38 protein-coding genes and 1 riboswitch (1 of these 39 running past the window's edge) are annotated in these 57,671 nt (G+C 63.7%); of the genes, 20 read left to right on the forward strand and 18 right to left on the reverse strand.

What is annotated here, in order from left to right; translation table 11 throughout:
- Positions 1-142: 142 nt before the first annotated feature.
- Both LJY25_RS03745 and LJY25_RS03750 read right to left on the reverse strand, forming a co-directional pair.
- On the reverse strand, positions 143-1,261 hold the full coding sequence (locus LJY25_RS03745; RefSeq protein WP_227606897.1) for an alkene reductase: 1,119 nt from the start codon (positions 1,259-1,261) through the stop codon (positions 143-145).
- A 179-nt stretch (positions 1,262-1,440) separates the two neighbouring features.
- Positions 1,441-2,517, reverse strand: a complete 1,077-nt coding sequence (locus tag LJY25_RS03750; RefSeq protein ID WP_227606898.1) for a PA14 domain-containing protein — start codon at positions 2,515-2,517, stop codon at positions 1,441-1,443.
- A gap of 161 nt (positions 2,518-2,678) precedes the next feature.
- Positions 2,679-2,788: riboswitch (SAM riboswitch) on the forward strand.
- 71 nt (positions 2,789-2,859) lie between these two features.
- Here LJY25_RS03750 and metH point away from each other — a divergent pair.
- The 7 genes from metH (at position 2,860) to LJY25_RS03785 (ending at position 11,905) form a co-directional block, all read left to right on the forward strand.
- On the forward strand, positions 2,860-6,576 hold the full coding sequence (gene metH / locus LJY25_RS03755; protein ID WP_227606899.1) for a methionine synthase: 3,717 nt from the start codon (positions 2,860-2,862) through the stop codon (positions 6,574-6,576).
- A gap of 69 nt (positions 6,577-6,645) precedes the next feature.
- Complete coding sequence (gene metF / locus LJY25_RS03760) at positions 6,646-7,602, forward strand: methylenetetrahydrofolate reductase [NAD(P)H] (protein WP_227606900.1); 957 nt, start codon at positions 6,646-6,648, stop codon at positions 7,600-7,602.
- Positions 7,603-7,734: 132 nt separating this feature from the next.
- Positions 7,735-8,214, forward strand: coding sequence for a tetratricopeptide repeat protein (locus LJY25_RS03765; RefSeq protein WP_227606901.1), 480 nt, complete (start codon positions 7,735-7,737; stop codon positions 8,212-8,214).
- Between the two features lie 268 nt (positions 8,215-8,482).
- The gene (locus LJY25_RS03770; RefSeq protein WP_227606902.1) at positions 8,483-9,061 is read left to right on the forward strand and encodes an energy transducer TonB; all 579 of its coding nucleotides are present in this window, start codon (positions 8,483-8,485) and stop codon (positions 9,059-9,061) included.
- A 54-nt stretch (positions 9,062-9,115) separates the two neighbouring features.
- Positions 9,116-9,763 carry a hypothetical protein gene (locus LJY25_RS03775; RefSeq protein ID WP_227606903.1) on the forward strand — a complete coding sequence of 216 codons (648 nt, stop codon included), beginning with the start codon at positions 9,116-9,118 and terminating at the stop codon, positions 9,761-9,763.
- Between the two features lie 66 nt (positions 9,764-9,829).
- Complete coding sequence (locus tag LJY25_RS03780) at positions 9,830-11,359, forward strand: N-acetylmuramoyl-L-alanine amidase (protein WP_227606904.1); 1,530 nt, start codon at positions 9,830-9,832, stop codon at positions 11,357-11,359.
- A 120-nt stretch (positions 11,360-11,479) separates the two neighbouring features.
- Entirely contained in the window at positions 11,480-11,905 is a 426-nt protein-coding gene (locus tag LJY25_RS03785; RefSeq protein ID WP_227606905.1) for a putative signal transducing protein, read from the forward strand.
- A 16-nt stretch (positions 11,906-11,921) separates the two neighbouring features.
- On the opposite strand, the gene LJY25_RS03790 is transcribed toward LJY25_RS03785, so the two are convergent.
- A complete protein-coding gene (locus LJY25_RS03790) occupies positions 11,922-13,142 on the reverse strand; it encodes a molybdopterin molybdotransferase MoeA (RefSeq protein WP_227606906.1) in 1,221 nt (406 codons plus the stop codon).
- Positions 13,143-13,262: 120 nt separating this feature from the next.
- On the opposite strand from LJY25_RS03790, the gene moaC reads away from it, so the two are divergent.
- Complete coding sequence (moaC, locus tag LJY25_RS03795; RefSeq protein WP_227606907.1) at positions 13,263-13,748, forward strand: cyclic pyranopterin monophosphate synthase MoaC; 486 nt, start codon at positions 13,263-13,265, stop codon at positions 13,746-13,748.
- Complete coding sequence (locus LJY25_RS03800) at positions 13,738-14,919, forward strand: NTP transferase domain-containing protein (RefSeq protein WP_227606908.1); 1,182 nt, start codon at positions 13,738-13,740, stop codon at positions 14,917-14,919. The genes moaC and LJY25_RS03800 overlap by 11 nt, the downstream gene beginning before the upstream one ends.
- Before the next feature lie 48 nt (positions 14,920-14,967).
- Here LJY25_RS03800 and LJY25_RS03805 read toward each other — a convergent pair whose 3' ends face one another.
- Both LJY25_RS03805 and moaD read right to left on the reverse strand, forming a co-directional pair.
- Positions 14,968-15,384 carry a molybdenum cofactor biosynthesis protein MoaE gene (locus LJY25_RS03805; protein ID WP_227606909.1) on the reverse strand — a complete coding sequence of 139 codons (417 nt, stop codon included), beginning with the start codon at positions 15,382-15,384 and terminating at the stop codon, positions 14,968-14,970.
- 123 nt (positions 15,385-15,507) lie between these two features.
- The gene (gene moaD / locus LJY25_RS03810; protein ID WP_227606910.1) at positions 15,508-15,750 is read right to left on the reverse strand and encodes a molybdopterin converting factor subunit 1; all 243 of its coding nucleotides are present in this window, start codon (positions 15,748-15,750) and stop codon (positions 15,508-15,510) included.
- 127 nt (positions 15,751-15,877) lie between these two features.
- On the opposite strand from moaD, the gene moaA reads away from it, so the two are divergent.
- Positions 15,878-16,882 carry a GTP 3',8-cyclase MoaA gene (moaA, locus tag LJY25_RS03815; protein ID WP_227606911.1) on the forward strand — a complete coding sequence of 335 codons (1,005 nt, stop codon included), beginning with the start codon at positions 15,878-15,880 and terminating at the stop codon, positions 16,880-16,882.
- A 163-nt stretch (positions 16,883-17,045) separates the two neighbouring features.
- A complete protein-coding gene (locus LJY25_RS03820; protein ID WP_227606912.1) occupies positions 17,046-17,849 on the forward strand; it encodes an alpha/beta hydrolase in 804 nt (267 codons plus the stop codon).
- Positions 17,850-17,949: 100 nt separating this feature from the next.
- Here LJY25_RS03820 and LJY25_RS03825 read toward each other — a convergent pair whose 3' ends face one another.
- The 3 genes from LJY25_RS03825 to LJY25_RS03835 all read right to left on the reverse strand — a co-directional run bounded on the left by LJY25_RS03825 (position 17,950) and on the right by LJY25_RS03835 (position 23,294).
- A complete protein-coding gene (locus LJY25_RS03825) occupies positions 17,950-18,168 on the reverse strand; it encodes a PID-CTERM protein-sorting domain-containing protein (protein ID WP_227606913.1) in 219 nt (72 codons plus the stop codon).
- Between the two features lie 82 nt (positions 18,169-18,250).
- Positions 18,251-21,874, reverse strand: a complete 3,624-nt coding sequence (locus tag LJY25_RS03830; RefSeq protein ID WP_227606914.1) for an FG-GAP-like repeat-containing protein — start codon at positions 21,872-21,874, stop codon at positions 18,251-18,253.
- Positions 21,875-22,133: 259 nt separating this feature from the next.
- Positions 22,134-23,294 (reverse strand): putative sulfate/molybdate transporter, encoded by a 1,161-nt coding sequence (locus tag LJY25_RS03835; RefSeq protein WP_227606915.1) that lies wholly within the window; start codon positions 23,292-23,294, stop codon positions 22,134-22,136.
- Positions 23,295-23,423: 129 nt separating this feature from the next.
- On the opposite strand from LJY25_RS03835, the gene fdhD reads away from it, so the two are divergent.
- From fdhD to LJY25_RS03860, 5 genes are all read left to right on the forward strand, one after another.
- Positions 23,424-24,305 (forward strand): formate dehydrogenase accessory sulfurtransferase FdhD, encoded by an 882-nt coding sequence (fdhD, locus tag LJY25_RS03840; protein ID WP_227606916.1) that lies wholly within the window; start codon positions 23,424-23,426, stop codon positions 24,303-24,305.
- A 349-nt stretch (positions 24,306-24,654) separates the two neighbouring features.
- A complete protein-coding gene (locus LJY25_RS03845; RefSeq protein ID WP_227606917.1) occupies positions 24,655-24,978 on the forward strand; it encodes a DUF7009 family protein in 324 nt (107 codons plus the stop codon).
- 33 nt (positions 24,979-25,011) lie between these two features.
- Positions 25,012-27,567: an FdhF/YdeP family oxidoreductase gene (locus tag LJY25_RS03850; protein ID WP_227606918.1), complete on the forward strand. Its 2,556-nt coding sequence runs from the start codon at positions 25,012-25,014 to the stop codon at positions 27,565-27,567.
- A gap of 156 nt (positions 27,568-27,723) precedes the next feature.
- Entirely contained in the window at positions 27,724-28,305 is a 582-nt protein-coding gene (locus LJY25_RS03855) for a hypothetical protein (RefSeq protein ID WP_227606919.1), read from the forward strand.
- A 306-nt stretch (positions 28,306-28,611) separates the two neighbouring features.
- Positions 28,612-32,199 carry an alpha-amylase domain-containing protein gene (locus LJY25_RS03860; RefSeq protein ID WP_227606920.1) on the forward strand — a complete coding sequence of 1,196 codons (3,588 nt, stop codon included), beginning with the start codon at positions 28,612-28,614 and terminating at the stop codon, positions 32,197-32,199.
- A gap of 188 nt (positions 32,200-32,387) precedes the next feature.
- Here the strand turns inward: LJY25_RS03860 and tamL are convergent, their stop codons facing one another.
- Together tamL and LJY25_RS03870 are read right to left on the reverse strand one after the other, a co-directional pair.
- Entirely contained in the window at positions 32,388-34,727 is a 2,340-nt protein-coding gene (gene tamL, locus LJY25_RS03865; RefSeq protein ID WP_227606921.1) for a translocation and assembly module lipoprotein TamL, read from the reverse strand.
- Between the two features lie 5 nt (positions 34,728-34,732).
- Entirely contained in the window at positions 34,733-39,877 is a 5,145-nt protein-coding gene (locus tag LJY25_RS03870) for a translocation/assembly module TamB domain-containing protein (protein WP_227606922.1), read from the reverse strand.
- Between the two features lie 232 nt (positions 39,878-40,109).
- Between LJY25_RS03870 and LJY25_RS03875 the strand changes: the two genes are divergently transcribed.
- Positions 40,110-42,851 (forward strand): 4-alpha-glucanotransferase, encoded by a 2,742-nt coding sequence (locus LJY25_RS03875; protein ID WP_227606923.1) that lies wholly within the window; start codon positions 40,110-40,112, stop codon positions 42,849-42,851.
- Between the two features lie 264 nt (positions 42,852-43,115).
- On the forward strand, positions 43,116-44,075 hold the full coding sequence (locus tag LJY25_RS03880; RefSeq protein WP_227606924.1) for an NAD(P)/FAD-dependent oxidoreductase: 960 nt from the start codon (positions 43,116-43,118) through the stop codon (positions 44,073-44,075).
- Between the two features lie 162 nt (positions 44,076-44,237).
- Here the strand turns inward: LJY25_RS03880 and LJY25_RS03885 are convergent, their stop codons facing one another.
- Complete coding sequence (locus LJY25_RS03885; protein ID WP_227606925.1) at positions 44,238-45,812, reverse strand: family 43 glycosylhydrolase; 1,575 nt, start codon at positions 45,810-45,812, stop codon at positions 44,238-44,240.
- 694 nt (positions 45,813-46,506) lie between these two features.
- Here LJY25_RS03885 and LJY25_RS03890 point away from each other — a divergent pair.
- Entirely contained in the window at positions 46,507-49,578 is a 3,072-nt protein-coding gene (locus LJY25_RS03890) for a PAS domain-containing protein (RefSeq protein ID WP_227606926.1), read from the forward strand.
- An 8-nt stretch (positions 49,579-49,586) separates the two neighbouring features.
- Here LJY25_RS03890 and LJY25_RS03895 read toward each other — a convergent pair whose 3' ends face one another.
- The gene (locus LJY25_RS03895; protein WP_227606927.1) at positions 49,587-50,318 is read right to left on the reverse strand and encodes a LytR/AlgR family response regulator transcription factor; all 732 of its coding nucleotides are present in this window, start codon (positions 50,316-50,318) and stop codon (positions 49,587-49,589) included.
- Between the two features lie 193 nt (positions 50,319-50,511).
- Between LJY25_RS03895 and LJY25_RS03900 the strand changes: the two genes are divergently transcribed.
- The gene (locus LJY25_RS03900) at positions 50,512-50,907 is read left to right on the forward strand and encodes a hypothetical protein (RefSeq protein ID WP_227606928.1); all 396 of its coding nucleotides are present in this window, start codon (positions 50,512-50,514) and stop codon (positions 50,905-50,907) included.
- Positions 50,908-51,021: 114 nt separating this feature from the next.
- Here LJY25_RS03900 and LJY25_RS03905 read toward each other — a convergent pair whose 3' ends face one another.
- From LJY25_RS03905 to LJY25_RS03930, 6 genes are all read right to left on the reverse strand, one after another.
- Positions 51,022-51,786 carry a DUF475 domain-containing protein gene (locus tag LJY25_RS03905; RefSeq protein ID WP_227606929.1) on the reverse strand — a complete coding sequence of 255 codons (765 nt, stop codon included), beginning with the start codon at positions 51,784-51,786 and terminating at the stop codon, positions 51,022-51,024.
- A gap of 268 nt (positions 51,787-52,054) precedes the next feature.
- A complete protein-coding gene (locus tag LJY25_RS03910) occupies positions 52,055-54,427 on the reverse strand; it encodes a glycoside hydrolase family 3 N-terminal domain-containing protein (protein ID WP_227606930.1) in 2,373 nt (790 codons plus the stop codon).
- Positions 54,428-54,541: 114 nt separating this feature from the next.
- Positions 54,542-55,837, reverse strand: coding sequence for a sugar MFS transporter (locus tag LJY25_RS03915; RefSeq protein ID WP_227606931.1), 1,296 nt, complete (start codon positions 55,835-55,837; stop codon positions 54,542-54,544).
- A 71-nt stretch (positions 55,838-55,908) separates the two neighbouring features.
- Positions 55,909-56,766, reverse strand: a complete 858-nt coding sequence (locus LJY25_RS03920; RefSeq protein ID WP_227606932.1) for a glycoside hydrolase family 16 protein — start codon at positions 56,764-56,766, stop codon at positions 55,909-55,911.
- 3 nt (positions 56,767-56,769) lie between these two features.
- Positions 56,770-57,582 (reverse strand): CBM9 family sugar-binding protein, encoded by an 813-nt coding sequence (locus LJY25_RS03925; RefSeq protein ID WP_227606933.1) that lies wholly within the window; start codon positions 57,580-57,582, stop codon positions 56,770-56,772.
- A gap of 12 nt (positions 57,583-57,594) precedes the next feature.
- A protein-coding gene (locus LJY25_RS03930; RefSeq protein ID WP_227606934.1) for a glycoside hydrolase family 16 protein crosses the window boundary here: on the reverse strand, positions 57,595-57,671 show its 3' end. 796 nt of this gene lie beyond the right edge of the window; the window shows 77 of its 873 coding nt (coding positions 797-873); the start codon falls outside the window, past its right edge — the gene reads right to left on this strand; its stop codon occupies positions 57,595-57,597.

Genomic DNA, 57,671 nt, shown 5'->3' on the forward strand with positions numbered 1-57,671 from the left:
CCCCTTCCCCCCCACCCCCCCCCCGGCGGGAAGCAAGCCCCGGGGCCACCCCCCCCCTCCCCCTACCCCCAGCAAAAAAGAGAGCCCCCTCCCCCCGCAGGGGAAAAAGGCCCCTTCTCTTTTTGGCTGAAACGGTAACCGGCTACTGGGCCAGGCCCACCTGCTGCTCAGCTATGGCCGGGTAGTCGATGTAGCCCTTTTCACCGCCACCATAGAAGGTAGCCGGGTCCGGGGTGTTGAGGGCCGCACCCTGCTGGTAGCGCTCCACCAGGTCGGGGTTGGCAATGAACGGCACTCCAAAAGAAACCAGGTCCGCCTCTTTATTGGCCAGTGCCGATTCGGCCGTTTCCTGGGTGTAGCCGCCATTCAGGATGAAGGGGCCGCGGAAGATCTGGCGCAAAGCCGGCGCAATTGCAGGCTGGCCGGCGGGGGCCGCCATCGGGTGGCCGGGCAGGGCCTCAATCACATGGAGATACGCCAGTCCAAACCGGTTGAGCTGCTCGGTCAGGTAGCTGAACGTGCCGAGGCGGTCGGCGTCCTTGATGCCGCCCATCGAGCCGTTCGGGGCCAGACGGATGCCGACGCGGTCGGCGCCCAGCACATCGGCCGCAGCCTGCACGATTTCCAGCGCGAAGCGGGCCCGGTTTTCCACGCTGCCGCCGTACTCGTCGGTGCGCTGGTTGGTACCGTCCTGAATAAACTGATCAATGAGGTAGCCGTTGGCGCCGTGAATTTCAACTCCGTCGAATCCGGCTGCTTTGGCATTCTCGGCCGCCCGGCGGAAATCTTCGACCACGGCTTTCACTTCGTGGATTTCCAAAGCCCGGGGCGTGGGAATATCCTCCATCCCCTTGTCGGTGTAAGCCTGCACGCCCACCGGCTTCACCGCCGATGGCGCTACCGGCAGCTCGCCGTTCTGAAAAAACGGGTGGGAAATGGCGCCTACGTGCCAGAGCTGCACAAAGATGCGGCCACCGGCGGCGTGTACGGCATCGGTAACCTTGCGCCAGCCGGCTACCTGGGCCTCGGAGTAGATGCCGGGGGTGAAAGCATAGCCCACTCCCTGCGGCGAAACCTGGGCGCCCTCGGTGATAATGAGGCCCGCCGAAGCCCGCTGCACGTAATAAGCCACGGTAGCGTCGGTGGGCACGTTGCCCTCGTTGTTGGCGCGGCTGCGCGTCATGGGCGCCATCACGAGGCGGTTGGGCAGGTTCACGGCCCCGGCCTGGAAGGAAGTAAACAGAACAGATGATTGACTCATGTCGGATACAGTGGAAAGCCCGCAATACGCGGGCGTGGTTGATGCTCTCTAACCAGTGTACCTACATAAATGTTTTAAATCGTCGAGACTTCACCATTCCCGGCCGCGGCGGCCAGGCAGCCAGGCTGTATTCTCCTTCCCAGCGTTACCAGAAACAATAGCCAACAGCCACCGGCCAGCTACCGAACCACAACTTCCACCCGGCGGTTACGGGGGCGCTGACGCGGGTCGTCGTTGTCGGCCACCGGCCGGGTGCCGCCATAGCCCTCGGCCACCAGCCGGTGGGCCTCCACGCCGTTGCGCAGCAGGTAGTCGCGCACCCGCTCGGCCCGCTGCCGGGAAAGCTGCAGGTTCAGGGCCGGGTCGCCCACGTTGTCGGTGTGGCCCACGATTTCGAGCTGCAGGGCCGGCTGGCTTTTCAGCAGCTGAGCCAGCTTGTCGAGCTCCGGCAACGAGGAGGGCAGCATTCGGGCTACGCCCTGCTCAAAGTAAAGATGCTCCAGCACCACCGTGGAGCCTTTGGCCAGGGAGCCCAGCTCCGACAGTTCGGACCCAACCCGGGGCTCAGCCATAGTCGCGGGCTGCGCCGGTGCTGGCCGGCGCACCGGCGGCCGGCGGCCGGTTTCCTGTGGGCGCACCGGCACTGCGGCCCGAACGGGGGCGGGCTTCGGGTTTGCCGCAATGACAGGTGAGGCTACCGGTGGTTTTACGGGCGGCGCTACCGGGATGGGCCTGGCCGTGGGTGGAAGCTGAACAAACAGGTGACGGGTGGGCACCACTTCCTCCCGGGCGGGGGCATCCGGGCGCTGCCACAGCAGCACAGCGCGGGCTTCAATGGCCTGCTGAAAGTATTCTATGCGAATGGGGTAGTAGCGCCCGGCTTCCAGCCGGATAGACACGGAGGCCGGCACGTGGTCCTGGGGCCGCCAGCTGTTGATGAGCTGCTTATGGCCCAGCCAGAACCGCAGACCGTCATCCATTACGGTCGAAAACCGGTACTCCCCGGATACAGGCGCCAGCAGGTAGCCGGTCCAGCGAACTGAATACGACTGCACCGGCATGCCCGGGCCCGGGGCCGTGTTGTCCCAGTTAAAGTCAATAACTGCGTCAGTGCGCACGAACACCATCCGCTCGAAGTTCTCCCCGGCAAAGTAGGCGCCCTGTATTCCGCCGCCCGGGGCAGCGGGGGCCTGGGACCAGGCGGGAGTGGAAAATAGGAGCAGCAGCAGCAAGCCCGGACAGTAGCGTAGCAGCATATAGATCAGATAGAAGGCAAGCAATAATTCAGATTTGCAATTCTAACGCAAATCCCCGCTTCCCTTGTATGCCGGTTTCTGTTTAACCCGCGTCCGGCCCCTGGTGGGCGGCGCCGGGGTGGTTTGGCGTTGAGCTTTTCGCGTTCTATCTTTGCTATCGATACTTATCCAGAAAGACCGAGGGACTGGGCCCGACGACGTCTTGGCAACCTGAAATAAAACAAGGTGCCAACTCCCGTTCCAAAACTTTGGCTTTGGAAGAAGATAAGTACAGGACTCGCCTCTGCGCGGCTCTTTCTGGATAGGCTTTACACTATTGCCGATTCACCGAAGAGCAGTTCCATGCAGCCGACGCCCCGCCCCGATTCCCCGCTTTACGATATTCTACAGCAGCGCATCCTCGTACTCGACGGGGCCATGGGCACCATGATTCAGCGCCATACGCTGGACGAGGCCGACTTCCGGGGTGCCCGCTTTGCCAGCCACCCCAAGCCCCTGCGCGGCAACAACGACCTGCTCAGCCTCACCCGGCCCGACATCATCCGGGGCATCCACGCCGACTACTTCGCGGCCGGGGCCGACATGGTCGAAACCAACACCTTCAGCGGCACCACCATTGCCCAGGCCGACTACGGCCTTGAGCACATTGTATATGAGCTGAACTTTGAGTCGGCCCGCATTGCCAAAGAGGTGGCCGACGAGTTTACGGCCCGGAACCCAGCTAAGCCCCGGTTTGTGGCCGGCGCCATCGGGCCTACCAACCGCACCGCCTCCCTTTCCCCCGACGTCAACCGCCCCGGCTTCCGGGCCGTGACGTTCGACGAGCTGGCCGCGGCCTACCACGAGCAGGTGCGCGGACTGGTGGAAGGCGGCTCGGACACGCTGCTGATTGAAACCATCTTCGACACGCTCAATGCCAAGGCGGCCCTGTACGCGGTGCAGAAGTTTTTCGACGAGGGCGGCAAGGTGGTGCCGGTTATGATTTCGGGCACCATCACCGACGCCTCGGGCCGCACCCTGAGCGGGCAGACGGTAGAAGCCTTCTGGAACTCGATCAGCCACCTGCCTTTGCTGAGCGTGGGTTTGAACTGTGCCCTGGGTGCTGACCAGCTGCACGTCTACGTGAAAGAGCTGAGCCGCCTGGCCGACGTGCACATCTCGGCCTACCCCAATGCCGGCCTGCCCAACGCCTTTGGCGGTTACGACGAGTCGGCCCAGGAATTTGCGGCCGTAGTGGAAAACTACCTGAAGGAAGGCATCGTGACGGTGGCCGGCGGGTGTTGCGGCACCACGCCCCAGCACATTGCCGAGCTGGCCAAGCTGGCCGAAAGATACAAGCCCCGCCCTTTGCCCGAGCTGCCGAAAGCAACCCGGCTGGCGGGCCTCGAGCCGTTCGGCATCACCCCCGACAGCCTGTTTGTAAACGTGGGGGAGCGGTGCAACGTGACCGGCTCCCGGGCCTTTGCCCGCCTGATCCGGACCGGCGCCTACGAGCAGGCTTTACAGGTGGCCCGCGACCAGGTGGAAGGCGGTGCCCAGGTGCTCGACGTAAATATGGACGAAGGCATGCTCGACTCCGAGCAGGCCATGACGACCTTCCTGAACCTGATTGCCTCCGAGCCCGATATTTCGCGCGTGCCGGTGATGATTGACTCCTCGAAGTGGACCGTGCTCGAAGCCGGCCTGAAGTGCGTGCAGGGCAAGAGCATCGTGAACTCGATTTCCCTGAAGGAGGGCGAGGACGTATTCCGGGAGCGGGCCCGCACCGTGCGGCAATACGGCGCGGCCATGGTCGTCATGGCGTTTGATGAGAACGGGCAGGCCGACACGCTCGAAAAGCGCATCGAAATCTGCCAGCGCAGCTACGACATCCTGGTAAACGAAGTGGGCTTCCCGGCCCAGGACATCATCTTCGACCCCAACATCCTGACCGTAGGTACGGGCATGGAGGAGCACCGCAACTACGCGCTGGACTTCATCGAGGCCGTGCGCTGGATCAAGCAGAACCTGCCCGGCGCCCTCACCAGCGGGGGCGTGTCGAACATCAGCTTTTCCTACCGCGGCAACGACGTGGTGCGCGAGGCCATGCACACGGCTTTCCTCTACCACGCCATTGCTGCCGGCCTCGACATGGGCATCGTCAACCCCAGCCAGCTGGGCGTGTACGACGAGATTCCGAAAGACCTGCTCGAGCTGGTGGAAGACGTGCTGCTCAACCGACGCCCCGACGCCACCGAGCGGCTCGTGGACTTCGCCGAGACGGTAAAGCAAAAGGACAAAGTAGAAGTGGTGGCCGACGCCTGGCGCAGCCTGCCGGTAGCCGAGCGCCTCCAGCACGCGCTGGTGCGCGGCATCACCGAGTTTATCGACCAGGACACCGAGGAAGTGCGCCGGCAGGTGGGCCGGCCTTTGGAAGTAATTGAAGGCCCGCTGATGGCCGGTATGAACGTGGTAGGCGACCTGTTCGGGGCCGGCAAGATGTTTCTGCCCCAGGTGGTGAAGTCGGCCCGGGTGATGAAGAAGGCCGTGGCGTATCTGGAGCCGTATCTGCTGGCCGACAAGCAGGGCTCGGAGCGGCAGACGGCGGGCAAGATCCTGCTGGCCACCGTGAAGGGCGACGTGCACGACATCGGCAAAAACATCGTGGGCGTGGTTTTGGCCTGCAACAACTTCGACATCGTGGACCTGGGCGTGATGGTGCCGCTGGAGCGGATCCTGGACGAGGCCGTAAAGCAGAACGTCGACGTCATTGGCCTGAGCGGGCTGATTACGCCGAGCCTGGACGAGATGGTGTACGTGGCCCAGGAAATGGAAAAGCGGGGGCTGAAGATTCCGCTGCTCATCGGCGGGGCTACCACCTCCCGCCTGCACGCCGCCGTGAAGGTGGCGCCCAACTACTCCGGCCCGATGGTGCACGTGCACGACGCCTCCCGCTCGGTGGGCGTGGCCGCCAGCCTGCTCGGCTCCAGCGCCGAGGCCTACGCCCGCACCGTACAGGATGAGTACACCGCCCTGCGCACCGACTACGCCAGCCGGCAGCGCGAAAAGAACTACCTGAGCATCAAAGACGCCCGCGCCAACGGCTTCCACGCCGACTGGACCACCGCGCCCATCACCAAGCCGACGTTCCTGGGCACGAAGGTGTTCGACAACTACCCGCTGGCCGAGCTGGCCGAGTACATCGACTGGACGCCCTTCTTCCACACCTGGGAGCTGAAGGGGCGCTACCCGCGCATCCTGGAAGACGAGAACCTGGGCGAAGCCGCGACTAAGCTGTTTGCCGATGCCCAGACCATGCTGCAGAAAATCATTGCCGAAAACCTGCTCACGGCCCGGGCCGTGGTCGGCTTCTGGCCCGCCAACACGGTCGACCACGACACCATCGAGGTGTATGCCGACGACCAGCGGGCTGCCGTAGCCACCGAGTTCTTCACGCTCCGCCAGCAGGGCGAGAAAGGCCCCGGCATTCCCAACCTGGCCTTCTCCGACTTTCTGGCTCCCAAGGAATCGGGCCGGGAAGACTACCTCGGCGGCTTTGCCGTAACGGCGGGACTGGGCATCGAGAAGCTGATCGGGCAGTTTGAGGCTGACCACGACGACTACTCCGTCATCATGGTCAAGGCCCTGGCCGACCGGCTGGCCGAAGCCTTTGCCGAGCGCCTGCACCAGCGGGTGCGGGAAGAGTTCTGGGGCTATTCCGCCGACGAGAAGCTGACCAAGGAAGAGCTGATTCAGGAAAAGTACCGCGGCGTGCGGCCCGCCCCCGGCTACCCCGGCTGCCCCGACCACACCGAGAAAATCACCCTGTTCCAGCTGCTCGACGCCGACGGGCAGACCGGCATTAAGCTCACCGAAAACCTGGCGATGTACCCCGCCTCGTCGGTCAGCGGCCTGTACTACGCCCACCCTGACTCCCGCTACTTCGGTTTGGGCAAAATTGGGCCGGATCAGGTCGAAGACATTGCCCGCCGCAAGAACATGCCGGTCGCCGAGCTGGAGCGGTGGCTTTCCCCCAACCTCAACTACCAGCCGCAGGCTTCGGCAGCTGTCAGCTCGTAGCCGCTGGCCCTCATTCTTCTTACTAATTACTCGCAAAAAGCTAACCGCTATAAGCGAACCGCTCAACTAATGAAAGTAACTGAACACCTGTCCCGTGCCGATGGCAAGACGCTGTTTTCCTTTGAGGTGCTGCCGCCGCGCAAGGGCGAGAACATCCAGAACCTGTTCGGCAACATCGAGCCCCTGATGGAGTTCAAGCCCCCGTTTATCGACGTGACCTACCACCGCGAGGAATACGTGTACCGCAAGCACCCCAATGGCTTTCTGGAAAAGAAAACGGTGCGCAAGCGCCCCGGTACCGTGGGCATCTGCGCCGCCATCAAGAACCGGTTCGACGTGGACACCGTGCCCCACCTTACCTGCGGGGGCTTCTCGAAAGAGGAAACCGAGAATGCGCTGATTGACCTGCACTTCCTGGGCATCGACAACGTGCTGGCTTTGCGCGGGGACCCGATCAAGACTGAGCCCCACTTCGTGCCCGAGCCCGACGGCCACGCCTACGCCAGCGACCTGATTGAGCAGATTACCTGCATGAACCACGGCCGCTACCTCGACGAGGAGCAGGAGGACACGTTTCCGACCAACTTCTGCATCGGCACGGCGGGCTACCCCGAAAAGCACTTCGAAGCCCCCAACCACGGCGCCGACCTGCGCTACCTCAAGCAGAAGATTGACCGTGGGGCCGATTACATCGTGACCCAGATGTTTTTCGACAACGAGCAGTTCTTCAACTTCGAGAAGCGCTGCCGGGCCGCCGGCATTACGGTCCCCATCATTCCCGGCCTGAAGCCCTTCACGGCCAAAAGCCAGCTGACCATGCTGCCCCGCACCTTTTACCTGAACATTCCCGACGAGCTGGTGGACTCCATCCAGGCCTGCCCTGACAATACCGCGGTGCGCCAGGTCGGCATTGAGTGGTGCATCAACCAAAGCCGGGAGCTGATGGCTCACGGCGTACCCTGCCTGCACTACTACTCGATGGGCAAGTCGGAGTCCATCCGGCGGGTAGCCGCGGCGCTGTTCTAGGAGCTGCCCGGCCTGCGTTCCTTCTGGAAAAGCCCGGCTCCTCAGGCCGGGCTTTCTCGTCAATCCGAAGCGCTGATAATCCGCCACGCCCGATCTTACCGTATCAGCCAGTATCACCTCTCCCACCCGGCTATGAACAACCTCGACGAGCTGTTTGCTCAGCTGCGCACGGCCACGGCTCCCCTGGAAATTGAGGCCCTGCAGAACGGAATCTGGCATATCTGGCTGGCTACCGGCGACCAGGCCCTCGACAAGCAGCTCGAAGCCGGCATGCGGGCCCTGGCCGCCGACGACTATAGCCGGGCCATTGCCGACTTCACCCACCTGATCGAGGCCCGCCCCGATTTGCCGGAAGGGTGGAACAAGCGGGCCACGGCCTACTACCTGCGGGGGGAGTACCGCGCTTCCCTGCTCGATATTGCCGAAACCCTGCGCCGCGAGCCCCGCCACTTTGGCGCCCTCAGTGGCTGGGCTACTATCCTGCGCATGCTTGGCGACGATAAAGGCACCCTGCGCGTGCTGGAGCGCCTGGCCCGGGTGTGCCCCCATCTGCCCGGTCTGCAAAGCCAGATGCGCGATCTGCAGGAGCGGCTCAGTGACGAGGCGCCTTAGCTATCACAACCTGCACACCAGCGCGTTATCTTTTTTTTGCTAAAGCAAACGATATCAGCCTCTTCCTGGCATCCAGACCAGGGAGAGGCTGTTTTTTTGTTGCGTCATATTTTAATTTGCATCAGTAGTAAGTACTTACTAACTTCCCTACCTCAACCCCACGCAAATCTCTGCTCTGCTTCTGAAAGTCTGACTTTCTGTTTCATGCTTTCGGAAGCGCCTGCTTCTGATCCCACTCAGAACCTCAATTCCCACTCAAAACGTCTCTATGAAAAAACTTGTACTTAGTCTGTTACTGCTTCTCCTGCTGTTGCCCCTGGGAGTCCGGGCCCAAAAGCTGCGCAAAACCAATTGGGAGAGCGGAATGATGGAAAAGGGAAAGAAAGTCGGGGAGTGGGAATACTATGCCTACACCCGCGACGGCCGGCAGGTGGTGGTCCAGCGCTACGACCACACAACCCAAAAGCTGACGTACTTCCGGCCTGTCGACGATATCATGTACTCCGTGCAGCAGGGCCCCGACAAGTGGGTGCGCAGCCGGGTAGAGCAGCCCCCGCTCTTTATTGGTGGCGATGCGGCCCTGGCCGTGTTCACCTCAAAGCTCACCTATCCGCAAAATGCCCAGGACCGCAAGATTCAGGGTAAGGTGATTGTCGAGTTTACCGTGGACACGCTCGGCCGCGCCTCCAATCATAAAGTGCTGATGGGCATTGGGGGCGGCTGCGACGAGGAAGCCCTGCGCACGAGCAAGGAAATTCCCAACCAATGGATTCCGGCCCGCAAGGACGGCCACGCCGTGGCGGTGGTCTACGAAATGCCCTTCACCTTCCGGCTGCGGCAGGAATAGCCGCCGGCACCGCTCTTGGGTATCCACCTACCGTCGGGCTGCGTAGAGAGGGCTATGAAAACCGCTTTCCATTCCCTCATTGCTCCCGTGCTGCTGGTTGGTGCCCTGCTCGTTACCGCCTGCGACAGCACACCCCGCAGCCGTCAGGCCAAGGCCGAAGAAGAGCTGGATCAGCTTAACGCGGCCATGAACCGCGCCTTTGACAAAGCCGATACGGTTGCCCGCGAAAAGCTGCCGGTCATCAAGGAAGACCTCAAGCGCCAGGCCGCCCGGCTTGATACGAAGCTCGACAGCCTTTCGGTAGAGTCGCGGGCGCGGCTGTCGGTGCTGAAGCGCCGCCTGGCCCGCTACGACTCCGTGAACCGCGAACGGGCCAGCCAGCCGATGAGTGCCGGGTCGGAAAGCGCCTTCCGCCAGGAGCTGCTGGGTACTTACGCCGACGTGAACACGCTGACGGCCCTGAACGTGAATTCCGCCTACACCCAGTTTATGCGCCAGGTCCGGGCCAGGCGCACTACCTGGACCCAGCGCGACTGGGACTACGCCGGCCAGGTGTACCGCGACCTGAACGCCCGCTACCGCACCGTCCGCCTCGACGTGCGCGCCACCGATGAAGTTCATATCAAAGCACTGCAGGCCGAGTTCCTGGCTTTGGAGAATGGCCGCGACGTAAAGGATTTACGCGAAGCCCTGCGGAAGTAAGGAGGAAAAACCGGCAACTTTAGGGGCGCGGCCGACTGCTGCGCCCTTTTCGTTTTCTGCCCGCTGATGAATCCTGTTTTCCGGCTCCTGCTGCCGCTCGTTCCCCTGCTCACTCTTTTCTCCCGCGCCACCGCCCAGAGCGTGCCGCCGAGGAGTGCCCCGCTGATTGAAAGTGTGGAAACCGTGCCCGCCGCCAGCCAGTGGCTGCAGCCCGGCGACCGGCTCCAGGTGCGCCTGAAAGGCCGGCCCGGCAGCCGGGTCACGTTCCTGAACGGGCAGCCCCTTACCGAGCTGCCCGCCACCGCCAAGGGCGTTCGGGGTGTGTACCAGGGCACCTACGTGGTGCGGCCCGGCGACACCCTGCAGGACCGCACCCTGCAGTTTCAGCTCGTGACTTCCGACAGCTCCCGGGCCACGGCCCACACCCTGAGCCGGATACGGTTTCTGAACCCCAACGAACCCCAGCTGGCGGTTACCCGGGGCGCCCTGGCTTACCTGAACTACGGCCTGGGCGAAGACCGCCTCGGCGGAGCCAAACTAGGCTACCTCGACTCCCTGGTGGTGCTGCACGTGACCGGCAAAGTCGGCGACCAGTACCGGGTGCGGCTGGCCGAGGGGCAGCAGGCCTGGGTGCCGCTCGAAGTGGTGCGCCTGCTGCCGCGCGGGGGCTTTGTCCCGACTTCCCTGACCAGCTCCTGGAGCGTATCCGGCGACTCGCTCTACGACTACGTGCAGGTGCCCCTGGATATGCGCCTGCCGTACCGCTCCCAGCTGCTGACCGAGCCCACCCGCCTCGTGGTCGACATTTTCGGGGCTACGTCGAACACCAACTGGATAACCCAGCGGGACGGCCTGCGGGAGTTGGGCGACGTGCACTACGAGCAGATTCAGCCCGACGTGTTTCGGATGGTGCTCAACCTGAAGCACGAGCAGTCCTGGGGCTATTCCATCGGCTACCGGCGCAACACGCTGGTAGTCCGCGTGAAGCGCCCCCCGGCCAGGCTTCGGCTGAAGGGCCTGACCGTGGCCGTGGACGCCGGGCACGGCGGCGACAACCACGGGGCGGTCGGCGCCTCCGGGGTCAAGGAAAAGGACCTGACTTTGGCCATTGCCCTGAAGCTGCGCCGGGAGCTGGAAGAGCAGGGGGCCCGGGTGCTGATGACCCGCGAAACCGACGTGAGCGTGGACAACGGCCGCCGGGTGCTGCTGCTGCGCAAGCTCAACCCCGACCTGCTGGTGAGCATCCACGTGAACTCCTCGGGCAGCGCTTCGGTGCAGGGCACCAGCACCTACTACCGTTACGTAGCCTTCCGCCCGCTTAGTGTAGCCCTGTATGAGCAGATGCGCCAGACCGGCCTGAAAGGGTTCGGCAACGTGGGCTCCTTCAACTTCGGCCTTAACGGCCCCACTGAGTTTCCGAATGCCCTGGTGGAAACGGCTTTTGTATCCAACTCCGAAGACGAGAAGCGGCTCGCCGACCCGGCTTTTCAGCAGCAGATGGCCGAGCGGATAACTCGCGGACTAGCTGACTTTCTGAAGGGCACCCGTGCCAAAGGGCCCAAAGGCTGGCTGCTGGGCCGGCCGGCGGAGCAGTAAGCCTGCCGGGCTTAGAGCAATCAACCTAAAAAAGGTCCTTATTCCGAATCCGGCGGGAAATCTAAGTTCTGAGTTCTATGTTCTAAGCCCTGTAACTCCCGGCTTCCAGCTCCTTCCACCATGTCTTCTGTTCCGCCCACCGACGCCATCGTGGTGGTTGATTCTTTTGCCAACTACGTAGCGGCCCACCTGGCCAAGAGCCGCCTGGACGCGGAGAATATTCCGTGCTTTTTGACCGGGGAGAACCGGCCCTACGGCCCCATTACCGGGGGCATCCGGCTGCACGTGCGCCAGCCCGACCTCAGCCGGGCCCAGGAAGTGCTTCGCTACCAGACCGTGCCGATGGCCGTCTCCGGCCCGGATGACGCCCCGGACCGGCGTCAATGCCCGCGCTGTGGCTCGGCCGACGTGTCGCAGGGGCCCGACGAAACCGAGACGCACTTCCTGCCCCGGCTGCTGAACCTGCTGTTTCTACGGCCCCTGCGCCCCTACCACTGCTTTCACTGCGGCCACGATTTCCGGGAAGACGAAAGCAAAGAAGGCTAGGACCGGTAAATCTGCGCTACTGGCGGAACCGAAGTAAAGGCAAAGGCTCCCCGACGGCAAATTCGGTCTGTGCGGCCGGCAGCTCCAGGAACCCGTCGCAGGAAAGCAGGCCGGCCAGGTCGCCGGAGCCCCCGGCTCGCTGAGGATAAGCCAGCAGCCGGCCATCCGGGGCCGATTCCAGCTTCACAGGCAGAAAGTGCGTCAGTGCCGGCCGAAACGTGACGGCCGTCGCCAGGGCTGCCCACTGCGGAGCCCCGGCCAGACTCTCTGACACCTGGCAGGCCCGCAGCCAGGGCCGCACGTAGCGGTAGTAGTTCACGAAGGTGGAAACCGGGTTGCCCGGCAACGCGAACACGGTGGCGCCGCCGGCTTTCTGCCCAAACCAGAACGGCTTGCCCGGGCGCTGACTTACCTCGTGGAAAATCTGTTCGGCGCCCAGCTCCTGCAAAATGGCAGGCAGGAAGTCGGCCTGCCCTTTGGAAACGGCCCCGCTGAGCAGCACGGCATCAAAGCCGGTCAGCAAGGCCGGCAGGCCCGCGCGCAATGCGGCCGGGTCGTCGTTGAAATGAAATAGCTCTACCCGGGCGTCTTCTTCGAGCAGGGCCGCCCGCAGCATATAGGCGTTGGAACGCCGGATCTGGTGCGGCAGGGGAGTTTGGCCTATTTCCACCAGCTCGTCGCCGGTACTTACCACCGCTACCTGCGGTGTCCGCGTTACGACTACCCTGGCGGCCCCGACGGTGGCGGCCACGGCAATTTCAGCGGGCCCGAGCCGGGTTCCGGCGGGCAGCAGTAGCTCGCCCTGCTGGCGGTCCGCCGCCCGCGGGTGAACGTTGTGGCCCGCAGCGGGCGGCAGAACGAGTACCGTGGCTGTGACGCGCCCGTCGAGTCCGGGTTCGATCTGCAGGTCTTCGTACCGCACCACGGCATCGGTGCCGGAGGGCAGGGCGGCGCCGGTCATGATTTCCACGGCTGTGCGAAGGTCTTCCAACGGCTCCGGAGGAGCGCCGGCCAGCTGGGTCCGCGCAATCGGGAAGACGGCCTGGCCGGCGGCTACGGCCGAAAAGGCCAGGGCAATGCCATCCATGGCCACCCGGTCGAAGGGCGGGAAGTCACGGTCGGCTACCAGATTTTCGCGCAGCACCCGCCCCCTGGCTTCCAGCAGCGGAATGTGCTCCACGGGCAGGGGGCGGACGGAGGCCAGGACCAGCCGGGTAGCTTCTTCAACGGAAATCATAGGCGAAATCAAACAAGCAGCAGGAAAATCGGCTTTACCTTGCCGGCCCCGGCTGCATGGCCGAAGGTACTGGCTGAACGGCGTACGCCGGGCCTTTTTCCATTACGTATCCCGACCCGTATGTCAACTTCTCCTTTCACTCACCTGAATGCCGCCGGTCAGCCCGCCATGGTGGACGTGGGCGGCAAGCAGCCCACCCGCCGCGTGGCCCGTGCCCGCAGCCGCGTGGTACTGGGCGCCGAGATAGTCGGGCTGGTGCAGGCCGGCGACCTGCCTACCCGTAAAGGCCCGGTGTTCCAGACCGCCATTCTGGCCGGCATCATGGCCGCCAAGAAAACTGCCGATTTGATTCCGCTCTGTCACCCCCTGGGCCTCGACGACTGCCAGGTCAGCATCAGCGTTATCAGCGCCGATACCATCGAAATCGTGTGCACGGCTACTGTGACGGGCAAAACCGGGGTGGAGATGGAAGCCCTGACCGGGGCATCGGTAGCAGCCCTGACGGTGTACGACATGTGCAAGGCCCTCTCCCACGACATCGTAATCAGTGAGACGCGTCTGCTGGACAAGACCGGGGGCAAAAGCGACTTTCATCATGCCGACTAACGACCACCAGCCCTACCGCAAGCATGCCGCCTTGGCCCGCCCCACCGTAGGCGAGTTTGGCCGGCAGGAGCTGGCTATCCTGGGGGCGCCTTGCGGTAAAATCAAAGAACTAACCGCCCGTCTGCTGCCTTTGCTTAGCCCGGCCTTGCGCGTGGCTTACGTGGACGCCGACCACGCCGCCGGCGACGATGCTGCCGAAGGTGGTGCCGGGGGAGCCAGCCCGATCCTGCTGGCCGGGGCCAGCGCCGAAGTCACCGACAAGATTACGTTTCGCCGCCTCGACCAGCGCCGGGAGCTGGACGCGTTTGCCCAGCGGGAGCTGCTTACCCACGAAAGCCTGGTGCTCGTGAACGGCAACCACTTCCGGGCCCGGCAGCAGGTCATCATCCTCGACCCGGCCAAGCCCCTGGACCGCAAGCTCGACCGCCTCACCGACGTGCAGCTGATTTTGCTGCCGGAGGGCGTCACGGAGGCTCCCGGGTATCTGCAAGATCATTTCGCCGGCCGCACCATCCCGCTGCTGCCCTTGGCTGATACCAGCGCCATTGCCGGCTTTATCCGGCAGTGGTGGCTGGCCGCGCTGCCGCCGTTGCGCGGCCTGGTACTGGCCGGGGGGCAGAGCCAGCGGATGCAGACCGACAAAGGCCGCCTGCGCTACCACGGCGCTGAGCAGCGCGAGCACGCCGCTGCCCTGCTGGCCCGGGTGTGCACCGACGTACACGTCTCCTGCCGCCCCGACCAGGTTGCTGATCTGCCCGCGGGCCTGCTGCCCCTGCCCGACCGGTTTCTGGGCCTGGGCCCGGTGGGCGGCATCCTCAGCGCCCTGCAAACCGATCCGGACGCGGCGTGGCTGGTGGTGGCCTGCGACCTGCCGTTTCTGTCGGCAGCTACGCTGCAGCACCTGGTGGCGCACCGCAACGGGTCTAAAGTGGCCACGGCCTTTCAAAGCCCTGACAACGGGTTTCCCGAGCCCCTGATTACCATCTGGGAGCCCCAGAGCTACGGCGTGCTGCTGCGCTTCCTGGCTTTGGGCTACTCCTGTCCCCGCAAAGCCCTTATCAATTCCGACATCGAGCTGCTCCCAGCCCCCGACCCGCGGGAGCTGCGCAACATCAACACCCCGGAGGAAGCGGCCCAGGCCCGGCAGGAGCTGGGTAGTTCGGAGATTTAGAGCAGCCCCTTCGTCTATAGTGCATTATCCCTAAATCTCTCCTCCTGCTCAGGGATGGGCCGCTACCCAAACCGAGCCGTCCTCGTACTCTTCTTTTTTCCAGATGGGCACCACCTGCTTGATGGTGTCGATGATGAACTGGCAGGCGGCAAACGACTCGGCCCGGTGGGGCGTGCTCACGGCTACAACCACGGCCACGTCGCCGATTTCCAGCCGGCCTTTGCGGTGGGTGATGGCCACCTGCCGCAGCATAGGCCACTTTTCCCGGGCCAGCTCGGCCACGCGCCGCATCTGGTGCAACGCCATCTTGTCGTAAGCCTCGTAATCGAGTCGCACCACCTTTTTGCCCGTCGACTGGTTGCGCACGGTGCCGATAAAGGTGTTGACCGCGCCGGCGCCGTCGTCCTGCACCGCGGCCAGGGCGGCGGCCACGTCAATAGGCTGGTCGGTAAGTTCTATCTGCATTCGAGCTGTAGTATTTACGTCTGTCGTTCCACCCTGATAAGGTCCTTCACTACGTCGACCTTCGGTTCGCTCGGCGGACGCCAGATCAAGGATGACAGACACGGTGGCTTGCTTATCAATTTTTTACCCTCCGCTCACCGGCGGAATCAGGGCAATTTCGTCGTGGGGGCGCAGGAGCTGGTCGGGGGCCGCGTACTCGCTGTTGACGGCCACGGCGAGGCTGGTCAGCTCCGCGAAGCGCGGATATTGCCGGGCCAGCTCGGTCTGCAGCTCGGCCACGGTGGCGTTTTCGGCAGTGGAGACTTCCAGCTCCGGGCTACCCACGATTTCCTTGGTAATGCCAAAAAGGGAGATTTTCAGTTTCATTTGTTTAGGCCAGGTGCTTGCATGCGAAAGTAGGCAGTACGGGGCGAAAGCCCGACCGAACGTTTTTTGCCCGTACCTCGTCCTGTTTCCGCCGGCCCGCTTACCGGTTTTGCCGTTCCTTTGCAGTATGCCCGTTGCTTCCCCCGTTCTGTTTGATAACCATGGCCGCCCACTGGAGTACCTGCGCCTGGCCGTCACGGACCGGTGCAACCTGCGCTGCTTTTACTGTATGCCCGCCGAGGGCATTGAGTACGTGCCCAAGCAGGAGCTGCTAAGCTACGAGGAGATGGAGCGGCTCGTAACCCTGCTGGCCGGGCTGGGCGTGCGCAAAGTGCGCCTCACCGGCGGGGAACCGTTCGTCCGCCGCGACCTGGTACCCTTTATGGAGCGCCTGGCCCGCATTCCCGGCATCGACGACCTGAGCCTCACCACCAACGGGGTACTCACCGCGCCCTACGTCCCGGCCCTGAAGCAGCTGGGGGTAAAGGCCGTCAATCTCAGCCTCGACACGCTTGACCGGACCCGGTTTGCGCGCATCACCCGCCGCGACGAGCTGCCCCGGGTGCTCGACACGCTTTATGCCCTGCTGGAAGCCGGCATTACCGTCAAAATCAATGCGGTGGTGATGGGCGGGCAGAACATCGAGGACCTGGTGCCCCTGGCCGGTCTGACCCGGGAGTTGCCGGTCGACGTGCGCTTTATCGAGGAAATGCCCTTCAACGGCGGCAGCCACGCCCCCACCCTGCCCTGGAACCACGTCCGCATCCGGGAGCACCTGCAAGCCCACTTCCCGGGCCTGATGCCGACCGCCGCCGCCCCCGGCGACACGGCCAGCCACTATACCATCCCCGGCCACGCGGGCAGCATCGGCATCATTGCGGCTTTCTCGCGCACCTTCTGCGGTACCTGCAACCGCATCCGCCTGACGGCTGAGGGCGGCCTGAAAACCTGCCTCTACGACCAGGGAGTACTCGACGTGCGGGCCCTGCTCCGTGGCGGCGCTTCGGATGAGGTAGTAGTAGAGGCGTTGAAGTCCGCCTTCCGCCACCGGGCCGCCGACGGCTTCGAAGCCGAGCGGCAGCGCCCCGTGCATCAGCTCAGCTTTGAGTCGATGAGCACGATCGGGGGGTAATGATCTAATTGATTTCTTAATATTCAGAACGCATTCCGAGCGAAGCCGAGGAATCTCGCGTGCTGACGCAGGAGTTGTTAATCCAACATCAGCACGCAAGATGCTTCGCTGGCGCTCTGCATGACCGCCTTTTTAATCATTACTTGCTAACTGTTAGAAAGTTATGAAGCTTATCCTCGCGCTACTCGGCATTGCGGCCCTGCTGTATGCGGGCATCTGCGTGCTGCTGTTCTTTAAGCAGGAGCACCTGCTGTTCTTTCCCTCCCGCCTGCCGGCTACCCACCGCTTCAGCTTCCCCGGGCAGTTTGAGGAGCGGTGGATTCTCATGGCCGATGCTACCCGCCTGCACGGCCTGCTTTTTCATGCCGATGCCCCGGCCAAAGGCCTGATCTTCTACCTTCACGGCAACGCCGGTGCTCTCGACTCCTGGGGCGACGTGGCCCCGACCTACACCCGTCTCGGCTACGACGTGTTCGTGCTCGACTACCGCGGCTACGGCAAAAGCCAGGGGCAAATCAGCAGCGAACAACAGTTTCTGGCCGACGCCGAAACCGCCTATCAGCAGCTGCTGCCTGAGTACCCTGAGGCTCGTACTGTCCTGCTCGGCTACTCCCTGGGAACCGGGGCCGCCGCGTGGCTGGCTTCCCGCCACCACCCACGCCGGCTGGTTCTGCAGGCACCCTACCCGAGCATGACGGCAATGGCCCGGCAGCACTACTCCTGGATTCCCGGCTTTATCGTGCGCTACCCGCTGGCTACCGATAAGGTCTTGGCCCGGGTGGCGGCGCCCATCACCATCTTCCACGGCGACCAGGACGAGGTCATCAGCTACCAGGGCTCCTTACAGCTGAAGAAGCTTCTCAAGCCTGGCGACGAGTACATCACCCTGCCCGGGGCCGGCCACAACGGCATGACGGAAAACCCGCTCTACCAGCAGCATATCCGACGGGTACTGGGTTTACAGTAGGCATTGGAACACCCTGTGCCCCTGACCAGGCCAGCTATAATGCGAAAGGGTCATTGGCAGCAGCCAATGACCCTTCTTACGCTCAGCGAGTAGCCTGAAGCTAGCGGCGCGTCCGCAGCCGCTTTACCCCATAGGCAGCACCGGCCGCCAGCAGCAGTGCCACGCCCCCGTCGATAGGTACGGAGGTAGGTGTGGAGGGCGTCGGGGTTGGGCCACCGCTGTCCGGGTCCTGGGCCACCACCGGCTGGCTCAGGCCGGCAGCAAGCACTACGAGCAGCCCGCCGGTCAGCCGGGAAAAGATAGTCGGGAAGGTTTTCATATTATATTCTTTAAAAGTACCAGAGAAACGGGAAAGGCAGCTCACGTCCGGACCGGTACGCCCGGCCCGGACGTAGCCAGTTTTACTCGACTACCAACTGCTTTACGACCACGCCCTGCAGGGTGGTGAGGTTCAGCAGATACAAACCAGGCGCAACGCCGGCCAGAGAAATCGTGCGGCCCTCAGCCCGTCCGTCAGCCGGCAGCGTGAAGCTGCGCACGCGCTGCCCCAGGGTGTTCGTCAGCGTCAGGGAAGTTGCCTGCTGCCGCAGTGCCACCGGAAGCTCAATTGATACTGCCTGACGGGCCGGGTTGGGGTAAAGCAGCACCTGCTGGCTAAGGGCCGAGGGGGCCACGGCCATTACCCGGCTTGCGGTCAGCAGCACGGAGAAGCGGGAAGCGAGGCTGGTGGCACTGGCCGTGAAGGTGTATACCGGCTGCCGGGCCAGGTCGACGACGGCGCCGGTGAAGGCATCGCGCAGGTAGGCAAAGGTGCCGGCGGGCAGATTAGCCAGCTGAGCAGCCCGCAGCGTGTAGGACCCGCTACCGGGCACGGTTACCTGCAGGGGCACTACTACGTCAGTGCCAGTAAGCGGGGCCAGGCCCTGTACCGACAGCGTCTCGTCGGTGCTGCTGACAGCTGCCACGTTCAGGCCGGTGCTGTTAGGCAGCTTGTAGGCGTCGTAGTTGCCATCGAAAGCTGCGGTGGCACCGGCTTCGGCGTACAGGTATACATCGTCGGTAAGGTCAGCAGCGCCGTTGCTTAGCGTGAGCTGCACCTGCGGCCGGGTGCTGGCGGCACGCTGGAAGGTGGGCGTCGCGCTGTAGGTCGTGACGCGGTTGGCATTGGTCAGGGCGATGGAGCCGGACGCGCCGGCGGTGCTGGCCCGCACGAAAAAGCCCTGGCCGGCGGCAATCAGACCGGTGCCGGCGCCGGTGCCATTCACGAACGAGGTATAGACCCCGCCGTACTGGCTCGTGCTTTTGTACACGTACACGGCCGCATTCACGTTCGTACGGGCGGCATCCGTTACCGTTCCCCAGTCCAGGGGTGAGGGGTACGGATTGCCCATCAGGTTCCAGCCGGTTTTGTCGGCGGCTCCAGCGGAAGGAATCGGGTTTGAGCGAGTGATGCCGGCAAGGGTGATGGCAGTCTGCGTAAACGTTCCCTGGAAGTCCACCAGAGCGCCGTTGGCAATGTGCACGCTATAGCCCCGGCCCGGCGTCAGCGGATCAGCCGTGCTGGCCGGCGACTGCCATCCTTTATCGAACACCGAGATACCGGTGGCCGAGTTGGACAGGCGGCTCTGGTTGTAGAGAAATACGTTGGGGAAGGGCGTGAAAGCCAGCGGCGTGAGCGAGGTGTTGTAGCCGTCGTTTACGCTGGGCGTGAAGCCGGTCGTGGCCAGATCGGCAACGGTGCTGCCCGTAGTGGGCGAGGAGAAGTGGCGGTAGCCGATGCCCGCTGGGTTGCTGCTGCCGTCGATGAAGCGCTGCATTACGGCGGTGCTGCCTACAACCTGTCCGGAGCCGCTGTTCACGACCAGGGCCGTACCGGCGGCGCTGGAAAGCAGGGTCAGGGCATTGCCATTAAGGTTCAGATTGCCCGAGCCGCCCATAATCACCAGCTGCGACACGCTGGTCGGGTTGCTGAGCGTGACCGGCGAGCTGTTCACGGTACCCAGATTCCGCACTTGGGCCGGCAGACCGGCACCGGTGACCTGGGCGGCCGCGCCGTCGTAGATATAGATGGCATCGGTGCTGAAGGAGCGGGTTCCGGAAACCTGGACGGCTCCCGTCGCCCCCGAAGCGGTAATGCCCGCCGGGTCGCAGATGGACAGGGTTGCACCGGCATCCAGCGTAAAGCTGCCGGCCCCGGTCAGGGCTTGGCACCTGGTAATCAGCTGGCCGCCGCTCTGCACTACCAGCGTGCCGTTTACGGTTAGCGGGCCGGTAAGCGTAGCCACGCCGGTGCCGGTTACGGTTACGTTATTGTACGTTCCGCTCACGTTCTGGGGCGAGGACACAACCAAGTCGGTGATGGGCGTACCCTGGTTGAGGCGGACGCTGGTATTTGCCGAGCCGAAGTTTCCCGTTGCGAAATCCACGTCCCCGTCGCTGTCGAGGTCACCCACGGCCAGTCCCGACGGCTGAGTTCCCACCGGCACCTGGGCATTGGTGGCGGGAGCCGTAAAGACGCCGCTGCCGTTGTTGAGCCGAACGCTTACCTGGTTGGACGACTGGTCGGCCGAAAGCAGGTCCAGGCTGCCGTCCCCGTTCACGTCGGCCAGGGCCAGGTGCTCGGGGTTGGATCCGACCGCGACGGAGCCATTGGTGGCCGGTGTCTGGTAAACGCCGCTACCATTGTTCAGGCGGATGCTGAGAGTGTTCGACATGTAGTTGCAGGCTACCATGTCCAGGTCACCATCCGCGTCCACGTCGCCCACGGCCACCTGCACCGGGGCAGTACCCACGGGAATTTCAGCGCCCGTGGCCGGGGCGGAGAATACGCCGCTGCCGTTGTTTATCCGCAGGCTCACCGAGGTGCCGGCACCAGAGCCGTAGGAGGCGGTAAACAGATCCAGGTCCCCGTCATTATCGGCATCGCCGATGGTCATGCCCAGCGGGAAGTTGCCGATGCTCACGTTGCTGCCACCGCTGAACACCCCGTTGCCGTCGTTGAGGCGGATGCTGACGGTATTGTCGTTGTTGTTGGCCACCAGTAGGTCCAGGTCGCCGTCGCCGTCCACGTCGCCCATGGCCGCAGCCAGGGGGTAGTTGCCCACGGCTACCTCGGCGCCGGTGGCTGGAGCGGAGAATACGCCGCTGCCGTTGTTTTTTCGGATGCTGACGGTAGAACCACCGAAATTCTGGGTAGCTACCATATCCAGGTCACCGTCGGAGTCGATGTCACCCAGTACAACGGTGCGGCTGGGGCCGCCCACGGCTACCTCGGCGCCGGTGGCCGGGGCCACGAAGCTGGTGGAGTTCAGCCCGTTGTTGATCCGGACGCTGACGAAGGACGTGTTGACGTTGGGCACGACCAGGTCCAGGTCGCCATCACCGTCCACGTCGCCGATGGCCAGGTTAAAGGAGTTGGTTCCCGTGGTTACCTGCGGCGTGGCAGCACCCGTCGACAGGTTGGCGCTGCCCCCGGCCACGGCGGTAATGAACTGCACTACCTGGGGCTGGGCCAGGCTGCCGGTGCTGCTCTGCACGCCGGTGGTGATGGTGGCCGAAACCGTTTCACCTGCCCGGAAGTCGGTGCTGGGATTGAAGGACAGCGTACTGCCGCTGACGGAAGCCGTACCGGCCAGCTTGCCACCGCGCTGGGCACTGAAGACCCGCAACGCGTTCTGGGTGGAAGCGTTGTTCAGCAGCGCCTCGGAAAACGTAGCCTCCACGTTGCTGGTCCGGCTGGCGTTGCGCAGGTTGCGACCGGGCGATACGCTGGTGAGCGTAGGTGCCAGTACGTCGAGCAGCACTACGGGCAGGGGCAGCACAGGGGCAGACGCTGCTGACCGGGCCGGGGCCGGCGGAACAATCAGGCCGGCCGGCCGCGTGTTGGAAGTGTTGGGAGTAAGACCAGCAGCCGGGCGGGCAGTTTGCGCTCCGGCGGGCAGGGCCAGACTAGCAGCCAGCGCCACCGAAAGGCAGTGAAGCACCCGGGGAGCACCAGCCAAGTGAAAAGGTACGAGTGATTTCATACGAGAGCAATTAGGGTTGGGAAACGAGAACGGTGAATTCATTTCAGTACTGCACCCAAGCTGCTCGACAGTCTGGCGTAGGCGGGGCATATTAGAAATTCGCTAGAATAGGGGTGAATATTCCAAAATTCATCATGAAATTCCTATCTTTTTATAGGATTAATAACGGACGGTGTCCGAACGCGTGGGTCCGCCGAAACTTCCATCTGACTGAAAATTCAGAGGCCACTAACGCCTTGCCCAAAAAATTAATAAGCACTTACTTCCCCAGCCCAACCCAGCCCCGCTGCATGGCATAATAGAGAATAGTGCCCACGCCCAGCCCCACCAGGTATCCGTAGGGCAGGCCCCAGCATAGCAGTCCGACCAGCAAAGCCACAGTGAGGTCGATGCGGGAAGTGGTCAGGTCGCGTATAAGTGTGGCTAGCGTAAGGGCCTCAAACAACAGCAGCACCCCCAGAATGGGCAGCGGGAAGATCTGCACGACCTGCGCAAAGCCCTGGCTGAAAAACAGGCCCAGCGTCAGGAAAAGGCCGCCGTACAGCAGCACCGACGTGCCGGACCGGGCCCCGAAGGCGTAGTGTCCGACCAGTCCGCCCGAGCCGTGGCAGACGGGTACACCGCCAAAAAACGGGTTCACCAGGTTCATCAGGGCATAGGTGAAGCTGATCTGCCGCACCCGGATGTCGCGCTCAGGAAAGTAGTCAGTAAGGGCCTGGCGGGTGGCCAGGATGGAGTTGCCGAGCGACAGGGGAATCTGAGGCAGGGCCAGCAGCAGGGCCCCGGTGAGAATGTCGGCGCGGGCAGGCACGTGCCAGCCCGGCAGGTGCAGCCCTACGGCCGCCGTGGCGGTAGCCAGCTGCAGCTTGAAGATCAGGGCGTAGCTCACACCCAACGCTACCACCAGCAGGGCTGCGGGCCAGCGCCGGTTGCCGAGCAGCACTACCGTAATCCCAAACGCCGCGGCGGCCAGCAGGTAGCCGTTCAGCCCGTCGGCGGGCACGTATTCCTTGAGCGCCAGGGACGTTAGCTGCAGGGCCAGCCCAAACTGAATGCCGCGGACCACCGGCTTGGGCACCAGCCGGGCCAGCAAGTCAATCAGCCCCAGCACCGACAGTACCAGCATCGCGACGCCGATGGCCAGGCCGCCCCCGAAAATCACATTGCCGGGCAGCTTTTGGGCAATAACCAGGGCGGCAAAGGCCTTGAGCGGCTGCACCGGCATCGGCAACCCATACCACAGCCCCGAAAACACCTGCATCAGCCCAAACATAACCAGTACCCCGGCACTGTCGACGCCCGAAGCGGCAATGATGCCGATCAGCAGGGGTAGGTCGGTGCCCAGGTCGCCGAAGGCTCCGGCCAGCTCGTTGCGGTCGAAGGTGAAGCGGCGCTTGGGCAGAGGGGCAGTAAGGGGCACGAACAACGGGTAAGGCAAAGGGAAAGTCGGCGCAGGGCGGGCTGCAAGATTACACAAACCCCGGGCGGGGTCAAACGTTTTAGCAGAGCCCGTTCCCGGGTTCCTGTTTTCACTTCTGACGTTTTTGCCGTGCCCGCGCCCCCCGTTTTCCTGCCCGCTTCCAGCTACGAGTACGCCACCGTACGCAAGGTATCGGGCGAGACCCTGACGACTGCGTCGGACATAGTAGCGGCGGAGGAGCCCCTGGAAATCCGGCTGGGATTTGGGCCGACGGCGGAGCGCCAACACCGCACCCTGGCCATTACGATGCGCACCCCGGGCCACGACTTTGAGCTGACGGCCGGCTTCCTGCTCACCGAGGGCATCGTTCAGCATCAGGCCGACCTGACCGGCGTGTTGTACTGCCCCGACGTGGAAAAGCCCGAGGAGCGCGAAAACGTAGTCCGGGCCGAGCTGGCTGCCCACGTCGCCACCGACCTGCCCCGGCTGGAGCGGCACTTCTACACCAGCAGCAGCTGCGGGGTGTGCGGCAAAACCAGCATCGACGCCGTCCGGGCTGCTTCCTGCCCGGTGCTGCCTCCTGACGGCCCCACCGTGCCGGCGGCCGTCATTCACCAGCTGCCGGAGCGGCAGCGGGCCGCCCAGGCGCTGTTCGAGCAAACCGGGGGCCTGCACGCGGCGGCGCTGTTCTCACCGGAGGGGGAGCTGCTGCTGCTGCGCGAGGACGTGGGCCGGCACAACGCCCTGGACAAGGTAATCGGCGCGGCGCTGCTGGCCGGGCAGCTGCCCCTGCACAACACGGTGCTGCTGGTAAGCGGACGAGCCTCGTTTGAGCTGGTGCAGAAGGCCGCAGTGGCAGGCATTCCGGTACTGGCGGCGGTGGGCGCCCCCAGCTCCCTGGCCGTACAGGCCGCCCGCGACTTCGGCATGACCCTGCTCGGCTTCGTGCGCCAGGGCCGGTTCAACGTGTACTGCGGGGAGGCGAGAATTGTGACGGGAATCGGGAGTTGATGGAGCAAGAAGTTAGGAGACGATGTAAATGAAGACCTCCCCTTTCTTATCACCTACATTTTATGAGAGCGGGCAAATCGGTATTTCCGGCCAGGTCCTATCTTCCGTTGCTGCGTACAACTTGCGTCAGGCCGGGCATACAGTAACAGAGAGTTATTTAGTTCTCGAACGTCATTCCGAGCGAAGTCAAAGCATCTCTACCGCTCCGTTTGGGGTTACTAACTCAACGAAGCGGTAGAGATTCCTCGACTTCGCTCGGAATGACCGCCTATATGAATTACTGTCCTCAGAGTCTCCTCCATCAACTCCTGCCTCCTGCGCAGCAGCTCCCAGCTCCTAACTTCTCCTTATGAAGCTTCGCATTGAAGACAACTCCCTGCGGCTGCGGCTGTCCGAGGCCGAGGTGCAGCAGTTTGCCGACCAGGGCCGGGTGGCCTGCACCGTACCGCTGGGGCCCCTGCCTACCGACCAGCTGGTGTACGCCCTGGAGCGCGCCGAACAGGAGGAGTTTCAGGTAATCTACGAAGCCGGGGCGCTGACCGTCACAGTACCCGCCAGCCTGGCGCAGAGCTGGACGTCCACCGACCAGAACGGCCTCGTGGCCACGCTGCCGCTGGCTTCCGGCCAGTTCCTGCGCATTCTCGTTGAAAAAGACCTGGACTGCCGCCACTAGCGGCTTTCCCAACTATTACTCTGATTCCGTGTTATGGAAAAATCTCCCGCCGAAGACCCCAGCAAGGCTGGCAAAACCGAGCAGCAGGGCGCCGAAGCCCACGCTCCCCGCAGCGGGGAGCGGCCCGACCAGGGCGAGGCGCCCACGCTCGACCCCTGGGCCAACTCCGACAAAGCCGACGCCGACCCGCGCCCTATGGAAGCTCCTGATACCCGCGGTGCCAAGCACCAGCACCCCATCCTGGCCCAGCCGCCCGAAGAATTCACCGGCCTGCGCCTGCGTAAGCCCGCCACCGTAGCGGCCGGCCTCACCGCCGTGCTGAAGTCGGGGGCCTTTGCATTTGGCTACGACGGCCCGGTGCGCGGCACCCATGCCCTGCTCAAGCTCAACCAGAAGGATGGGTTCGACTGCTCGTCCTGCGCCTGGCCCGACCCCGACGAGCACCGCTCCGTAGCCGAGTTCTGTGAGAATGGAGCCAAGGCTACGGCTTCCGACGCGCAGTCAGACCCGGTGGGACCAGAGTTCTTCGCCAAGCACAGCCTGGTGGATTTGTCGCACATGACGGACCGGGACCTGAACAATGCGGGGCGCATCACCCACCCGATGGTGTTGCGGCCCGGGGCCACCCACTACACGCCCATCTCCTGGACCGAGGCATTTGAGCTGGTAGGGCGGGAGCTGAACGCGCTGTCGTCGCCCCACGAGGCCATCTTCTACACCTCCGGCAAGGTGCCCAACGAGCCGGCCTACCTGTATCAGCTGTTCGTGCGGCAGTTCGGCACCAATAACCTGCCCGACTGTTCCAACATGTGCCACGAAAGCAGCGGGGCGGCCCTGGCCAACACCACCGGCCTGGGCAAAGGCTCGGTCACGCTCAACGACATCCACGAGGCCGAAGTCATCCTCATCATCGGGCAGAACCCGGGCACCAACCACCCGCGGATGCTGTCGGCGCTGCAGCAGGCCAAGCGCAACGGGGCCCAGATTATCAGTATCAATCCGCTGCTGGAAGCCGGCCTGTTGAACTTCAAGAACCCCCAGGACTTCATGAACCCGCTCCGGGCCCTGGGGGCTTTGCTCGGCGACGGCACGCCCATCACCGACATCTACCTGCAGGTGCGCATCAACAGCGACCAGCTCGTGCTGCGCGGGCTGATGAAATGCCTGCTGGAGGCCGAGGCGCTCAACCCGGGCCTGGTGCTCGACCAGGAGTTTATCCGCAACTATACCACCGGCTACCCCGAGCTGGTCGAAACGTTGAACAATACCAGCTGGGCCGACATCGAGGAAGCCAGCGGCATTACCCGGGCCCAGCTTGAGGAAGCGGCCAGCCTGATTGCCCGACACAAAAAAGTCATTACCTGCTGGGCCATGGGTCTGACGCAGCAGAAAAACGGCGTGTATACGATTCAGGAGATTGTAAACCTGCACTTCCTGAAGGGCGCGGTCGGTATTCCCGGCGCGGGCCTGTGCCCGGTGCGCGGCCACTCCAACGTGCAGGGTGACCGGACCATGGGCATCTGGGAGCGGCCTACCGACACCTTCCTCGACGCGCTGGCGAAAGAGTTCACCTTCGAGCCCCCGCGGGAGCACGGGCTCGACACGGTGGAAGCCGTCAAAGCCCTGCACGACGGCCGGGTGAGGGTGTTTATGGCCATGGGCGGCAACCTGCTCGCGGCCTGCTCCGACACCGAGTTCGTGGCCGAAGGCATGCGCCGGCTCCGCCTGTCGGTGCACGTAACCACCAAGCTCAACCGCAGCCACCTCGTGAACGGGGAAGTGGCCCTGCTCCTTCCCTGCCGTGCCCGCACCGACGTAGACCGGCAGAAATCAGGCGAGCAGTTTACGACCTGTGAGAACTCGATGGGCGTGGTCAGCATGAGCAAGGGTGTGCTGGAGCCCATCAGCGGGGAGATGCTGAGCGAAGTCGCCATCGTGAGCGGCGTTGCCCTGGCCACGCTGGGCGACAAAACCACGGTGGACTGGGTGGGCTGCACCGAGAACTATGACCTGATCCGGGACTACGTGGCTCGCACCATTCCGGGGTTCGAGGACTTCAACCGGAAAGTGCGGGAACCGGGCGGGTTCTACCTGCCTAACGGCCCCCGGGAGCGAAACTTCACCACCGACAACGGCAAAGCCAACTTCACGAGCACGCCCTACGAAAAGCACGTGCTGGAGCCCGGGCAGCTGGTGCTCATGACCATCCGCAGCCACGACCAGTTCAATACCACCGTGTATGACTACAACGACCGGTACCGGGGCATCCACGGCGAGCGGCGCGTCATCTTCCTGAACCCGGCCGATATGCTGGAGCGGGGCATTGGGGAAAAGGACCTGGTTGACATCACCAGCCACTTCGAAGGGCAGCAGCGCCACGCCGAAAAGTTTATTGCCATTCCCTACGACATTCCGAAGGGCAACTGCGCGGTGTACTTCCCCGAGGGCAACGTGCTGGTACCCATCGGCTCGGTGGCCTACAAAAGCAACACGCCCACCTCCAAGTTCGTCATCGTGACGGTGGCGCCGGTAAAGCAGCCGGTGGGCAGTCCGACCGCCGCAACCGACCAGGTGTCCGTACCAGCGTAACTCGTTGTCAGGTGCTAGTTGCCGGTTGTTAGTTGTCCGTTGTCAGAACGATCCTAACAATGGGCAACTAGCACCTGACAACTGACGCTAATTCGTTGTCCGTTGTCAGAACGATCCTAACAACGGACAACTAGCAACTGACAACTACTTTTACCCATGTCCGACGCTCCCGATTCCGAAACCCCGCCCTTTGTGCTTCAGCTTGGCCACCCCGCCCCGGCCACTCCGCCCGCCGACTTCTTTGCTGATAAGTTTGACAAGAGCTTGTGGCGGATGATGTACGACGAAGTGGGCTCGGGCTGGTACCGAAACCGGTTTCTGTATCTGTTTGGCGCCGGGCTGCCACCCGTGCAGCTTTTCCTGGAGGCATGGGCCGCCAAGCTGGCGCCAGGCGTGGAGCGGATACTCATCGGCTACAACGCCCACGGCCTGCTGCTGCTGGCCGAAAACCCCACCGAGGAAGGCACCGACGCCCCTATCCTCCTGCTCGACCCGGCCCGGGGAACCGTCTGGCGCGAAGAGGGTCTTGACTTCACCTCCCTTATCAGCGACTGGCTGCCCGAAAACCGCATTCCCCACTTCCTCGATCAGGCCGGCTACGACGCCTACGTAACGCAGCACGGTTTCCTGGCGCCCGGGCAGGTGCTGGCGCTACCGGGTGCGCTCCACCCTGGAGAGGCGCCGGACGCCGCCTACCAACCCGAAGAGCTGCTGAGCTACCATCAACGCCGGGCGTAGCGAGAGGGCGCGGCCCGAGCATGATACGCCTTCGGCAGCAGCTTGCCGGCACAGGGCAGTTGGTGCGGAGCGGCCGCGCCGCGACCTTTGCTTTGTTAAATCCTGACCGCAGTACGAGTCACAGTCCAGCTCTGCTGTGCCTGCCCGGGGTAGCGCGGAACAAACATCGGTGTTCCAGCTTATTACAAATACTATGTGGTCCTTTTACCGGAAAAACATATCCGCCAAACAATTTTTCGGGTTGGTAGCCGAAATTTGGTAAACAACATTTTTATTTGTGTTTTAATTGCGCAATTAATTTGCCGTATGAGACACGTTTACCTTCGTTTACCGATTTACCGGAACCTCGGGGCTGCCCTGCTGCTGACCTTGCTGCTGGGGCTGAACGCCCTGCAGGTACGCGCCCAGGCTACCCCGCCCCGGAAGGTCGTGCTCCAGGCCTTTTGGTGGGATTACTGGAACAATAACTACCCCCAGGGCTGGGCTAACTACGTGGCTGACCTCGCACCCCGGCTCAAGCAAATGGGCATCGAGGCGGTATGGGTGCCGCCTACCATCAAAAACAACTCCCGCAACAACGGCTACGCGCCCTTCGACCACTACGACCTGGGCGACAAGTTCCAGCGCGACAATGCGACAGGTACCCGCCTCGGTACCAAGGACGAGCTGCTGCGCATGGTGGCCGTACTCCACGCCAACGGCATCGACGTAATTCAGGATATCGTGCCCAACCACGTTATCGGGGCCGGCTCCAACAACGGTTCGGGTGGCCGGGACCGTACCGCCTGGGACGACAAGTTCAAGAACTTCCGCTACGTGTCGTACGCCACGCCGGCTACTACTCAAGACAGCGTAGACTACTTCAGCCGGTCGGGCCGCTGGCCCAAGAACTGGCAGAACTTCCACCCTAACCCCGACCACAACTGCAATGGCGGCAACTGGTGCGAGCAGATGTTCGGGCCTGACGTATGCTTTTACAGCGGAGCCATTGGCCAGAGCTCCAACGTGAGCGGCTTTAACCCGCCTCAAAGCAGCAACCACATGCGCAACGGCATGCGCGACTGGCTGATCTGGTACAAAAAGCAGGAAGGCTTCGACGGGGTACGCATCGACGCCGTGAAGCACTTTCCGGCCTGGGCCACCGAGGACTTTGTCGGCAACCTGCAAAACAATGCGGGCTGGGCCAGCGGCGGCTGGAACATGTTTGCCGTGGGCGAATACGTGGGCGGCAAAGCCGAGCTGGACCGGTTCTGCAACGACCCCGACGCCAACGTGGGCGTGCAGAACCGCGTGGGCACCTTTGACTTCGGTCTGCGCGGCTTTCAGACCGACGGCTTCCGCGGCGTGGTATCGGCCGGGGGCAGCTACAACCTGGGCAGCCTCTTCGACGAGCAGCAAACCAACCGCCTGCGCACCGTGCCCTTCGTGAACAACCACGACACGTTCCGGCCCAAGCTGACCGGTAATGGGGACTACCTGAATTCCCTGGGCGACGACAACGGCTGGAACCTGGGTGACCAGCTCGGCAAGCACATCGACCCGCGCGACCCGCGCCTGAGCCTTTGCTACGCGGTGGCCCTGGCCGTCGACGGCTCCCCCCAGATCTTCTTTGAAGATTTGTTCGACATCGGCACTACCGGCAAGCGCTACTCCCACGTACCGACCTCTTCTACCGACCTGCCCGTGCGCTCCGACCTGGAAAACCTGCTCTGGTGCCGGCAGAACCTGCGCTTTATGGACGGCGCCTACCAGGAGCGGTGGCGGGCCAACGACCTCTTCGTCATCGACCGCGTGGGCAAGGCGCTCATCGCCGTGAACGACAACTGGAACACCTGGCAGAATCAGTGGGTGCAAACCGGCTTTGCGCCCGGCACCCGGCTTAAGGACTACTCCGGCGCCAACGGCACGGCCGAGCGTCAGGTGGACAGCAACGGCTGGGTTCAGATCAGCGTGCCGCCCTGCGACGGCACCGCCCTGCTCGGCCGCCGCGGCTACGCCGTGTGGGCTCCCGTGGGCATCAACTCCAACTTCAGCCTGGCCGCCCGTACCACCACCCAGGAATGGGAAATGGCCGACGACCTGGGCGACTCCCACTGCCAGAGCCTGGGGCAGGGCGGCCGCCTGCCCGACTTCTCCACCAACCAGCGCATCGTCGGTAAGATTTATGTCCAGGCTGGCCAGCCGGTCACCTACGAGCTGTTCCCGACCGTGGGTACTAACTCCGCTACGCTGGGCCTATACGACCGCACCGGTGCCCGCCTGGCGGTGGTGAGCGGAGCCGGCAGCCTGACGGGCACTTACACACCCACGGTTTTAACGGCGGGCTGGCTGACGCTGAAAGTGCGCAATACGGCTGCTACCTACGCCGGGCAGCGGTGCTTTGTGAAGGCCACCTACACCGCTCCGGCTACCGTCAACACCCTGGCCGCCCCCCGGGCTACGAACACCGTCGCTATCTGGACCGGCAACCGCACCGCCGACCCTGCCGACTGCGGCAACTGGGAAGGCGGGCTGCTGCCTTCGGCCACCACCGACGTGCGCATCCCCGCCGGTAGCATGTTCGCGCCCACCCTGGCGGGCACTACCCTGCTGGCCCGCAACCTGACCATTGAGTCCGGCGCGACGATAACCCTGGCCTCCGGAGGCACCCTGCTGCTGACCGGCAACCTCGTCAGTGAGGGCACCATCAGCGGTAGCGGAACGCTGGAGCTGTCGGGTGGCGCCACCCAGACGATTGGGGGCACCGGCCTGACCGTGGAGAACCTGACCATCAGCAACCCGGCCAGCGTCAGCCTGCTGGCTCCCGTCAGCGTGACCAATACGCTTACTTTCTCGGCGGGCCACCTGCTGCTGGGCGACCAGAACCTGACCCTGGGCCCTAACGCCACGGTAGTGGGCGCCAGTGCCAGCCAGTACCTCGTTACGAAAGATGCTCCCGGCAGCGGCGGCTATCTGGTAGCGCCTGCTGCTACCGGGGCCATCCGCCTGTATCCGGTGGGCACGGCTGCCAGCTACACCCCGCTGACCGTTGAAAACACCGGCAGCACCGGCGCCGAAGTGCGGGTGCGCGTATTCAGCGGCGTGCTGGAAAACGGCAGCAGCGGCGCCCCCTATTCCCGCGTCAGCGAATTCGTGAACCGCACCTGGGACATTACCCCTGCCACGCCCGGCACGCTCCAGGCCAGGCTAACCTTCCAGTGGACCAGCGCCGATGAGAATGCCGGCTTCCGGCCCAACTGGGCGAATGTGTACCATCATAACGGCACGCGCTGGGAAGAGCTGCCGACGGTGCAGGTATTCAGCCCCTATACCGTGACGGCCGCCAACGTGAGCAGCTTTTCACCTTTTGCCGTGGGCGCGGGCTCGACGCCGCTCCCGGTGACCCTGACCGACTTCCGGGCTGAGCGGCGCGGCACCGCCGTGCAGCTACGCTGGTCGACGGCCCAGGAAAAAGACAACGCCCACTTCGACGTCGAGAAGTCGGTGGATGGGCGCACGTTCCGGCGCATCGGGCAGGTAAAAGGGCTGGGCACCACAAGCCAGGCGCAAAGCTACCAGCTCACTGATTCCGACGCCGCTCACACGGCCTACTACCGCCTGCGGCAGGTCGACACGGACGGCACGTTCAGCTACTCGCTGGTGCGCGCCGTGCCCTTCAGCGGGCAGGCCGCCGGCAGCCTGACGCTGGCCCCTAACCCGGCAGCCCGCAGCACCACGCTCAGCGGCGCGGAGCCCGGAGCTCCGGTGCAGGTGCTCGACGCAGTAGGCCGGCCAGTGCTGCGGGCCACGGCCGGCGCGGACGGCACGGCCCGGCTGGTGCTGCCCGCCGCGCTACCGGCGGGCGTGTACCTGGTGCGCAGCGGTGCCCGCACCGTGCGCCTGGCGGTGGAGTAGGGCTCCAGAGAAAAACGCAAAAGCCCCGGCAGGATCTGCCGGGGCTTTTTTTATCAGCAGTGTGTAATGAGGCAACCCGGCGGTTTGCGGCGCTTCTCAGCTTACATTGGATTCCGGTTTAGTTACCCGTGCGGCTTATCAGCCCGGTCGGAACGACGGTTGGCCCAGCAGGGGAAAGCACTTTCCACTTAGAAAGGATAGCCGATGGCGATGTTGAGGCGGCCAGCGCGGTTAAACGAACCATCGTAGGGCACCATTACGGGTACGGCGTAGTCGAAGCGGATAACGAAGAACTCGACGTCGATGCGGATGCCGGCGCCGGTGCCCACGGCCAGCTGCTTGAGGAAGGAGTTGGCGGCAAACCGGCCGCCGGGCCGCGACGGGTCTTCGTTTATGAGCCAGATGTTGCCGGCATCCACGAACACGGCGCCCTTCACGTAGGGAAACAGGTCCTGGCGGTACTCGGCGTTAGCCTCCAGGCGCATGTCGCCCACCTGGTCGTAGAAGCTGGTGCGGGCCCGCGCGGCAGTGGATGGGGTGTAGCTGCCGGGGCCAATGTCGCGGGCGGCAAAGGCCCGTACGCTGTTGGGTCCGCCGATGCCGTACTGCTTGAAGTAGGGCAGCACGTTGGAGTTGCCGTAGGGCATGCCCACCCCGATCAGCAGGCGGGTCGCAATCTTGTTGCCGCTGGCCGGATTTGAGGAAATCCGGTAGTAGTTGCGGTACTCCAGGTCAACCTTGGTGTACTGCGAGTACTCCTGGCCGAACAGCTCGTAGCCGTTTTCGCCCCGGGCCATGCCCGTGGTACGCATCAGCAGGGAAGCCAGGTTGCCGGAGCCCTCGATGCTGCCGCTCAGGTAGATCTGGTTCTGGCGGCGCTCCAGCATCTGCTGGTTGTAGGTATAGCGGTAGGAACTAGCCAGCACGAACTGCTGACGAAACGAGTTTTTCAGAAACGGCCGCTCCTCCAGCAGCTTCGAAAAGGTGCGGGAGGTATCGGCCAGCCGCACGTACTGAATGTCCACCGGCCGCAGCTCCTGCTCGTTGGTAATCTTGGTTTTCCAGGTGTAGCCGTAGTTCAGGTTGAAGAAGTCCTGCTGGAAGAAGTCCTGGCGAAGCACATAGCGGTAGCCGGCCCCGAAGGTGGTGCGGGGCTGGAAGTCGGAGTTGGGCAGGCGCACGTCCAGAAACGGCAGGGGCGGCGTAATCAGACGGGGCACCAGCAGCTGGGCATTGGCTCCCAGCTCGTACGAGGTCAGCCCCAGGGCCGGGCCCTGGTCGGTGTCGGCGGTGGTCTTGGTGCGCGTTTCGAAGGTAGCCGTCAGGTTCACGAGCAACTGCTCGGCCCCGCGCAGGGCGCTGCGGTTGCGGAACTGCGCCGTGAGGCCCGGCCCGGTGAAGTTGTTGGACTTGGTGACGTACTGAATCTCGGCCCGCAGGCTTTTCTTCTTAAGCTGGGTCATCCGCACCACCGCGTTCAGGTTGCCATGGCCCAGCGAGTCGGGCTGGCGGGAGTTGCGGAACTGGATGTCGACAAACTTAAACGTACCCAGGCTCATCAGGCGGCTCAGGGTCTGCTCCTGCCGCCGCCGGCGGTACAGGCTGTCGGGGTACAGGAACACGGCGTTGGTAATGGCCTTGGCCTTGAACACCTTCTCATCAGGCACGTAGCGGTAGCCGTTGTACATGATCGGCTTCTGGCTCGTGGTCGTGTCGCTGAGCGAGTACTGGGTGTTCAGGGTCACGCGGCCGAGGCGGTACGGCTTGGCGGCCCGGGCCGGAATCTTGGCCTTTACCCGCAGGAAGATGTTGACCTGGTTGTCCAGGGTGCTGTCGACCTGAAACAAAAGGAAGTCAGGGTTGAAGTAGTAGTAGCCCTGCTGCTTGAGGACATTGTCGATGCGCACCCGCTCGTTGATCAGTGTGTTCAGGTTGTACGCGTCGCCCACCTTCAGCAGCGACTCGCTCTGGGAAGCCCGGATCTGCCGGTCAATCAGGGTGTCGCGCTCCGGGAAGTGGATTTCCTTGATGGTATAGGGCTTCTGCACCGTGGCGGTGTAGTCGACGGTGGCGGTGCGGCCTTTCACGGTGACCTTGCTGCGCACGGTAGGGCCGGCGAAGTAGCCGTTGTTGTACAGCCGGTTGGTCATCAGCCCCTTCACCTTTTGGGTGTCGACCTGGCTGAGCAGCACGGGTGCCTCGCCGTACTTGTCGGCCAAGCTTTTCTTGAGGCCCTTGGTCTTGCCCTGGCCCAGATGCCAGAAGTACAGCTTGGGGCGCAGCCCCAGGATGGAGGCGTTGGGCTTGGGCCGGATGACGGATTCCAGCTCCGCGGTAATTTCTGCCTCCCGCGGAATCGGGTGGTCAGATTTCAGCTTGACGGTGCTGCCGGTGAAAAGCTTCTCGTTTTCCGGGATAAAGCGCAGGCCGCTGCAGCTGCCCAGCGCCACGAGCGCCGCCGGCAAAGCCAGGGCCCGAAGCCGACGGGGAAGTTGCAGAGCACACAAAGACCGGTACAAAGAGGGCATGCGCATTAGTTGTTAGCGTTGTCGGGAATGGTGTCGCGCTCGGCTTTCTTTTCTTCCCGGTCGCGGCGGCGGTTTACTTTCCGCTCTTCCTTGATGTCTTTGGGTATGGCCGAGAACAGCTCCTTCAGGTCACGGTAGTCGCGCTGGAAGATCAGGGCCCCGCCATTGCGCACAATGGAGCCGCCGTCGATGTCGTCGTAGGCATTCTGGCTGAAGGCCCGCAGGCGAAGGCGGCCATCGGGCAGGATGCTGTACTCCACGCTCACGTTGCCGGCAAAGGCGCTGGTGGTGGCGCTGCCCGCCGTCTGGTTGCCGCCCCCGCCGATGGGTACATCGGTACCGATCCGGACGGATAACCGGTCGTTGAGCAGCTGGCGGCGCACGGCCACGTTCAGGTCGGTGCGGTTCTGCTCTTCCCCGCTCTTGGCAATTTCAGTTCGCGAGTCCACGCCCAGCTCCAGGCCCAGGCCCCCGAGGTACTCGCCGGTCAGGCTGTTGAGCTGGTCGGTCAGCACTTCCGAGGCGCTGCCCCGCAGCTGGTTGCCCACGAAGGTGCCGCCCCCGTCGGTGGAGCGCAGGGGGTTGTCGCCGATAAAGCGGCCCAGCACCAGCACGGCAAACACCTGCTTGTTGAGCTCGGTGACTTCGTTGGGCTGGCGCAGCTGAGCCAGGCGGGCATTCACGGGGCCAGCCACGTCCGTGCCTTCGCCCTCGGGCAGCTTGATGTCGAAGCTCACCACCGGCTTGAGCAGGTCGCCGTTTACGTTCAGGTAGATGTCGAAGGGCACGCGGTTACGGGCCACCGTATTGATGATGGGGTCGTCTTCGCCCTGCCCGGCCAGCAGCGGGGCCGGGGCCGTCTTCACCCGGTAGATGGCGCTTACGTTGGCCGTGGCATCCAGGGGCGTACCGTTCCAGACGATGAAGCTGCCCTCGGCAATGTCGAATTCCCGGGAAGCCAGGTCGTAGAGCGACATCTGGTACTTGCCCTGCGTCACGCCCAGGCGGCCGGTCATGCTGATGTTGCCGGTGGCGTCAATCTGCGTGTTGAGCGTACCGTTGGCCCGCACCTTCAGGTTGTCGCCGGAGGCATCATCCACTACCAGCGTAAAGGGTGTTTTGTCGGTTACGTGGATAGTCGCCCGGATGTCGTAGCCCGCAGCGGCTACCAGCATCGTGTCGCGGGCCTGTTCCCGCTGCTGCCGGGCCAGCAGGGTATCGGTAGGGTTGCTGAAGTCCACGAACTGCACGATTCCCTCCCGCTCCACCACTACCGGGTCGTCGTTGGGTACCACCAGGGTCAGGTCGGAGTTGCCCACGGCCGTTACGTCGGTCCGGATTCGGGGCAGGTTCAGGTCGCCGGTGATGCGCGTATCGGAGTCCACCACGAGGCGGCCGTAGAACAGCGGGTTTTCGCGGCGGGTGCTTTGCACGGCCAGGAAGTCGTCGGTCACCGCGTTCAGGTCGAAGCGGTAGTCGTCAATGAAGTTTTTGGTGTAGACGTAGCCGTTTACCTCGGCTTTGTTGCCGAGCGAGTCGAGGATGGTGAAGTCGTCGAGTTTGATGCCCTGCTCGTCAAACACCATCGTTTCGGCCGGCAGGCGGTAAGGGGCCCCGAGCTGGGTCAGGGTAAAGCCCATGTCCTGGGTGGTCAGCTGCCCCCGGACCTGGGGCGCGGTAGTGGTACCGGTCACGGCCAGACGGCCGGTGAGGGCCCCGGTGCTTTCAGCCAGCTGCCCCATGGAGAAGGGCTCGGCTGTTTTCAGGAACAGCCGGTTTACGTTCACGTCCATGTTCAGCGACCCGGCCGCGAGGTAGTAGCCGGTAGCCGTTACGTCGTTGCCTTCCTTGCTGGTCAGGCGCCCGTCCACGTCGTAGCGGTCAGCCACGGGGTTGCTGGCTTTCAGCGTCAGGTCGCCGAGCACCGTCTTGTTGTAGGCAAAGCTGGTCAGAGCCAGGTCGGAGGTAAATGCCATCCGGGGCTGGCCAATGCTTTTCACCACGGCCTGCCCGTTCAGCGTGCCACCCACCAAAGAGTCCTGCATGCCGCCGGCCACGGCCAGCTGGTTGAGGTCGAGGTTGCCGAGGCGGGCCTGGAGCGGGTACTCGGCCCCGGCCAGGGTTTGCAGCTCAATAAACTGACTGCCCTGGCTAAGCCGCACGTTGTTGGCCCGGATAGCCCCGGTAGCCATCGTGTAGCGCACCTCGTTGTTGGGCGCCACCGCCCACTTCTGGTTGTTGAGCACCAGGTTGGGGTCGAAGCTGAAGGCGTAGGCGTCGCCTTGGTTGATGACCTGCAGCACGCCGGCCACATTCAGCTTCTGGGCGCTGTCCGACTCGGCAATCCGCAGGTTGGTGCCGATGCGGTTGTTGGCGATGCTGCCCACCAGGCTGGGGTTCGGGAGGCGCAGCGACGTATCCTGGCTGGCCTGGCGCATCTTCACGGCGTAGTCGAGCTTCTGCGGGTCCGAGCCGACGCTTAGGCGGGTGGAGTCGAGGCGGTAGCCCTGGTACACGATAACCGGTACCTGGGAGTTCACCGTGAGGTTGGCGGCCCGGCTGTCGTAGCTGCCGGTCAGGGCGAAGGGCGAGATGCGCGTCAGACCCGGCACGAACTGGGGCAGGATCTTGGCGTTCAGCACCCGGGCGTCGAACGTGAAGCGCCGGTCGGCCGCGGTGGGCCGGTACTGCACGTCGGGCAGATCGAAGTACCGGTCGATGTGACGCTGCAGCTCCCCGGCAATATCGCCGAGCGGCACATTGCCGTTGAGGTTGGCGTTCAGCACGTTTGAGGTCAGCGCCACTTCCGTCCGGCCCGGGCGCTGCACGATGCGGCCCTGAAGCGAGTCGATGGCAATGGGCTTGCCGTCGCTGATAATCACGATGCGGCGGCCCGAGAACGTGCCGTTCAGGGAGTTGGCGTCGGAGCCGCTGAGGTTGGCCGTAAGGTCGCCCTGCACGCTGAGGTTGCCGCCGGTGTAAAAGCCCAGGGCAGTGAGGTTGGCCCCGCGCAGGTTCAGGCGTTCCACGGTATAGCTGGGGTTGTTGGCGTCGCGCAGGTTCACGGTCGCCAGCAGGTCGAGGTTCAGGTTCGGGTCCTGCCGGCTTTTGGCGTCGATGACGTAGCGCTGCCGGTCGATGTCGACGTTGGCGACCACGCCCCGGTAGGTGTAGCCGTTGTACCGGGCGCTTTGCACGTTGGCCACCAGCTTGCCGCGCATCTGAGCCGGATCGAGGCCCCGGGCATTCAGCCGTCCGCTGGCCGTGATGGTGCCGATGGTCGGGTCGCGCAGAATCTTGCCCACATTAAAGTTCTGGGTGCTGAAGGTGGCGTTGATGGGCTCCTGTCCTTTCGGCCCGGGCCGCATGTCCACGACGGCCGCCACGTTGCCAAACGACGTAGTGGCCCGCAGATTGGCGTCGAAAACCTGGGCGATGGGCCGGCCGCGCAGGGTACCGGCCACGCTCATCCGGTCCGGCAGCTCATACTCGGCCGGAATCGTGCCCTTGGGCAGCAGGCTTTTCAGGTCGGCCTCACTGGTACTGAAACGCTTGATAACCAGATCGGTGTACAGACGCTCATCCACGTTGGGCAAACCCACGATCCGGCCGCTGGCCTGGACCACGGTGTTGCGGAAGCCCACGAAGTCGAGGTTCTGTACCCGCAGGTCGCCTACGCGGCCGTTCACCCGCCCACTCACCAGCACCGACTGGTTGGCCCCGGTGTTGAACGGGGGCGTGCCGGCCAGGTCGGGCGCCAAGTACAGGATGTCGCGGAAGCCTACGCGGGTGTTGCGCAGATCGGCCTCGACGCGCAGGTTGGGCAGCTGCTTTTCGTCGGCCAGGGCATCGAGGTTTTTGTAGCCGATGGCAATGGTCTGGCGGATGCGGGTGTGGGGCGTAATCAGGTCGAGGTTATCGAGCCGGGCCTGCACCGAGTCGAACACCACGTCGGCGCGGGTGCTGTCGATGCGGAAGCCGCTCTGCTCCCGCCCGGCCAGCTGGTTGATGCGGACGGTGGTGCGGTTCTCGGTGTACGCCAGGTTCTGGGTGTTCAAAGCCAGACCACTGAACTTGAGGTGGTTGTAGTCCATCCCGCGGCCCTTCAGCTTCGGCTCGTCAAAGTTGTCGAAGGCCACGTCCACGCCCCGCAGGTCCGACTGCTTGAGCGTCACCACCCAGCTGGTCGATTCGCCCGTGGCTTTTTCCACCGACTCGTTCAGGTCGCGCACGGCTTCGGCGGGGTTGATGGCCCGTTGCTCCACCGGCACGTTCTCGTTCTGGGTGTAAGCCAGGGTGCTGTTGCGCAACGTGAGCGTGTTCAGATCGATGCGGGAGTTAATCAGGTCAATGTTGTCGGCCGTGGCCTCGGCCTGCCCCACGTGGGTGTTGATGTACTGGGCCGCCACGCTGTTGCGGTACGTGAGGTCCACGTTGTCGAGCACGGCCTTGTTCAGCCCGAAGGTCAGCGTCAGCGGCTCGCTCGGCGTTTCCGGCGGCACCTTGCTTTGCACCACCTTGATGCCGGTGTTGCGCAGCGTGGCGGTGTTTACCTTATAGATGGACTTGTCCACGTTCACCTCGTCCATGGCCACGGCCAGCTCGCCCACCCGGGTGCGCACGTCGTTGCCGTCCACCTCGTCCTTATAGGTGAGGAAGATGTTGGTCAGGCGTACGTCGCCGACGTTGTACGTAAAGCCCCCGGTGGTGTCGGCCGGGGTAGTCGTGGTCGTGTCGCCGCTGGCAAAGGCGGCCAGGATGTAGTCGTAGTTCGTGACGCTGTCGGGCATGGAGCGCGTCAGGTGCAGCGTACCGTCGTTGAGCTCCAGGGAGCTGAGGTTGATTTCTGACTTGGTCAGGGCCCACAAATCCAGGTTTACGCCCAGGTGACCCACGGCCAGCAGGGTGTCTTTCTGCTGATCCTCGAAGTAGACCTTATCCAGGGAAATAGCATGCCGGAAGTCGGTCCGGAACTTCCCGATGCGGACCGTCGTGCCCAGCTTGCCTTCGAGGTAGCTGCTGGCCTTGCGGGCCGCAAAATCCTGGGTAGCCGGAAACTGCAAAGCCACCACCACCACGATGATCAGCAGCAGCACCAGGGCCAGCAAACCCAGAATAGCGTATAGGGTGCGGCGTAGAAAAGTAGGCAACGGAAAAGCGGATTGGAAAGGTGACAGGATGGAAAACCTGTCCGCATCAACGAAAAAAAGCCCACCGGGTTGGCAGATCCGTATTTGCCGGTCCGGGTAGCCAGCTTTCCTTGCCCGACCCCGGTCCGGCCCTGGGGAGAAACCGGCAGCAGAAACATTAATTTTCTACGCAACAAATTATCGACAACCCGGCCCGGGTCGTTATCTTTCGCCCCCTTCCCTCCCTCGCTTCATGATCGTACGCTTTACCCTCCCATTCCGCACTGCCTGGGGCCAGCGCCTGGTGGTGTGCGGCTCTACTCCCTCGTTGGGGCAGTGGAACCTCGACCGGGCCCTCAGCCTGAACTACCAGCCCGACGCCGGCCTGTGGACCCAGGAAATCAGCCTGCCCGACGACCACGCCGGGCCGGTTACCTATAAGTACGTGCTGATTGACGACCGCGACGGGGGCCGGCACTGGGAGTGGGGTGAGAACCGCCTCGTACCCGCCGGGGAAGGGCAGTTCACGCGCATTGTCTGCGAAGACTACTGGCGCCCCGCGGCCCAGCCGGAAAACGAACTGCACACCGCCGCCTTTACCAAAGCCCTGCTGGCCCGCCCCGCATCGGGTGCCGCGGCCGCCGGCAAAAAAGCCGGAGCTTCCCGCCTGGCCGACTCCGTCGTGCGCCTCCAGCTGGTGGCGCCCCGCGTGGACCCGCGCCACCAGGTGTGCGTGCTGGGCTCCGACCCCGCCCTGGGCGCCTGGGACGCCCGTAAGGCCCTGCTGCTGAGTGACGCCAGCTACCCGACCTGGCAGGCCGACGTGGCCCTCGAAAACCCCGAGCGGCCGGTGCAGTACAAGTACGCCATCTGGGACCCGCAGGAAAAGAAAGTCGTGCAGCTCGAGGGGGGCGACGACCGCGTTATCAGCCCGTCGGTGGAGCGCCGCACGCTGCGGGTGCGGGCCGATGAGATGTTCCGCTACACCACCGGCAACTGGCGCGGGACCGGCGTGGCGCTGCCGGTGTTTTCGCTGCGCAGCCAGCGCAGCCTCGGCGTGGGCGAGTTTCCCGACCTGAAGCTGCTGGTCGACTGGGCCGCGGCCACCGGGCTGAAGATGGTGCAGATCCTGCCCATCAACGATACCACCGCCACCCACACCTGGGTCGACTCCTACCCCTACGCGGCCATTTCGGTGTTTGCCCTGCACCCGCTGTATCTGAACCTCGACGCCATTGCCCCGCTCCGGGAGCCCGCCCGGCAGCAGGCCCTCAACGAGCTGCGCGAAGACCTCAACGGCCGGGAGTACGTGGACTACGAGCCGGTGATGAACGCCAAGTGGGCGTTTATCCGGGAGCTGTACCAACAGGAGAAAGCCAGTCTGTTGGCCGACGCCGCCTACCAGCAGTTCTTTCATGAGCAGCAGGAGTGGCTGGTGCCCTACGCGGCCTTCTCCGCCCTCCGCGACCGGTTCGGCACGGCCGACTTCTCGCAGTGGCCCGCGGAGTTCCGCACGCCCCAGCACCTCGACCAGCTCACCGACCCGGCCGGCCCGGGCTTCGACGAGTTTGGCCTGCACTTCTTCACCCAGTTCCACCTCGACAAGCAGCTGCGCGAGGCCGTGGACTACGCCCGCAACCGGGGCGTGGTGGTGAAGGGTGACCTGCCCATCGGCATCTACCGCCATTCCGTGGATGCCTGGATTGAGCCCGAGCTCTACCACATGGACCGGCAGGCCGGCGCCCCGCCGGACGACTTCTCGACCACCGGCCAGAACTGGCGCTTTCCGACCTATAACTGGGAGCGGATGGCGGAGGACGATTACCGCTGGTGGCGCCGCCGCCTGAGCCACCTGGCCCGCTACTTCGACGCCCTGCGCATCGACCACATCCTGGGCTTTTTCCGGATCTGGGAAATTCCCGACCATTCCGTGGAAGGCCTGCTGGGTCACTTTGCCCCCGCCCTGCCCTTTTCCCGGACGGAAATCGAGCAGCGCATTGGCTGGTTTGACTACGGCCGCCTGTGCGAGCCCTACATCCGCTGGCACATGCTTCAGGACATCTTTCAGGGCGAAGCGCAGGCCGTGTTCGACGAGTTCATGGAGGACTCCGGCCACGGCACGGTTCACCTGCGCGAAGGCTACCGTACCCAGCGCCAGATTGAGGCGGCATTCGACCGGAAGCTGGCCGCTGAGCCCGGCCTTACCGATTACCTGACCTGGGTGCGGACGGGCCTGTACAAGCTGGTTAACGAGGTGCTGTTCGTGCCCGCCGACCACGACCATTACCACCCGCGCATCACACTCGACAAAACCTACTCGTTCCGGGAGCTGGACGACGAAACCCGCCGCCGGCTGCACGAACTGTACGTCGACTTCTTTTACCGCCGCCACGAAGACTTCTGGCGCAACCAGGGCCTGGTGAAGCTGCCGGCTGTGCGCTTTGCCACTAACATGCTGATCTGTGGCGAAGACCTGGGCATGGTGCCGGAGTCGGTGCCGGGCGTGATGCGTGCCCTGGGCATTCTGGGTCTGCACATCCAGCGCATGCCCTCCGACCCGACCGTGGAGTTCGGCCACCCGGGCGCGGCGCCCTACCTGTCGGTAGTAAGCCCCGGCAGCCACGACATGAGCACCGTGCGCGGCTGGTGGGAAGAAGACCGGGCCCGCACCCAGCGGTTCTACGAGCACACCCTGGGCCACGTGGGGCAGTCGGCGCCGGCAAGCTGTGAGCCCTGGGTAGCCCGCCAGATAACCGAGCAACACCTGCACTCCCCGGCCATGTGGGCCATCTTTCCGCTTCAGGACCTGCTGGCCATGAGCCAGGACCTGCGCCGTCCGCACGCCCAGGACGAGCAGATCAACATGCCCTCCAACCCGCAGCACTTCTGGAAGTACCGCCTGCACCTGAGCCTCGAAGAGCTGATTCAGCAGACTGACTTCAACAACCAGCTGCGCCAGCTCGTGAACGGCAGCGCCCGGCACCAGGCTTATTAACAGGTTTCGCGGTTTCTGATTTCTGAAAAGCCTCGTCCGCAGACGAGGCTTTTTTTATCATTCCCCGGCCCGACGCGGCAAGACCCGGAGCGTTAGCAAAAACCTGCCCGCCAAGGGCTGAAAAAGATTTTTTAAGCTATTACGGAGACCCTGCCGGTGGTTTGCCCCCGTGGCCGGCGCCCTGACGCTGGGAGTGAAAGCTTAACACTACCAACCACGCCCCGGCTTTGGCGGTATAGAAGCAGCCTGTTTATCTGCTTTTTCATGTCGACTTCCCTTCCCCGCTTTCGTCCGGCCGATCAGCCGCTGACCGACTACGATGTAATTATTATTGGGGCCGGCTCGGCCGGGCTGAGTGCGGCCCTCGTGCTGGGCCGCTGCGCCCGCAGCGTGCTGGTGTGCGACGGCGGTTCCCCCCGCAATGCGCCCTCGCCCGCCGTACAGGGCTTCATGACCCGGGACGGCACCCGGCCGGCCGAGCTGCTGCGCCTGGCCCGCCGGGACCTGGAGCCCTACACCACGGTCGAAATCCGGGAATCCCGTGTGATTGAGCTTTCCGTTCAGGAAAACGGCTTTGAGGTGACGGCTGAAACCGATGCCACCCGGCCCTTCCGGGCTACGGCCCGCAAGGTGCTGCTGGCTACCGGCGTGGCCGACGAGCTGCCGCCCATCGACGGTATGCGGGAGCTATGGGGCCGGGGTGTGCTGCACTGCCCCTACTGCCACGGCTGGGAAGTGCGCGAGCAGCCGCTGGCCGTCTATGGCCGGGGCAAGGGCGTGACCGGGCTGGCCCTGCTGGTGAGTCGCTGGTCGAAGGACGTGGTGGTCTGCACCGACGGTCCGGGCGGCCTCACCGATAAAAACCGGCAGCGCCTGGCCGCCCAGGGCATTGGCGTGCGCGAAGAAGCTATTGTGCGGCTCGAAGGCAGCCGCAGCCGGCAGCTCAAGCAGGTGGTTTTCACCGATGCCGAGCCCCTGCCCCGCCACGCGCTGTTTGTGCACCCGCACCAGCACCAGCGCACCACCCTGGCCGAAACCGTCGGCTGCCGCATCACCGCCAAGCACGCCGTCTGGACCGACAAAAAGCAGCAGACCTCGGTATTTGGGCTGTATGCGGCAGGTGACACCACCGCCGGGCTGCAGCAGGCCATGCTGGCCGCGGCGGAAGGTGCCAAAGCGGGCATCAACATCAACGAGCGGCTCACCAAAGAGGAGTGCCGGTAGGGCTTAGGGGCTTAGGGGCTTAGGGGCTTAGGGGCTTAGGGGCTTAGGGGCTTAGGGGCTTAGGGGCTTAGGGTGCTACTGCCCTACTGACGTCAGGTTACAGAAAAGGCCCGCAACAGCTGTTGCGGGCCTTTTTTATTTAAACAGACGAAGACCTAAAAACTACCGGTAGTTGCGCAGGGAGAAGTGGCGGAAGGTGGCACTGCCCGACTCAGGGCCTTTCGCCAGCAGCCCGATCCGCACGCCCCGGTCCCAGGGCGGCAGGTAGGTGCCGTTCACCGCGAAGCTATCCAGCTGCACCGGCACCCAGGCGGTTCCGTCGATGCTGTAAGTGAAGCGGAAGCGGGTACCGCCCCAGGCCTGCAGGCGCATGGTCAGCGCCGCGCAGGGTGCCAGCTCCGACTCGCTGAGCAGCTGCGAGACGCCGTCCTTGACGTGCCACACCTGCAGCTTGCCATCCCCCGCCAGCAAAGCCAGGGCATTCTTCGGGTCGCCTACGGCCGACAGGCCGGCGAAGGTGCCGGAAGCCAGCGTTGTGGTGTCCACCGTTGCTACGGCTTTGCAGGTTGCCACATAGGTGCGCTGGGCCACGATGGAGCCGAGCGTGGTAGGGCTGGCGGAAAGCTGCAGCGCGCCGCTGCCCACCTCGGCCCGGGGCCGCACCCCGATGGGCCACTGCCAGGTAGGCGCCAGGTGGGTGCCTTCAAACTCATCGGTAATGTTGAGCTGGCTGACGTCGGCGTGGGGTACGGCCTGGGGGCTGCCCCCGACAAACTCCGGCCAGCCCTCCGCGTTCCAGGTAAACTCGCTGAACATGCCCTGCCGGCCCACAAACTCGTGGCTGTCGGTATGGTAGGCGTGGTGAAGCAGAAACCACCGGTCGTCGTGGACCACCACGGTTCCGTGCCCGGGGCACTTCCAGGTGGTGTTTTTCTTCAGCACGGGGTTCTGGTCGCACTTCTCCCAGGGTCCCAGCAACGTCCGGGAGCGGGCTACGCCGGTGGCGTAGGTGCAGCACCGGCCGCAGCAGCCGTTGCCGGCATAGAACATGTAGAAGTAGTCGTTGTGGCGCACGATGGCCGAGCCTTCCACCAGACAGCCTTCCCAGGGCACGTCGTTGCGGAACAGCTCCACGCGCTTGCCCAGCAGGGCCGTGCGCTCCTCATTCATGCGCTGGGCCCAGATGGGCGTCGGCTTGTCCTTGGCGTTGCCGTCTTCCTTCCACACCATGTACAGCTTGCCTTTCTCGTCGCGCACCGGAAATCCGTCGATGGAGCCCAGGCGCTGTCCGATGAGGGGGCCGTGGTCGGTGTAGGGGCCGGCGGGGTCGTCGGCGCTGGCCACGGCTACGCACAGCGGGCCGCCTTTGCGGCGGGCGGTGTAGCAGATGTAGGTCTTGCCGTTTTCGTGGCTGATTTCCGGGGCCCAGAAGTTGCCGGCCGCCCACTCGGGCAAATGGTCCGGAAACACGTGGCCTACCAGTTCCCAGTCGGTCAGGTTGGTGGACTTGAGCAGGGGAAACACGGCGCCCCACTCGGCCGACGTGGCGCTGGCCCAGTAGGTATCCCCGATCTTGGTAATGGTCGGATCAGGAAAGTCGCCGGGCAGAATCAGGTTGGAGTAGTTGGCCAGCGTTGCCGGAGAGGGTCCGGCATGCACGGCCTGTTGCCAGTCGGCAGAATGCCCAACCTCAGCCAGGGCCGGCATATACGTTTCGGTTGCTAATTCGAAAGACACGGAAGAGGGAAATTTAGATGAGCACTTGGCCCACTAACCCAACCGGATACGCCTGCCGGGCCTGCAAACGTTTGGGGTCGGGTGGAACAACCAACGTTTCGAAATCAAGCCTGAGCAGCCCAAACGAGCGGCTTTTCCTAAAGATCAGGTTACTGGAAATTTAAAAGTAACGGTTTGTCAAGAAAACCCCGAAATAATTTTTGATTTTTTCGAAGGGAGCTCAACAGCAGTAAACCTTCGGTTCGGACTGCACATGCCCTCGGAAAGACCAGAGCTTTCTACGTACCTTGTTTCTGCGAAAAATACGGAGCCTTCTGGTGCGACTGCGGGCAAATCGTGTGCCGACTAAGGCCCGTCATGGGAAATAAAATTAGATTTAATTAATCTAGACCTCTTTTCGCCATAACCACCGGATGCCGGATCAACACCTGGGCAACAAGCTCAACAGCCCGGCAATACTGCGTAATATACCCTGTGCGGGTACCGCTATCATGGTGGCCCCAGCCCGGCGGAAGTCAGAGGGTATTTAGAACAAAAGAAAGAAAGCCCTTGGCTTGACCGGGCTTATCGGGCGAAATGGTCCGTTTAACTCGTGGTAACCGGAATTAACCGGGAAAGAGGGCGGCTTCAACGAGAAATTTGCGGTAGCGCTTGCCGGGACTGTATCTTTCAGGCTGTTTCCTGCTGCCTGCCTATGTCCCAGCCTGTTATCAACTCTTCTTCCGACGCCCTCACGCTTGAGCTCGCCCGGGCCCGCCAGCAGATTCAGAAGCTGGAGCAGACACTTGCACAGGCGGCCACGGACCGGCAGCTGGCCGAGCAGCGCCTGAGCGTGTTCACCAGTCACCTGCAGGAAGGACTATTGCTGCTCAGCCCGGAAGACGATATCCTGTTCCTCAACGACCAGTACTGCCTGCTGATGGGGCTGGATCTGCCGGCCAGCCGGTGGGTGGGACGGCCGGCCCGGGAGCTGGCCGCGAAAGTGGGAGAGCTGGTAACCGATGAGTCCGCGTTCGGGCAGCTGATGCACCAGAAAGCCACGGCCCGGGTTTCGCTGCTGGGCATGGAGTTCCCGCTGCGCGACGGCCGGGTACTGGAGCGCGACACCCTGCCCATCGTGGAGGCTGACCGGCCGGTGGGCCTGCTCATCTGCTACCGCGACGTAACCGAGCGACACCACACCGCCCGGGAGCTACGGTCCATTTCCCGGATTCCCGAGCAGAACCCCAACCCGATCTTCCGCTTCGACGGGCAGGGCCGGCAGATTTATGCCAACCCGGCGGCGGATACGCTTCAGCGTGAGCTGGCCCCGGAAGAATACGCCGGCCTGGCGGAAGCGGCCCGGCAGGCGCTGCAGCTGAACCGCATCCAGGGGCGGGAGGTAACGGCGGGCCAGCGGCATTTCCAGCTTTGCGTGGTGCCCTTCGCCGAGGAATCCTACGTGAACCTGTACCTGATCGACGTCTCGGCCCGCCACCGGGCTGAGCAGGAGCTAAAGGAGCAGCAGCAGTTCACCCAGCAGCTGCTCGACACCCTGCCCAGCCTGGTTTACGTGCGCGACCAGCAGGGCACCACGCTGTTTAACAACCGCGCCATGGACCAGCTGCGGGAGGCCACCGGCTACCGGACAACCAAAGCTAATCCCGATTCGGACAGCGTGCGGGACCAGGAGCTGCGGCAATACACCGCCATCGACCAGCAGGTAATCAGTCAGAACCAGGAGATTCAGACCGAAGACCGGCTAACCATGCCCAACGGGGAGGTGCGCTGGTTTTATACCGTGAAGCGCCCCCTCCGCCGCCCCGACGGGACGGTGCACGTGCTGGGAATCAGCAGCGACATTACGGCCCAGAAGCAAAGCCAGCTGACCCTGGAGCGCAGCGAAAAGCAGTACCGCGACCTGCAGCACTACGCCCAGGCCATGATCTGCACCCACGATATGGAGGGCCATATCCTGACGGCCAACCCCGCCTTTACCACCTTGCTGCAGGTGCCCCCGGACGAGCTGATCGGCCAGCACATGACGGCTGTGATGCCCGCTGAGGATGCACCGGGCTTCGAGGAGTACCTTACCCGCTTTGCAACAACCCGGGAAACCTCGGGCGTCCAGCGGGTGCTGCGCCGGGAAACCGGGGAAATGCGCTACCTGCTGTTTCAGAGCTACCTGGTACAGGAGCCCGGCACCACGCCCTACGTCATCGGCACCTCCCAGGACATCACCGAGCGGGTTTTGGCCGAGCGGGAGCTGAAGCTGGCCAAAGCCGCCGCCGAAGCCGCTTCGCAAGCCAAGGAAAACTTTCTGGCCAACATGAGCCACGAAATCCGGACGCCGATGAATGGCATCCTGGGCTACGCCAACCTGCTGGCCAAAACCCGCCTCGACGCCCAGCAGCAGGCTCACCTGAAGATTATCCGCTCCTCGGGCCAGCACCTGCTCAGCGTTATCAACGACGTGCTGGACATGGCCAAGATTACCTCCGGCAAGCTGGAGCTCGATCAGCAGTCCTTTAACCTGTGCGACTCGATGGCCCAGGCCGTGCAGCCCCTGGCGCTGCAGGCGGCCGAAAAGGGGCTGGCCTTCCAAGGCCAGCCCCTGCGCCTGAGCTGCCCTCTGCCCTGGGTGGTCGGTGACCAGTTCCGCCTCAATCAGATTCTTATCAACCTGGTGGCCAACGCCGTCAAGTTCACTGAGCAGGGCTCCATCTTCGTGGGCGGGCAGCTGCTCGATGAAACCGACACCCACTTCACCGTCGAGTTCCGCGTTACCGATACCGGAATCGGCATTGCGCCCGATAAGCTGGAGCGCATCTTCGAGGGCTTCACCCAGGCGTATGCCGACACCAGCCGGCGCTTTGGCGGTACCGGGCTGGGCCTGAGCATCAGCCGGGCGCTGGTCAAGCAGATGGGCGGTACGCTCACGGTGGAAAGCGAAGTGGGCAAAGGCAGCACGTTTGCCTTCCAGCTGGCCCTGCCCAAAGCCGATATTCCGGCTGGCAGCGTAGAAGAGGCCGAGCTGAATACCGGAGAGCTCAACGGCATCCGGGCGCTGCTGGTGGAGGACAACGAAATCAACCGCGACCTGGCCCGCCTGCTGCTGGAGGACTGGGGCGTGGTGCTCGACGAAGCCGCTGACGGCTACGAAGCCCTGGCGTTGTTTGAGCAGAAGGAGTACGACGTGGTGCTGATGGACATTCAGATGCCAGGCATGAACGGCATGGAAGCCACCGCCCGGCTGCGTCAGCACCCCGACCCGCGCCGGGCCGCCGTACCCATCCTGGCCCTGACCGCCAACGCCTTTCGCTCCGACACCGACCAGTACCTGGCCGCCGGCATGAACGACTGCCTGGCCAAACCTTACGACGAGACCGAGATGTACCGCAAGCTGGTAGCCCTGGTAGCGGCCCCACCGGCTCCGCGCTACGACCTGTCCCGCCTGCGCGAGCTGGCCCAGGGCAAGGAGGCCTTTGTGCTGAAGATCGTCCGGTCGTTTCTAACCAATATTCCCGGCAGCCTCCAGCAGCTCCGCGCGGCCGTGCAGGCCGGAGAATGGACTCGGGTAGCGGAGGTTGTGCACAACGTGAAGCCCAACTTTGCCGCCCTGGGCATCACCGACGCCGCGCCGCTGGTAGAAGAGCTGGAGGAGTGCCGGCTCAACCCGGCCCCTGCCCCGGCCGAGGCCGTGGCGTACGCGAAGCTGGCGGAAGAGCTGTGCCGGCTGATCGAGCAGGTACTGCAGGAGTTGCCCCGGGAGCTGCCGGCCGCGTAGCCCCGGCCCTACAGGTTGCGCAGCTTCTGAAAAAACTCGTCCTGGTAGGAGCGGCCCACGGGTACTTCGTACTGGCCAAGCTGCAGCATGTTGTCCTCAATGGCGTCGATGCGGCGGGTGTTGACAATGTAGGAGCGGTGCACGCGCACGAAGTGCGCGAAGGGCAGGCGCTCCGTCAGGGCCTTGAGGGTGAGGTACACGATGTGCTTCTGGGTGCTGGTGACCAGCACGGAGTAGGTCGACAGGGCCTCGATGTACAGGACCTCGTCGAAGTCGAGCCGCACCATGCGGTTGTTGACTTTCACGAACAGCTCGTTGCCGACCGTCAGCTCGGCGGCAGGCGCAGCGGGAGCCAGGGCGGCGCGGCGGCTTTCCCTGGCCCGGTCAATGGCCTGGGTAAACCGGGCGTAGTCGACGGGCTTCACCAGGTAGTCGGTAATGCGCAGCGAGAATGCCTCGACGGCAAAGTCACGGTGAGTGGTCACCAGAATTACCTCCGGCTGCGGCTGGGGCAGCAGGCGCACCAGGTCGAGCCCGCTGAGGTGGGGCATTTCAATATCCAGCAGCAGAATGTCGACGGCGGGGGATTCGCGCAGGAAGCTGAGTCCCTGCACGCCGTCGGGCAGGGAGGCCGTCAAAGCCAGCGTATCGGTCATTTCCACGAAATGCTCCAGCGTGAGCCGGTTTATTTCGTTGTCATCAATAATAACACAGCGTAAGGGGGAGTCGGATTCAGGCATTCGGGCGGGGCACTAATCTAGGTGGGTAAGAAAGCAGGGCGGGGTACTGGTATAGTCCGTTAAGCCAGCTATTCGTGCTGTTGACCGGCCTAACCGGGTCATTAAGCGAATCTATACTGGAGCTTAACAGCGGAAAACTACTTTTGTAACGTCGAATCAGCCAATATTTTCGACCAAAGTTAAGCCTGCCCCGATGAACCGCAACCTGTACCTGTTCGCTTTTTTACTGACGCTCACCATGTTTGCCGCGCAAGCCAAGCCCAAGCGGGAGCGGCCATTTTCGAACCGGGAAGTTGCCGCGCCTCATGCGGCCGATTCGCTGCTGGTCCGCAGCCGGGAGTATGCCAGCTTCCTGCAGCACGCCCTGGACCTCACGCCCCGACAGGCCCGGCTCGTGCAGCAGACGCTGGAGGCGGAACTGATTTCTGCTGACTCAACAACTGCCCCGGCCCCTGGCACCATCTGGGTCGCCACCCGCTGCCACCACGACCTGCTGCCCATCCTGACCCCGGGCCAGTACAGCACCTTTCTGTGGCTGGAGTCGCAGCTGCCCAAGCTGCCCAATCCCAGGCTCACGAACCAGCGTTAATCCGTTTCCCCGCACACCTGCAACCGCCGCCCCCGCTACGGCCCCCGTGGCCCACCCCTCCCAAAAAACCATCGGCTGCCTGCCGATGGTTTTTTCATTTACGGGGCCGGCTGCTTAGCTGCGGCGGTGCTGGGGCACGTTAAACAGCCACGACGTAAGCACGGGCACCAGAAAGACGGCCACGGTCAACACGGTCAGTCCCACGTCGGCAGTGTGGCTGGCCAGGAACGTGCTGAACGGGTGCTGCGGCTGGTAGTGCTCAAAGAGGGACAGCACCAGCTTCAGGCCCAGGATGGCAATAACCAGGAAGGCCGCGGTTTCCAGAAAGGGGTAGCGGCCCATCAGCAAGACAAAGGCCTGGGCCACGAGGCGCATGGCGAGAATGCCGATAAACACGCCTACGCAGATCAGAATAAGGTTGTTGGTGAAGGCGACGACGGCAAATACGTTGTCGATGGAAAAAGCCAGATCCATCAGCTCAATCAGAGCCACCGTAGCCCAGAACTTGCCAAATAAGCCCAGCGTGTGGCGGTAAATCCAGCTTTTCTCCTTTACGACATCCTCTTCGCCGGCCCGGCCGGGGCGGGCCTTGAAGTGGTCGTACACCAGGTACAGCAGGTAAAGGCCGCCCAGCGGCTTCAGGTACCAGAACTCAATCAGAAAAGAGGCAAACAGCAGGCAGAGGCCCCGAAAGATATACGCGCCGAAAATACCGTAGCGCAGGGCCTTTTTGCGCTGCTCCCGGGGCAGGTCACCCACCATCGTGGCCAGCACCGCGGCATTGTCGACTGACAGCATGCTCTCGATGATGATCAGGTTACCAACAATCATGAGAGATGGAATCGGGTGGTCCAGAATATCCTGCAGGTGGGAGTACATGCGTGGGGGTTTGAGCTGGCCTTTCGCTATGGGCGGCTAGCTATCAGCTGGTGGGAACGGGTTAAAGGCCGGCTTCCGGTCGGCAAGGCAACCGGCAGGCTGCCCCGGGAGCGGATATCCGACGGGTAGCGCCGTGTACGCAGGTTCCGGTTGCCGGGCTGTGCACGGGGTAATCAACGCATAAAAAAGCGGACTGACCACCTTTCGGCAATCAGTCCGCTCCGGAGTTCAGTAACTGCGAAGGCCGGCAATTGGTTTGGCGCCGAAGCTAGTTTACGCCCCCGGGCACGGCCAGGGTGAAACGCTTCACCTGATTGCCGATGCGCAGGTCATACTCCCCGGCTTCCAGAATTTTCTCGCCGGTACGGCCACTGTAGGCCAGCTCCTCGGTGGGCAGCGTAAAGGTGATGGTGCGGGTTTCGCCGGGTTTGAGAGCAACTTTCTCGAACCGGCGCAGGCGGCGCACGTCGGGGGCAATGGCGGTGGCGGCCAGGTCGGAGGTGTATAGGTGCACCGTCTCCATCCCGTCGCGGCTGCCGGTGTTGGTGACCTGCACGCTCACCTTCAGCTGGCCGTTGAGCGGCACGGTGGGCTGGTCGAGCTGCAGGTTGGCGTAGGCGAAGGTCGTGTAGCTCAGCCCGTGGCCAAACTCCCACTGGGGGTTGTAGTCGGCCTCGTAGTTGTATACGCCCTCGGCCTTCTTCTGCTCCTCGGCATACTTGTGAATGTAGCTGACCAGGGCGTTGGGGTAGCGCGGGTAAGTGTAGGGCAGACGGCCGGAGGGGTTTACGTCGCCAAACAGCACGTCGGCCAGGGCGTCGCCGCCGTAGTTGCCGGGCAGGTAGGTCTGCACGATAGCGGGCATGCGCTGCTCAAACCGGCTGATGACGCGGGGGCGGCCTTCGTTCAGAACCAGCACCACGGGCTTGCCGGTAGCGGCCAGGCGCAGGGCCAGCTGGGTTTGCAGGTCGCTCAGGTAGAGGTCGTTCAGGTCGCCGGGTTTTTCAGCGTAGGAGTTTTCGCCCAGGCAGAGCAGCACCACGTCCACGTCCTTGGCGGCGGCCACGGCTTCTTCCAGCTTATCGGCCTGCTCGTCGTAGTACTTGCCCTCGGGCTTCATGTTGTAGCTCACGCCGGGCACGTAGCGCACGTTGCCGGCCCCGATTTCCTTCTGCACGGCCTCCAGAATCGTGTTGTAGCGGGCGGCAAAGTCTTCCACCTTCTCGCCCTGCCAGGAATAGGTCCAGGCCCCGTTCAGGGTGCGCATCGAGTTGGCGTTGGGCCCCGTCACGAGCACCCTGGCGGTCTTTTTCAGGGGCAGGAGGCCGTTTTCATTTTTAAGCAGGGTAATGGCCTCGGCAGCCATCTGGTAGCCGGCCTGGTCAAACTCCCTGCTGCCGAACAGCGGGTAGTCCTTCGGGTTGGTCGCGGGCTGCTCAAACAGGCCCAGCGCGAACTTCACCCGCAGAATGCGGCGCACGGCATCGTCGACCCGCTCGGGCTTCACCTTGCCTTCCTTTACCAACGCCACCAGGTTGTTGCAGAACGCCTCGTACTGGTAGGGCACCATCGCCATGTCGATGCCAGCGTTGATGCTGAGCATCACCGCCTCCTTGGACGACGTAGCCACGTGGTCGCGGGTGTACAGGTTTTCGATGTCCTGCCAGTCGGTCACGGCCAGGCCCTTGAAGCCAAGCTTGTCTTTGAGCAGGCCCGTGAGCAGGCCGTGGTTGATGTGCATGGGCACCCCGTTGATGAGGCCCGAGTTGATCATGATGGTGTGGGCCCCGGCCTGAATGGCGGCTTGGAAGGCGGGCAGGTGGTATTCGTAGAGCGACTCCTCGGGAATGTAGGAGTTGGTGCGGTCCTTTCCCGACTGGGGCACCTGGTAGCCCATAAAGTGCTTGATGCTGGCGGCCACGTGCTCGGGGTGGGCCAGGTTGTTCTGGTCGCCCTCGTAGCCTTTCACTACCTGCACGGCCAGCTCGGAAGCCAGGTACGGGTCTTCGCCATAGGTTTCCCACTGCCGGGGCGAGCGGGGGTCAGATCCCAGGTCGAGTACCGGCGAAAACACCCAGGGAATGGAGCTGGCCCGGGTTTCGTAGGCGGTGATTTCGGCCCCGCGGCGCACAAGCTGGCGGTTGCGGCTGGCGGCCTGGGCAATCTGCTGGGGAAACATGGTGGCCCCGGCCGTGTAGGTCTCACCGTGCACGGCATCAATGCCATAGATGACGGGCACCTTCAGCCGGTCCTTCAGCGCCACGTCCTGAATCTGGCGGATAACGGTGTACCACTCCTGAGGAGTGCGGGCGCGGTTGTTAGCCGCGTTCAGCACCGAGCCCACGTGGTACCGGAGCAGGGCATCCTGGAGCTTGGCCGGGTCGAGGGCAAACGGCTCGTCGCTGGAAAACCGGGTTTTGCCTTTGCCCACCACGTCGAGGGTGATCTGGGTCATCTGCCCCACCTTTTCCTCCAGCGTCATCCGGGCCATCAGAGCGTCTACCCGCTGATCCACGGGCTGCGGGGCCGCCATAGAGGCTGGCTTTGATTTGGTTTTGACCTTGACTTTCTGCTGGGCAGAGGCGGCGGAAAGCGCGCCGGCCAGCAGCAGGGGCAGAACGACAGTGTGCTTGAGTGGCATCGGAATGGGGGGTTGAAATGAGCAGGGCCAGCCGGACCGGCCACTAAAAGTGCCGGGCGAAAAGCTACTGCTGCAGTTGAAATCTTGGTTTAGGACCGATTGCGGGGTTGTCGGCTAGGCCGGCTGCGGGCGGCTGCCCTTCAGGCCGTACCAGACGATGTAGACATAGCAGAGCACAGGCAGCAGAAAGGCCAGCCGCAAAGCCCCGATGCCGCCTCCTCCGAGTTGGCTGTCGGCCACCAGCCCGAACAGGGGTGGGATGATGGCCCCGCCCACAATGGCAGCCGAGAGTAGTCCCGAGGCCTGCTCGGTGTGGCGCCCCAGCCCGGCCACGGCCAGGGTAAAGATGACCGGGAACATGATCGAGTTCATCAGCCCCACGGCCAGCAGGCTGCCGGTGGCAACATACCCGCTCGTGCTGATGGAAAGTAGGACCAGGGCCACGGCTCCCACGGCATTAAGGGCCAGCAGCCGGCCCGGGCTTACGCGGCGCAGCAGGCCAATGCCGGCAAAGCGCCCGACCATAGCTCCGCCCCAGTACACCATCACCAGGTAGCCCGCCGTTTCGGCCGACAGGTTCAGCACCTGGGGCTGGCCCAGGTAGCTGACGATGTGCGAGCCGATGGCGACTTCGGCCCCCACGTAGCAGAAGATGGCGGCCAGCCCCAGCAGCAGATGGCGGTAGTGCCAGGCCCGGCGCGTATCCCCCGCCGGGGCCGGGGCATGGGCAATATCGGGCAGCTTCAGAAAAGCCAGGGCCAGGCTGATGAGCACCAAAACCAGGCCCACGGCCAGGTACAGGTATTGCACCGAGGTCACGTCCAGCGCCGCGGCCTGGGCGGCCGTCAGCTTCTTCAGGTCCGGAAGGTGCGAAAGGATAAAGTAGGTACCCAGGAAGGGTGCGATGGTGGTAGCCAGGGAGTTGAAGGCCTGGGTGAGCGTAAGCCGGGACGAAGCCGTTTCGGGTGAGCCCAGGATACTTACGTAGGGGTTGCCGGCCACCTGCAGCAGCACGATGCCGGTAGCCAGCACAAACAACGCGCCCAGGAAAAGCCCGAATGTGCGACTCTCCGCAGCCGGGAAGAACAGGAACGCGCCCAGCGCGGCAATCAGGAAGCCCAGCAGCATGCCCCGCTTGTAGCCCAGGCGCTTCACCACCCAGCCGGCCGGCACGCCCATCACGAAGTAGGCCCCGAAAAAGCAGGAGTTCACCAGGTTTACCCGGGCAAAGCTCAACGTGAACAGCCCCTTCAGATAAGGAATCAGAATATCGTTCAGGCAGGTGATAAAGCCCATCATAAAGAACAGCACGGTCAGCGACGCCAGCGCCGAGGTGTAGCGCGGCGCGGTGCCTTGGGCCGGTTGACGGGTAGCGGGCGGGGCCGCGGCGGGAGCAGAAATTATAGCCATGCAGGAAAGGATAGGGCGTGAAGGAAAGGCCGGCAGGGTACCGGTGAGTTTTGGTTGCCTCAGCAGCGGAGCTATTCGGCTTTCATGCGGTAGACGCGCACGTAGTCAATGAGCAGCTGCTTGGGAAATACGCCGGGGTCTACTCCCCGGGCTCCGCCCCAGTCGCCGCCCACGGCGATGTTGAAGATGAAGTGAAAGGGCTGGTCCCAGGGCCAGGCCTGCCAGCCGGTTTTCTCGTTGCGGGTCACGAAGTACACCTGCCCGTCCACCTCGCAGCTGATGCTTTCGGGCGTCCATTCCATGGCGTACACGTGGAAGGCAGTATCGAAGTCGGGCACGCGCACGGTACCGGTTTTCTGGTTGCCGACCTTGAAGTAGTACCTGTTGCAGTGCGTGGAGGCGTGTACTACACCCGGGTCGTAGCCCACGTGCTCCATGATGTCGATTTCCCCATTGTCGGGCCAGCCGCGGTTGCCGTAGGGGCTTTGGTCGGGCATCATCCAGATGGCGGGCCAGGTGCCGCGCCCTCCCGGAACCTGGGCCCTGACCTCGAAGCGCCCGTAGGTCTGGCTGCCCGCGCCGGCCCGGGAGTTGACGCGGGCCGAGGTGTAGTCGCGGCCGTTGGAGGCTTCGCGGCGGGCTTCAATGACCAGGTTGCCGTTTTCCACCCGGGCGTTCTCGCGCCGGTTCTGGGTGTAGTACTGCAGCTCGTTGTTGCCCCAGCCGCTGCCGCCCACCTCGTAGGTCCACTGCTGCGGATCGGGCTGCCCGGGCTGGTTGAACTCGTCGCTCCAGGCCAGCTCCGTGAAGGTATAGGTTCCCGGACCTTTCGGGGGGGTTACCGTCACGGTAGGCCGGGGAGCTTCGGAAGTGCAGCCACCCAGCAGCACCGATACGAAAAGCAGACGGGTGAAAGCGGACTGGATCATACGCTACCGGGCTAGGGCCGCGGCGGGAGTGCCAACGGGCAGAAGGGTTCCGAATACGCCGGCGTCAATCCAGCCGCGGTTTTTGTCGGTGCCGGCAATGGGCACGCTGCCGAAGAAGTTTTCCCGCTCGGCGCTGGCGTCGTTGTCGCAGTACGCCAGGGCAAAGCCGATGGGCTGATTGGCGCGGATGGTCAGCGGGCGGTTGGTCGCGGGGCGGGTTTCGTCATAGGAGTCGGCGTACAGGGCCACCGAGGTTTCCCAGGTGGTGACGCGACCGGCCTGGGTATGGCGGCTCTGCACGTGGCTGTCGAAAAGGCGGCCCTGCTGGTTGCGGCCCATGTCCACCACGTGCCCGTCCAGGGCTACGTGGTAGGCCCAGGCGTTGTAGTTGTACTGGTGCTCCCCACCGGAGTGGTCGGGGTCCACGAAGATTTCCAGGCAGTCGTCGTCCCACCACTTATCCAGGGGGCTGGCATGCGTATCCACCAGTTTGTCGTCGGTGATTTCAGCCAGCACATACAGCCGGGCCGGCGTCCATACGACTTTGTAGCGGCCGGCGAAGTCGCCCGGCTTGGTAGCCGGGCCTACCCAGCGCTGGTCGAGGGGCCGCCACGCCGCCTTCGCCCAGCAGGCGTCGGTAGCCCGGCCGTCCACTACCGGGGCGGCTACGGCCTGGACGGCGCGGTAGATGGGGCGGGCGGGTGCGGTCTTGGCGCCGGCAAAAGCGCCCAGGCCGAGCACGCCCAACAGCACGGTGGCCGCATCTTCCTTCCAGCTTCCTACTAGGGCCAGTACCTGGGCAGACCATGTCGTCATCGGAGTTCCGGCTTATTGAGGGTACTGATAAAACCGCACGTACTCAACCACCATTTCCTTCGGGAACGGCTCGGCTGCGCTGGGGTCCC

The organism is Hymenobacter translucens, assembly GCF_020685205.1.
Lineage (GTDB): Bacteria > Bacteroidota > Bacteroidia > Cytophagales > Hymenobacteraceae > Hymenobacter > Hymenobacter translucens.

Bases quoted from the DNA above. Each gene is read 5' to 3' on its own strand.
- LJY25_RS03745 (WP_227606897.1), bottom strand. From the start codon at position 1,261: ATGAGTCAATCATCTGTTCTGTTTACTTCCTTCCAGGCCGGGGCCGTG.
- LJY25_RS03750 (WP_227606898.1), bottom strand. From the start codon at position 2,517: ATGCTGCTACGCTACTGTCCGGGCTTGCTGCTGCTGCTCCTATTTTCC.
- metH (WP_227606899.1), top strand. From the start codon at position 2,860: ATGCAGCCGACGCCCCGCCCCGATTCCCCGCTTTACGATATTCTACAG.
- metF (WP_227606900.1), top strand. From the start codon at position 6,646: ATGAAAGTAACTGAACACCTGTCCCGTGCCGATGGCAAGACGCTGTTT.
- LJY25_RS03765 (WP_227606901.1), top strand. From the start codon at position 7,735: ATGAACAACCTCGACGAGCTGTTTGCTCAGCTGCGCACGGCCACGGCT.
- LJY25_RS03770 (WP_227606902.1), top strand. From the start codon at position 8,483: ATGAAAAAACTTGTACTTAGTCTGTTACTGCTTCTCCTGCTGTTGCCC.
- LJY25_RS03775 (WP_227606903.1), top strand. From the start codon at position 9,116: ATGAAAACCGCTTTCCATTCCCTCATTGCTCCCGTGCTGCTGGTTGGT.
- LJY25_RS03780 (WP_227606904.1), top strand. From the start codon at position 9,830: ATGAATCCTGTTTTCCGGCTCCTGCTGCCGCTCGTTCCCCTGCTCACT.
- LJY25_RS03785 (WP_227606905.1), top strand. From the start codon at position 11,480: ATGTCTTCTGTTCCGCCCACCGACGCCATCGTGGTGGTTGATTCTTTT.
- LJY25_RS03790 (WP_227606906.1), bottom strand. From the start codon at position 13,142: ATGATTTCCGTTGAAGAAGCTACCCGGCTGGTCCTGGCCTCCGTCCGC.
- moaC (WP_227606907.1), top strand. From the start codon at position 13,263: ATGTCAACTTCTCCTTTCACTCACCTGAATGCCGCCGGTCAGCCCGCC.
- LJY25_RS03800 (WP_227606908.1), top strand. From the start codon at position 13,738: ATGCCGACTAACGACCACCAGCCCTACCGCAAGCATGCCGCCTTGGCC.
- LJY25_RS03805 (WP_227606909.1), bottom strand. From the start codon at position 15,384: ATGCAGATAGAACTTACCGACCAGCCTATTGACGTGGCCGCCGCCCTG.
- moaD (WP_227606910.1), bottom strand. From the start codon at position 15,750: ATGAAACTGAAAATCTCCCTTTTTGGCATTACCAAGGAAATCGTGGGT.
- moaA (WP_227606911.1), top strand. From the start codon at position 15,878: ATGCCCGTTGCTTCCCCCGTTCTGTTTGATAACCATGGCCGCCCACTG.
- LJY25_RS03820 (WP_227606912.1), top strand. From the start codon at position 17,046: ATGAAGCTTATCCTCGCGCTACTCGGCATTGCGGCCCTGCTGTATGCG.
- LJY25_RS03825 (WP_227606913.1), bottom strand. From the start codon at position 18,168: ATGAAAACCTTCCCGACTATCTTTTCCCGGCTGACCGGCGGGCTGCTC.
- LJY25_RS03830 (WP_227606914.1), bottom strand. From the start codon at position 21,874: ATGAAATCACTCGTACCTTTTCACTTGGCTGGTGCTCCCCGGGTGCTT.
- LJY25_RS03845 (WP_227606917.1), top strand. From the start codon at position 24,655: ATGAAGCTTCGCATTGAAGACAACTCCCTGCGGCTGCGGCTGTCCGAG.
- LJY25_RS03850 (WP_227606918.1), top strand. From the start codon at position 25,012: ATGGAAAAATCTCCCGCCGAAGACCCCAGCAAGGCTGGCAAAACCGAG.
- LJY25_RS03855 (WP_227606919.1), top strand. From the start codon at position 27,724: ATGTCCGACGCTCCCGATTCCGAAACCCCGCCCTTTGTGCTTCAGCTT.
- LJY25_RS03860 (WP_227606920.1), top strand. From the start codon at position 28,612: ATGAGACACGTTTACCTTCGTTTACCGATTTACCGGAACCTCGGGGCT.
- tamL (WP_227606921.1), bottom strand. From the start codon at position 34,727: ATGCCCTCTTTGTACCGGTCTTTGTGTGCTCTGCAACTTCCCCGTCGG.
- LJY25_RS03875 (WP_227606923.1), top strand. From the start codon at position 40,110: ATGATCGTACGCTTTACCCTCCCATTCCGCACTGCCTGGGGCCAGCGC.
- LJY25_RS03880 (WP_227606924.1), top strand. From the start codon at position 43,116: ATGTCGACTTCCCTTCCCCGCTTTCGTCCGGCCGATCAGCCGCTGACC.
- LJY25_RS03890 (WP_227606926.1), top strand. From the start codon at position 46,507: ATGTCCCAGCCTGTTATCAACTCTTCTTCCGACGCCCTCACGCTTGAG.
- LJY25_RS03895 (WP_227606927.1), bottom strand. From the start codon at position 50,318: ATGCCTGAATCCGACTCCCCCTTACGCTGTGTTATTATTGATGACAAC.
- LJY25_RS03900 (WP_227606928.1), top strand. From the start codon at position 50,512: ATGAACCGCAACCTGTACCTGTTCGCTTTTTTACTGACGCTCACCATG.
- LJY25_RS03905 (WP_227606929.1), bottom strand. From the start codon at position 51,786: ATGTACTCCCACCTGCAGGATATTCTGGACCACCCGATTCCATCTCTC.
- LJY25_RS03910 (WP_227606930.1), bottom strand. From the start codon at position 54,427: ATGCCACTCAAGCACACTGTCGTTCTGCCCCTGCTGCTGGCCGGCGCG.
- LJY25_RS03915 (WP_227606931.1), bottom strand. From the start codon at position 55,837: ATGGCTATAATTTCTGCTCCCGCCGCGGCCCCGCCCGCTACCCGTCAA.
- LJY25_RS03920 (WP_227606932.1), bottom strand. From the start codon at position 56,766: ATGATCCAGTCCGCTTTCACCCGTCTGCTTTTCGTATCGGTGCTGCTG.
- LJY25_RS03925 (WP_227606933.1), bottom strand. From the start codon at position 57,582: ATGACGACATGGTCTGCCCAGGTACTGGCCCTAGTAGGAAGCTGGAAG.